At 60.6% G+C, this 55,810-nt stretch carries 57 protein-coding genes, 1 tRNA gene and 1 pseudogene (2 of these 59 only partly in view); 32 read left to right on the plus strand and 27 right to left on the minus strand.

Annotated elements, in window-relative coordinates; genetic code table 11:
- The 6 genes from lptC to ptsN form a co-directional block, all read left to right on the plus strand.
- Positions 1 to 314 carry the final stretch of an LPS export ABC transporter periplasmic protein LptC gene (gene lptC, locus EET67_RS19105; protein WP_165899967.1) on the plus strand. It extends 391 nt beyond the left edge of the window, so 314 of the gene's 705 nt are visible here — the last part of the coding sequence; its start codon lies beyond the left edge, outside the window; its stop codon occupies positions 312 to 314.
- Positions 301 to 876, plus strand: a complete 576-nt coding sequence (locus EET67_RS19110) for an LptA/OstA family protein (protein WP_128627808.1) — start codon at positions 301 to 303, stop codon at positions 874 to 876. The genes lptC and EET67_RS19110 overlap by 14 nt, the downstream gene beginning before the upstream one ends.
- A complete protein-coding gene (gene lptB / locus EET67_RS19115; RefSeq protein WP_128627809.1) occupies positions 876 to 1,691 on the plus strand; it encodes an LPS export ABC transporter ATP-binding protein in 816 nt (271 codons plus the stop codon). The genes EET67_RS19110 and lptB overlap by 1 nt, the downstream gene beginning before the upstream one ends.
- A 136-nt stretch (positions 1,692 to 1,827) precedes the next feature.
- Positions 1,828 to 3,351 (plus strand): RNA polymerase factor sigma-54, encoded by a 1,524-nt coding sequence (gene rpoN, locus EET67_RS19120; protein WP_128627810.1) that lies wholly within the window; start codon positions 1,828 to 1,830, stop codon positions 3,349 to 3,351.
- Between the two features lie 232 nt (positions 3,352 to 3,583).
- On the plus strand, positions 3,584 to 4,168 hold the full coding sequence (gene hpf / locus EET67_RS19125; RefSeq protein ID WP_128627811.1) for a ribosome hibernation-promoting factor, HPF/YfiA family: 585 nt from the start codon (positions 3,584 to 3,586) through the stop codon (positions 4,166 to 4,168).
- Positions 4,169 to 4,232: 64 nt separating this feature from the next.
- A complete protein-coding gene (ptsN, locus tag EET67_RS19130; RefSeq protein ID WP_128627812.1) occupies positions 4,233 to 4,694 on the plus strand; it encodes a PTS IIA-like nitrogen regulatory protein PtsN in 462 nt (153 codons plus the stop codon).
- 69 nt (positions 4,695 to 4,763) lie between these two features.
- On the opposite strand, the gene EET67_RS19135 is transcribed toward ptsN, so the two are convergent.
- Both EET67_RS19135 and EET67_RS19140 read right to left on the minus strand, forming a co-directional pair.
- Positions 4,764 to 5,021 (minus strand): BQ00720 family protein, encoded by a 258-nt coding sequence (locus EET67_RS19135; protein ID WP_128627813.1) that lies wholly within the window; start codon positions 5,019 to 5,021, stop codon positions 4,764 to 4,766.
- A 72-nt stretch (positions 5,022 to 5,093) separates the two neighbouring features.
- Positions 5,094 to 5,516 carry an Hsp20 family protein gene (locus EET67_RS19140; protein WP_128627814.1) on the minus strand — a complete coding sequence of 141 codons (423 nt, stop codon included), beginning with the start codon at positions 5,514 to 5,516 and terminating at the stop codon, positions 5,094 to 5,096.
- A 124-nt stretch (positions 5,517 to 5,640) separates the two neighbouring features.
- On the opposite strand from EET67_RS19140, the gene EET67_RS19145 reads away from it, so the two are divergent.
- A complete protein-coding gene (locus EET67_RS19145) occupies positions 5,641 to 6,582 on the plus strand; it encodes a nucleoside hydrolase (protein ID WP_128627815.1) in 942 nt (313 codons plus the stop codon).
- A 9-nt stretch (positions 6,583 to 6,591) separates the two neighbouring features.
- Here EET67_RS19145 and EET67_RS19150 read toward each other — a convergent pair whose 3' ends face one another.
- The 3 genes from EET67_RS19150 to EET67_RS19160 form a co-directional block, all read right to left on the minus strand.
- Positions 6,592 to 7,494: a ribokinase gene (locus EET67_RS19150; protein WP_128627816.1), complete on the minus strand. Its 903-nt coding sequence runs from the start codon at positions 7,492 to 7,494 to the stop codon at positions 6,592 to 6,594.
- A gap of 58 nt (positions 7,495 to 7,552) precedes the next feature.
- Complete coding sequence (locus EET67_RS19155; RefSeq protein WP_128627817.1) at positions 7,553 to 8,449, minus strand: methylated-DNA--[protein]-cysteine S-methyltransferase; 897 nt, start codon at positions 8,447 to 8,449, stop codon at positions 7,553 to 7,555.
- Between the two features lie 75 nt (positions 8,450 to 8,524).
- Positions 8,525 to 9,019, minus strand: a complete 495-nt coding sequence (locus EET67_RS19160; RefSeq protein WP_128627818.1) for a DUF2244 domain-containing protein — start codon at positions 9,017 to 9,019, stop codon at positions 8,525 to 8,527.
- A 22-nt stretch (positions 9,020 to 9,041) separates the two neighbouring features.
- Here EET67_RS19160 and nth point away from each other — a divergent pair, with 22 nt between their 5' ends.
- Complete coding sequence (gene nth, locus EET67_RS19165) at positions 9,042 to 9,827, plus strand: endonuclease III (protein ID WP_128627819.1); 786 nt, start codon at positions 9,042 to 9,044, stop codon at positions 9,825 to 9,827.
- Here the strand turns inward: nth and EET67_RS19170 are convergent.
- Positions 9,815 to 10,270 (minus strand): DUF2214 family protein, encoded by a 456-nt coding sequence (locus tag EET67_RS19170; RefSeq protein ID WP_128627820.1) that lies wholly within the window; start codon positions 10,268 to 10,270, stop codon positions 9,815 to 9,817. The two genes, nth and EET67_RS19170, sit on opposite strands and share 13 nt — an antisense overlap.
- A 147-nt stretch (positions 10,271 to 10,417) precedes the next feature.
- Between EET67_RS19170 and EET67_RS19175 the strand changes: the two genes are divergently transcribed.
- A complete protein-coding gene (locus tag EET67_RS19175; protein WP_128627821.1) occupies positions 10,418 to 10,951 on the plus strand; it encodes a GNAT family N-acetyltransferase in 534 nt (177 codons plus the stop codon).
- Positions 10,952 to 10,953: 2 nt separating this feature from the next.
- On the opposite strand, the gene EET67_RS19180 is transcribed toward EET67_RS19175, so the two are convergent.
- The 4 genes from EET67_RS19180 to EET67_RS19195 all read right to left on the minus strand — a co-directional run bounded on the left by EET67_RS19180 (position 10,954) and on the right by EET67_RS19195 (position 15,941).
- Positions 10,954 to 11,208, minus strand: a complete 255-nt coding sequence (locus tag EET67_RS19180) for a DUF982 domain-containing protein (protein WP_128627822.1) — start codon at positions 11,206 to 11,208, stop codon at positions 10,954 to 10,956.
- A gap of 67 nt (positions 11,209 to 11,275) precedes the next feature.
- Positions 11,276 to 11,584, minus strand: a complete 309-nt coding sequence (locus EET67_RS19185) for a hypothetical protein (RefSeq protein WP_128627823.1) — start codon at positions 11,582 to 11,584, stop codon at positions 11,276 to 11,278.
- Positions 11,585 to 11,647: 63 nt separating this feature from the next.
- Positions 11,648 to 14,323 (minus strand): DEAD/DEAH box helicase, encoded by a 2,676-nt coding sequence (locus EET67_RS19190; protein ID WP_128627824.1) that lies wholly within the window; start codon positions 14,321 to 14,323, stop codon positions 11,648 to 11,650.
- A gap of 49 nt (positions 14,324 to 14,372) precedes the next feature.
- On the minus strand, positions 14,373 to 15,941 hold the full coding sequence (locus EET67_RS19195) for a site-specific DNA-methyltransferase (protein ID WP_128627825.1): 1,569 nt from the start codon (positions 15,939 to 15,941) through the stop codon (positions 14,373 to 14,375).
- Between the two features lie 250 nt (positions 15,942 to 16,191).
- Here EET67_RS19195 and fba point away from each other — a divergent pair, with 250 nt between their 5' ends.
- On the plus strand, positions 16,192 to 17,256 hold the full coding sequence (gene fba, locus EET67_RS19200) for a class II fructose-bisphosphate aldolase (protein ID WP_128627826.1): 1,065 nt from the start codon (positions 16,192 to 16,194) through the stop codon (positions 17,254 to 17,256).
- A gap of 103 nt (positions 17,257 to 17,359) precedes the next feature.
- Here the strand turns inward: fba and EET67_RS19205 are convergent, their stop codons facing one another.
- From EET67_RS19205 to EET67_RS19225, 5 genes are read right to left on the minus strand one after another with little or no spacing between them, the layout of a single operon-like run.
- Positions 17,360 to 18,130: an ATP-binding cassette domain-containing protein gene (locus tag EET67_RS19205; RefSeq protein WP_128627869.1), complete on the minus strand. Its 771-nt coding sequence runs from the start codon at positions 18,128 to 18,130 to the stop codon at positions 17,360 to 17,362.
- A 5-nt stretch (positions 18,131 to 18,135) separates the two neighbouring features.
- Positions 18,136 to 18,918, minus strand: coding sequence for an ATP-binding cassette domain-containing protein (locus tag EET67_RS19210; protein ID WP_128627827.1), 783 nt, complete (start codon positions 18,916 to 18,918; stop codon positions 18,136 to 18,138).
- Positions 18,915 to 19,745: an ABC transporter permease gene (locus EET67_RS19215; protein WP_128627828.1), complete on the minus strand. Its 831-nt coding sequence runs from the start codon at positions 19,743 to 19,745 to the stop codon at positions 18,915 to 18,917. Before EET67_RS19215 ends, EET67_RS19210 begins: the two co-directional genes overlap by 4 nt.
- A complete protein-coding gene (locus tag EET67_RS19220; RefSeq protein WP_128627829.1) occupies positions 19,742 to 20,731 on the minus strand; it encodes an ABC transporter permease in 990 nt (329 codons plus the stop codon). The genes EET67_RS19215 and EET67_RS19220 overlap by 4 nt, the downstream gene beginning before the upstream one ends.
- A gap of 48 nt (positions 20,732 to 20,779) precedes the next feature.
- The gene (locus tag EET67_RS19225; protein ID WP_128627830.1) at positions 20,780 to 22,393 is read right to left on the minus strand and encodes an ABC transporter substrate-binding protein; all 1,614 of its coding nucleotides are present in this window, start codon (positions 22,391 to 22,393) and stop codon (positions 20,780 to 20,782) included.
- A 379-nt stretch (positions 22,394 to 22,772) separates the two neighbouring features.
- Here EET67_RS19225 and EET67_RS19230 point away from each other — a divergent pair, with 379 nt between their 5' ends.
- The 3 genes from EET67_RS19230 to EET67_RS19240 all read left to right on the plus strand — a co-directional run bounded on the left by EET67_RS19230 (position 22,773) and on the right by EET67_RS19240 (position 26,285).
- Complete coding sequence (locus tag EET67_RS19230; protein WP_128627831.1) at positions 22,773 to 23,420, plus strand: transglutaminase-like cysteine peptidase; 648 nt, start codon at positions 22,773 to 22,775, stop codon at positions 23,418 to 23,420.
- Between the two features lie 183 nt (positions 23,421 to 23,603).
- Complete coding sequence (nirK, locus tag EET67_RS19235; protein ID WP_245451068.1) at positions 23,604 to 25,163, plus strand: copper-containing nitrite reductase; 1,560 nt, start codon at positions 23,604 to 23,606, stop codon at positions 25,161 to 25,163.
- Between the two features lie 372 nt (positions 25,164 to 25,535).
- Positions 25,536 to 26,285 carry an NUDIX hydrolase gene (locus EET67_RS19240; protein WP_128627832.1) on the plus strand — a complete coding sequence of 250 codons (750 nt, stop codon included), beginning with the start codon at positions 25,536 to 25,538 and terminating at the stop codon, positions 26,283 to 26,285.
- A gap of 40 nt (positions 26,286 to 26,325) precedes the next feature.
- Here EET67_RS19240 and EET67_RS19245 read toward each other — a convergent pair whose 3' ends face one another.
- Together EET67_RS19245 and gshB are read right to left on the minus strand one after the other, a co-directional pair.
- Positions 26,326 to 27,855, minus strand: a complete 1,530-nt coding sequence (locus tag EET67_RS19245) for a YifB family Mg chelatase-like AAA ATPase (RefSeq protein ID WP_128627833.1) — start codon at positions 27,853 to 27,855, stop codon at positions 26,326 to 26,328.
- Between the two features lie 177 nt (positions 27,856 to 28,032).
- Positions 28,033 to 28,980: a glutathione synthase gene (gshB, locus tag EET67_RS19250; RefSeq protein ID WP_128627834.1), complete on the minus strand. Its 948-nt coding sequence runs from the start codon at positions 28,978 to 28,980 to the stop codon at positions 28,033 to 28,035.
- 208 nt (positions 28,981 to 29,188) lie between these two features.
- Here gshB and EET67_RS19255 point away from each other — a divergent pair, with 208 nt between their 5' ends.
- The 7 genes from EET67_RS19255 to EET67_RS19285 all read left to right on the plus strand — a co-directional run bounded on the left by EET67_RS19255 (position 29,189) and on the right by EET67_RS19285 (position 34,942).
- A complete protein-coding gene (locus EET67_RS19255) occupies positions 29,189 to 30,538 on the plus strand; it encodes a putative bifunctional diguanylate cyclase/phosphodiesterase (protein WP_128627835.1) in 1,350 nt (449 codons plus the stop codon).
- 116 nt (positions 30,539 to 30,654) lie between these two features.
- Positions 30,655 to 31,125: a CAP domain-containing protein gene (locus EET67_RS19260; protein WP_245451070.1), complete on the plus strand. Its 471-nt coding sequence runs from the start codon at positions 30,655 to 30,657 to the stop codon at positions 31,123 to 31,125.
- Between the two features lie 82 nt (positions 31,126 to 31,207).
- Positions 31,208 to 31,843 (plus strand): HAD family hydrolase, encoded by a 636-nt coding sequence (locus EET67_RS19265; RefSeq protein ID WP_128627836.1) that lies wholly within the window; start codon positions 31,208 to 31,210, stop codon positions 31,841 to 31,843.
- Between the two features lie 130 nt (positions 31,844 to 31,973).
- A complete protein-coding gene (locus EET67_RS19270; RefSeq protein ID WP_128627837.1) occupies positions 31,974 to 32,462 on the plus strand; it encodes a hypothetical protein in 489 nt (162 codons plus the stop codon).
- A 189-nt stretch (positions 32,463 to 32,651) separates the two neighbouring features.
- Complete coding sequence (locus tag EET67_RS19275; RefSeq protein ID WP_128627838.1) at positions 32,652 to 32,906, plus strand: acyl carrier protein; 255 nt, start codon at positions 32,652 to 32,654, stop codon at positions 32,904 to 32,906.
- Positions 32,906 to 34,117: a beta-ketoacyl-[acyl-carrier-protein] synthase family protein gene (locus tag EET67_RS19280; RefSeq protein ID WP_128627839.1), complete on the plus strand. Its 1,212-nt coding sequence runs from the start codon at positions 32,906 to 32,908 to the stop codon at positions 34,115 to 34,117. The genes EET67_RS19275 and EET67_RS19280 overlap by 1 nt, the downstream gene beginning before the upstream one ends.
- Before the next feature lie 120 nt (positions 34,118 to 34,237).
- Entirely contained in the window at positions 34,238 to 34,942 is a 705-nt protein-coding gene (locus tag EET67_RS19285; protein WP_128627840.1) for a glutathione S-transferase family protein, read from the plus strand.
- Between the two features lie 100 nt (positions 34,943 to 35,042).
- On the opposite strand, the gene EET67_RS19290 is transcribed toward EET67_RS19285, so the two are convergent.
- Positions 35,043 to 35,699: a nucleoside triphosphate hydrolase gene (locus tag EET67_RS19290; protein WP_128627841.1), complete on the minus strand. Its 657-nt coding sequence runs from the start codon at positions 35,697 to 35,699 to the stop codon at positions 35,043 to 35,045.
- Between the two features lie 194 nt (positions 35,700 to 35,893).
- Here EET67_RS19290 and EET67_RS19295 point away from each other — a divergent pair.
- Positions 35,894 to 36,754, plus strand: a pseudogene (locus tag EET67_RS19295) (D-alanyl-D-alanine carboxypeptidase family protein); the annotation flags it as partial.
- A 189-nt stretch (positions 36,755 to 36,943) separates the two neighbouring features.
- Here the strand turns inward: EET67_RS19295 and rpsA are convergent.
- From rpsA to aroA, 3 genes are all read right to left on the minus strand, one after another.
- Entirely contained in the window at positions 36,944 to 38,650 is a 1,707-nt protein-coding gene (gene rpsA / locus EET67_RS19300) for a 30S ribosomal protein S1 (protein WP_128627842.1), read from the minus strand.
- 200 nt (positions 38,651 to 38,850) lie between these two features.
- Positions 38,851 to 39,504: a (d)CMP kinase gene (gene cmk, locus EET67_RS19305; RefSeq protein ID WP_128627843.1), complete on the minus strand. Its 654-nt coding sequence runs from the start codon at positions 39,502 to 39,504 to the stop codon at positions 38,851 to 38,853.
- Between the two features lie 4 nt (positions 39,505 to 39,508).
- Positions 39,509 to 40,858, minus strand: a complete 1,350-nt coding sequence (aroA, locus tag EET67_RS19310) for a 3-phosphoshikimate 1-carboxyvinyltransferase (protein ID WP_128627844.1) — start codon at positions 40,856 to 40,858, stop codon at positions 39,509 to 39,511.
- A 203-nt stretch (positions 40,859 to 41,061) separates the two neighbouring features.
- Here aroA and EET67_RS19315 point away from each other — a divergent pair, with 203 nt between their 5' ends.
- Together EET67_RS19315 and EET67_RS19320 are read left to right on the plus strand one after the other, a co-directional pair.
- A complete protein-coding gene (locus tag EET67_RS19315) occupies positions 41,062 to 41,442 on the plus strand; it encodes a TIGR02300 family protein (RefSeq protein ID WP_128627845.1) in 381 nt (126 codons plus the stop codon).
- Positions 41,443 to 41,586: 144 nt separating this feature from the next.
- Positions 41,587 to 41,662, plus strand: a tRNA-Ala gene (locus tag EET67_RS19320).
- A 253-nt stretch (positions 41,663 to 41,915) separates the two neighbouring features.
- On the opposite strand, the gene EET67_RS19325 is transcribed toward EET67_RS19320, so the two are convergent.
- Positions 41,916 to 42,704: an IclR family transcriptional regulator gene (locus EET67_RS19325; RefSeq protein WP_128627846.1), complete on the minus strand. Its 789-nt coding sequence runs from the start codon at positions 42,702 to 42,704 to the stop codon at positions 41,916 to 41,918.
- Positions 42,705 to 42,933: 229 nt separating this feature from the next.
- On the opposite strand from EET67_RS19325, the gene EET67_RS19330 reads away from it, so the two are divergent.
- The 8 genes from EET67_RS19330 to EET67_RS19365 all read left to right on the plus strand — a co-directional run bounded on the left by EET67_RS19330 (position 42,934) and on the right by EET67_RS19365 (position 50,478).
- Positions 42,934 to 43,941, plus strand: coding sequence for a TRAP transporter substrate-binding protein (locus EET67_RS19330; RefSeq protein WP_128627847.1), 1,008 nt, complete (start codon positions 42,934 to 42,936; stop codon positions 43,939 to 43,941).
- Positions 43,942 to 44,006: 65 nt separating this feature from the next.
- Positions 44,007 to 44,525 carry a TRAP transporter small permease gene (locus EET67_RS19335; protein ID WP_128627848.1) on the plus strand — a complete coding sequence of 173 codons (519 nt, stop codon included), beginning with the start codon at positions 44,007 to 44,009 and terminating at the stop codon, positions 44,523 to 44,525.
- The gene (locus EET67_RS19340; protein ID WP_128627849.1) at positions 44,522 to 45,799 is read left to right on the plus strand and encodes a TRAP transporter large permease; all 1,278 of its coding nucleotides are present in this window, start codon (positions 44,522 to 44,524) and stop codon (positions 45,797 to 45,799) included. The genes EET67_RS19335 and EET67_RS19340 overlap by 4 nt, the downstream gene beginning before the upstream one ends.
- 5 nt (positions 45,800 to 45,804) lie before the next feature.
- Entirely contained in the window at positions 45,805 to 46,878 is a 1,074-nt protein-coding gene (locus EET67_RS19345; RefSeq protein ID WP_210211144.1) for a beta/alpha barrel domain-containing protein, read from the plus strand.
- Positions 46,875 to 47,789 (plus strand): DUF6282 family protein, encoded by a 915-nt coding sequence (locus EET67_RS19350; protein ID WP_128627851.1) that lies wholly within the window; start codon positions 46,875 to 46,877, stop codon positions 47,787 to 47,789. The genes EET67_RS19345 and EET67_RS19350 overlap by 4 nt, the downstream gene beginning before the upstream one ends.
- On the plus strand, positions 47,786 to 48,559 hold the full coding sequence (locus EET67_RS19355) for an HpcH/HpaI aldolase family protein (RefSeq protein WP_128627852.1): 774 nt from the start codon (positions 47,786 to 47,788) through the stop codon (positions 48,557 to 48,559). Before EET67_RS19350 ends, EET67_RS19355 begins: the two co-directional genes overlap by 4 nt.
- Before the next feature lie 39 nt (positions 48,560 to 48,598).
- The gene (locus EET67_RS19360) at positions 48,599 to 48,931 is read left to right on the plus strand and encodes a cupin domain-containing protein (protein ID WP_210211145.1); all 333 of its coding nucleotides are present in this window, start codon (positions 48,599 to 48,601) and stop codon (positions 48,929 to 48,931) included.
- A gap of 389 nt (positions 48,932 to 49,320) precedes the next feature.
- The gene (locus EET67_RS19365; RefSeq protein WP_128627854.1) at positions 49,321 to 50,478 is read left to right on the plus strand and encodes an ABC transporter substrate-binding protein; all 1,158 of its coding nucleotides are present in this window, start codon (positions 49,321 to 49,323) and stop codon (positions 50,476 to 50,478) included.
- A 51-nt stretch (positions 50,479 to 50,529) separates the two neighbouring features.
- On the opposite strand, the gene EET67_RS19370 is transcribed toward EET67_RS19365, so the two are convergent.
- A complete protein-coding gene (locus tag EET67_RS19370) occupies positions 50,530 to 51,057 on the minus strand; it encodes an Lrp/AsnC family transcriptional regulator (protein ID WP_128627855.1) in 528 nt (175 codons plus the stop codon).
- A gap of 74 nt (positions 51,058 to 51,131) precedes the next feature.
- On the opposite strand from EET67_RS19370, the gene EET67_RS19375 reads away from it, so the two are divergent.
- A complete protein-coding gene (locus tag EET67_RS19375; RefSeq protein ID WP_128627856.1) occupies positions 51,132 to 52,328 on the plus strand; it encodes a diaminopropionate ammonia-lyase in 1,197 nt (398 codons plus the stop codon).
- 94 nt (positions 52,329 to 52,422) lie between these two features.
- Here EET67_RS19375 and EET67_RS19380 read toward each other — a convergent pair whose 3' ends face one another.
- The 4 genes from EET67_RS19380 to EET67_RS19395 form a co-directional block, all read right to left on the minus strand.
- Positions 52,423 to 53,202 carry a GntR family transcriptional regulator gene (locus EET67_RS19380; RefSeq protein ID WP_128627857.1) on the minus strand — a complete coding sequence of 260 codons (780 nt, stop codon included), beginning with the start codon at positions 53,200 to 53,202 and terminating at the stop codon, positions 52,423 to 52,425.
- A 331-nt stretch (positions 53,203 to 53,533) separates the two neighbouring features.
- Positions 53,534 to 54,760 (minus strand): xanthine dehydrogenase family Fe-S subunit, encoded by a 1,227-nt coding sequence (locus EET67_RS19385; RefSeq protein ID WP_128627858.1) that lies wholly within the window; start codon positions 54,758 to 54,760, stop codon positions 53,534 to 53,536.
- The gene (locus EET67_RS19390) at positions 54,757 to 55,596 is read right to left on the minus strand and encodes an FAD binding domain-containing protein (RefSeq protein ID WP_128627859.1); all 840 of its coding nucleotides are present in this window, start codon (positions 55,594 to 55,596) and stop codon (positions 54,757 to 54,759) included. Before EET67_RS19390 ends, EET67_RS19385 begins: the two co-directional genes overlap by 4 nt.
- Positions 55,593 to 55,810, minus strand: the end of a protein-coding gene (locus tag EET67_RS19395; protein ID WP_128627860.1) for a xanthine dehydrogenase family protein molybdopterin-binding subunit. Its footprint extends 2,146 nt past the window's final position; 218 of the gene's 2,364 nt are visible here — the last part of the coding sequence; its start codon lies beyond the right edge, outside the window; its stop codon occupies positions 55,593 to 55,595. The genes EET67_RS19390 and EET67_RS19395 overlap by 4 nt, the downstream gene beginning before the upstream one ends.

Consider the following 55,810-nt stretch of genomic DNA (forward strand, 5'->3'; position numbering starts at 1 on the left):
CGGTGACCGCACCAAGCGGCACCTATGACCGCGACAAGAACACGCTGGACATAAATGGCGTCATGACCATCACCACCTCCGACGGTATGGTGGCAAAGTTCAAATCGGCGTATCTGGATATCGGCACGGGCGGGATGAAAACCGACGATGCGGTGGATATCCAGCTCAAGGGCACGGAAGTTACTTCTGATTCACTGACGGTACTTGAAAATGGCAAGGTCATGATATTCGAGAACCGGGTGCGTATGAATATTGATCCGCGCCGCCTGAAGACGGCGCAGAACACGAGCGGAGACCAGGATGTTGTGCAATAGGGGACAATGGCCGCTCGCCGCGGCACTGGGTCTTGGCATCATGGCCATGGCGCTGCCGGGAGCCTCCGCACAGGACGGCGGGAAGAGCAGGCTTACCGGCCTCAGCCTTTCGGGCAAGGAGCCGATCCAGATCGAAAGCGATAAGCTCGAAGTCCGCGAGGCCGAGAATGTGGCGATCTTTACCGGCAATGTCAGCGTGGTCCAGGGCCCCACATTGCTGAAATCCGGCAAGATGACGGTCTATTATGTCAAGGATGGCGGCTCGGCCGCCACCGGCTCGGCCAATATCGACAGGCTGGAAGTGGACGGCAAGGTCTATGTCAAATCCAACGCGCAGGTTGCGACCGGCGACCGCGGAACATTCGACATGAAGACCGAGATCCTGGTCCTGTCCGGCAAGGAAGTGGTGCTTTCGGAAGGCTCGAATGTGCTGGTCGGCTGCAAGCTGACCGTGCAGATGAAAACGGGCGAGGCCAAGGTTGACGGCTGCAAGAAGGGCGAAAGCGGCAGCGGGCGGGTCATGATGTCGATCACGCCGGGAACAGCAACGCAGAATCAGTAATGTCACAACGTGTCTCGCTTCTGTCGCGCTTGACGGGGCGTCTTCGGCCTCGGCCGGCGGCGCCCGCATTGCGCAAGGATGCGTCGAATTTCAAGGGAACCCTGATCGCACGCGGACTGACCAAGGCCTATAAGGGGCGCACGGTCGTCAATGGCGTGTCGCTGGGCGTGCGCGCCGGCGAGGCTGTCGGGCTTCTCGGGCCGAACGGGGCCGGCAAGACCACCTGCTTCTACATGGTGACGGGCCTGGTTCCCGTAGACAAGGGCACGATCGAGATCGACGGCTTCAATGTCTCAGCGATGCCGATGTATCGCCGCGCGCGGCTGGGGGTGGGCTATCTGCCGCAGGAAGCTTCGATATTTCGCGGGCTGACTGTCGAAAACAATATTCGCGCCGTGCTGGAGGTCGTGGAGAGCAGCCGCAAGGAGCGTGAACGCAGCCTTGATGCACTGCTGGACGAGTTCCACATCGCCCATCTGCGCAAGGCGCCTTCCATGGCGCTTTCCGGCGGTGAGAGGCGGCGATTGGAGATCGCCCGCGCGCTGGCGAGCCGACCAAGCTATATGCTGCTTGACGAACCCTTCGCCGGCGTCGATCCGATTGCGGTTTCCGATATCCAGCAGCTTGTGCGCCACCTGACCAAGCGCGGCATCGGCGTGCTCATCACCGATCATAATGTCCGCGAAACGCTCGGGCTGATCGATCGCGCCTATATCATCCATGCCGGAGAAATCCTGAAACATGGATCGGCCGCCGAGATCGTCGGCGACCACGATGTCCGCCGCCTTTACCTCGGCGAAGGATTCACCCTTTAGGCCGCGCTTCAAAAAGCACGGACCGGTTGCTGGGCGGCTGAAATCACCGACAAGCCCGCTTGACAAGCAAAAGCCGGGCCAGTTCCTATGCGCCAGTGACGGCGCATCGTCCGTCGCAGCGTGAGAAGGGTTGGTAATGGCGCTTGCGGCCAAGCTGCAGCTTAGACAGTCCCAGTCGCTGGTGATGACACCGCAACTGCTGCAGTCGATCAAGCTGCTGCAGATGACGCATCCCGAGCTTGAGCGCTTCATCGATGACGAGATCGAGCGCAACCCCTTGCTTGCCCGCGCTGAACCTCGTGACGACGCTGTCGACATCCAGCCGCCCAATACGCCCCGAGCAGAAGATACAGGCAACAATTCGGGCGAAGCGGAAGCCGACTGGAGTTCCGCTTCCATCTCGGAAAAGCTCGATGCCTCGCTCGAAAATGTCTTTCCCGACGACCCTGGCGTTGATCAGCGACTGGGTCCGGACCTGGCCGCACAATGGAAATCGGCGGCAGGCAGCAGCGGCGCAGGCACCGGTACGTCAGATTTCGACATGGATGATATGGCCGCGCCCGCTACGACGCTTCGCGACATCGTCACCGAACAGATTGCCTTTGGCTTCCTCAGCCCGCAGGACCATCTGATCGCACATGATCTTGCCGATGCACTCGACGAAGCCGGTTATCTGCGCGCCGAGCTTTCCGAGACCGCGAATCGGCTTGGTGTCGAGGCGGATGCGGTCCTGCGCGTCTTGACGGCTTGCCAGGCATTCGATCCGCCCGGCCTGTTCGCGCGCGATCTGGCCGAGTGCCTTGCATTGCAGCTTTCCAGCCGCGACCGGCTCGATCCGGCCATGCAGGCCCTGGTACAGAACCTCGATTCGCTCGCACGCCGCGATTTCCAGGCATTGAAGCGGCTTTGCCAGGTGGATGATGAAGACCTGGTCGATATGGTGGCGGAAATCCGGAGCCTCGATCCGCGCCCGGGGCTGGCATTTTCCGGCGGCAGCGCCGACACGATCGTCCCGGATATCGAGGTTCGTCCGGCCGCCGACGGAAGCTGGACGGTCGAACTCAACGCCGACGCCTTGCCGCGCGTGCTGGTCGACCAGGTCTATTTCGCTGAAGTTTCAAGCGGCGCGAAAAACCAGGAGGAGAAAAGTTTTCTTGCCGAATGCCTCCAGAACGCCACCTGGCTCACCCGCAGCCTCGATCAGCGCGCCAAGACAATCCTGAAAGTGGCCTCGGAAATCGTGCGTCAGCAGGACGCCTTCCTGCTGCATGGCATAAGGCATTTGCGCCCGCTCAACCTGCGCGCTATCGCCGATGCGATCGGCATGCACGAATCCACCATCAGCCGCGTTACGGCCAACAAATACATGCTGACGCCGCGCGGCGTGTTCGAACTTCGTTATTTCTTCACTGCCGCGATTGCTTCGGCTGATGGTGGAGATGCGCACTCCTCCGAAGCGGTGCGCGATCGCGTAAGGCAACTCATCGAAGCGGAGAGCCCGTCGGAGATTCTATCCGACGACGATATCGTTGATCTGCTGCAACAAGGCGGGATCGAAATTGCCCGGCGAACGGTGGCCAAGTATCGGGAAGCGATGGGTATTCCCTCGTCCGTTCAGCGGCGCCGGGAAAAACGCGCCATTGCGATGGCACGACGCTGACCTGGCGTCGCCTTTACCTTTCATTGACAATCGCAGATGAACTGACTAGAAGGCCGCCCGCATGGGACGGGTGGTTTTGCCCGCAGACGAATGCTCCGTCGGAGACGGCCTGTGATTAACCGAAAAGTTCGGACTTAAATCGGCGTGGAACCCGCCCCGAAGCTTGTGCCCACCTGCCACGGGTATAAACTCCAGTCAGTTTGAAGTCTGGGCAAGGAAGGTCAGTTTTCAGATGAATTTACGCATTTCGGGAAAGCACATGGACATCGGCGATGCGTTTCGCACGCGCATCGAAGGACGTATTGGTGAAGCCATCGAGAAATATTTCGATGGCGGGTTTTCCGGACATGTAACGGTGGTGAAGTCGGGCTCGCGTTTTTCTGCCGACTGCATGATCCGGCTCGATACGGGAACGTCGCTTCAGGCCGCCGGGGAGGCCCAGGAGCCGACCGCTGCTTTCGACGCAGCGGCCGAACGCTTTGAAAAACGGCTCCGCCGCTACAAGCGGCGGTTGAAATCCTACAGCCCCAAGGGTGGGAACGGGGTTGCCACGGACATCGCCTATACCGTCATGGCACCACTTGCCGATGACGAGGAGGAATTGCCGGGAGACTACGCGCCGGCAATTGTCGCCGAATCGAGTGTCACCTTGAAGACCATGTCGGTCGCCTCGGCGGTGATCGAACTCGATACCAGCGACAATCCGGTTTTCGTGTTTCGCAATGCGGGGAGTGAACAGATCAACATCGTCTATCGGAGGCCTGACGGAAATATCGGATGGATCGACCCTTCGACGACAAAAGTCTCGCAGGGATAGGCAAGATCTCCTGACCGAATCGCCACCTTGGGGTTGGCGGCGAGGATGCAGAAAGGACATTGGCATGGATCTGAGCGATCTGATCGAAGTGAAGGCAATCATGCCCGCCTTGAAGGCGAACTCCAAAAAGCAGCTTTTGCAATTGCTGGCCGAGCGCGCCGCCGCGGTGACCGGCATACCGGAGCGTGAAGTCTTCGATATCATTCTTCAGCGCGAACGGCTTGGATCCACCGGCGTGGGCAACGGCATTGCCATTCCGCATGGCAAGCTTTCGGGAATCAATCGAATCACCGGCGTTTTCGCCCGGCTTGAAGTGCCGGTGGAATTCGAAGCGCTGGACGATCAGCCGGTCGACCTTGTCTTCCTGCTGCTTGCACCGGAAGGTGCGGGCGCCGACCACCTGAAGGCACTGTCGCGCATCGCGCGTGTGCTTCGTGACGCCGATACCGTCACCAAGATTCGCGGCACGCGCGATGCCGCGGCGATCCACGCACTTCTTGCAGAAAAGCAGGCCGACGCCGCCTGAGCGCGGCTTATGTCCGAATTGAACAGCAGGGCGGTCTCGAAGACCGCCCTTTCCGTTTCGATGGGAAATTCAGTGGATGGAAACCGGCGTCAGGTCGTTTTCCAGGGCTCCTGCCAAGGCACGATCACGCTCATCCGACAACAGGATCGGCTGGCCGTTGGCGGCAAAAAGGGCCCATAGCCGCGTTCCGGGCGCAATCTCCGGCAATCCGGGAAACTTGCCCTTGAGTTCCTCACTGTCGATTTCGCGAAGATAAGCAACCGTGCCTTCGCCAAGATGGGCGAGTTCGGCATCGGTGAGGGCGTGTCTCGTATCACTATAAGTCATGATAGCCTCCTGATTGCGGGGCGTCCTTAGTGACCAACCCGCTTTAGAGCTTTCAGTTCCGGCGGGCGACAATCAGTCTTTCACCGAAATGTTTATTTTCCGTACCAGCCGCTCGGGCTCGGGCCGTTCGAGATCGACCGACAAGAGACCATTCTTGAGTTCGGCTCCCGTTACCCGCATGCCGTCAGCCAGAACGAAAGTTCGCTGGAATTGCCTTGCGGCGATGCCGCGATGCAGGAATTCCCGCTCGGTATCGTCGTTCTGCCTGCCGCGTACGACCAGTTGGTTTTCCTCGGTCGTGACTTCGAGGTCTTCCTCGCAGAAGCCGGCGACCGCCAGCGTAATGCGCAACTGATCCCCGCCCTCGGCCTTGCGAACGCGCTCTATATTGTAGGGCGGATAGCTGTCGCCCGATTTCGCCAAGCGTTCGAGCGTCTTTTCCATCGTGTCGAACCCGAGCAGGAGCGGGCTCGAAAAGGGCGTCATACGGCTCATTTCATGTCCTCTAGGAGCGACCTTGGCGAGAGAAACCCAGATGGCATTTTTCCCGCTGATCCTGATATGGTCCGCCGCACAAATAAGTTCAAGCCTGCACATGGCCTCGATACGGAGCCTGAAAATGTCCGCCACTCACAAGATCATCATCGATACCGATCCGGGGCAGGATGACGCCGTCGCGATCCTGTTGGCACTGGCGAGCCCGGAACTGGAAATCCTCGGCATTACCGCGGTTGCCGGCAACGTCCCGTTGCGGCTGACGGAAAAGAACGCCCGCAAGATCTGTGAACTGGCCGGCAAACCCGAAACCAGGGTCTTTTCAGGTGCGATACGGCCGCTGATGCGCGCCCTGGTCACCGCCGAGGAGGTCCACGGCCAAACCGGCCTCAACGGACCGCAATTGCCTGAGCCGACCATGGAACTGCAGCCCCAGCATGCAGTCGATTTCATCATCGAAACATTGCTGCAGGAGGACAGCGGCACAGTAACGCTGTGCCCGCTGGGACCGCTCACCAATATCGCGCTTGCCCTCATCCGCGAGCCGAAGATCGCGAACCGCATCAAGCAGATCGTGCTGATGGGCGGTGGATTCTTCGAAGGCGGCAATGTCACCCCGGCGGCCGAGTTCAACATCTATGTCGACCCGCATGCCGCCGACGTGGTGCTGCGCTCTGGCGTCCCGATCATCATGATGCCGCTCGACGTCACCCACAAGGCGCTGACGACCGCCAAGCGGATTGCTGCCTTTCGCGCACTCGGCACCAGGGCCGGCATCGCGACCGCCGAGATGCTGGACTTCTTCGAGCGCTTCGACGAGGAAAAATACGGCACCGATGGCGGGCCGCTGCATGATCCTTGCGTGATTGCCTATTTGCTGAGGCCGGACCTGTTCAGGGGCCGACACTGCAATGTCACCGTCGAAACAGCGTCCGAACTCACAATGGGCATGACGGTGATCGACTGGTGGGGTGTAACGGCGCGTGAAAAAAATGCACTGGTGATGCGCGACATCGACGATGACGGCTTCTTCGATCTGCTGGTGGAACGGATCGGCCGGCTGTAAGGCGTCAGGTCACGTAGGCGACAACACTGCATCCACCTCCGAAGCCAGCGGGATTGCCGGTTGCGCGCCCGGTTTCAGGCAGGCAAGCGAGCCAGCCACGGCGGCTCGGCGCAGAGCATCTTCCAGCGACATTTTCTGTGACAGGCCGGCTGCCAGATAGCCGCAGAACGTGTCGCCTGCCCCCACCGTATCCACCGGCGTGACTTTGAGCGCCGGCACCGTCAGGAATGTGTCCGTAGTCGCCGCCAGCACACCCTCCGCACCGAGAGTAACAATGATGGTTCGCCCGGTCTGTTTGGCAAACGCTCTCATGCGGGCTTCGCGACCGCTACCGCCGAGCTTAAGCGCGTCTGCATAGAGGTCGAATTCGGTCTCATTGGCCACGACATAGTCGGCCTTGGCAAGAAACGGTGCGGCTTCGGCACGAAACGGGGCGGTATTAAGGATGGCGACGCATTGTGCCTTGCGCGCCGCGTGGAGTGCGGCTTCTACCGTGGTCAAGGGAATTTCGAGTTGCAGCAGCACGATACCGCCTTTGGCCTGAAATGCCTTGGCCGTGTCGCCGGGCAGCACCGAGGCATTGGCACCCGGGACCACCGCGATGGTGTTTTCGCCGCTGGCGGCTACAAGGATCAATGCGGTGCCTGTGGCGGCATGTGTTTCCACAATCCCGGTAAGGTCGACCTTGCCGTCCTTCAGGCAGGCAAGCGCCTCCACGGCGAATGCATCCTTGCCGACGGCGCCGACCATGCGAACTTGCGCGCCCGCACGCGCTGCGGCTAGCGCCTGATTGGCGCCCTTGCCGCCTGGGGCCGTCTTGAAATCATCCCCCAGCACCGTCTCGCCGGGTGCGGGCAATCGCTCGACCGAAGCAATGAGATCCAGGTTGATGGAACCGATGATGGTGATCAAGAAGAAGCCTCCGATTTACCGATCGGAGGCTACTCATTTTGCATCGACATTGCCATGGTCAGGCCGTTGTGCGCGCATCAACAGAAACCTGGGCGGCTTCCCAGCCCAGGATCGCCCGTTTGCGGGTCAGCCCCCAATGATAGCCGGTCAGTGCACCGGATTTGCCGATCGCCCGATGGCAGGGCACGACGAAGGACACCGGATTGGCCCCGACGGCTGCGCCAACTGCCCGGCAGGCAGAGGGAGAACCGATCTCGGCCGCGATAGAGGAATAGGTCCGCGCCGTACCCATCGGGATCTTGAGCAACGCATCCCAGACGCGAAGCTGGAAGTCCGTGCCGATCATGACCACGCGCAGGGGGTCCTCCGCCCGCCAACGCGACGGGTCGAAGATGCGTGCGGCATAAGGCGCGGTCGCCGCCATGTCCTCGACATAGTTCGCGTTCGGCCAGCGGGAGGACATGTCGGCAAAAGCGGCGCGCTCACCACCGGCATCATTGAAGGAAAGGCCCGCAAGCCCTCGATCCGTGACCATGATCAAGGCCACGCCGAAGGGCGACAGGTGGAAGCCGTAGCGGATGGTGAGGCCGGCGCCGCGTGTCTTGTAGGCGCCCGGCGACATCGCCTCATGGGTCACGAACAGATCGTGCAGCCGGCCTGGGCCTGACATGCCGACCTCAAGGGCCGTTTCGAGCAGCGGCATGCCTGAATCGAGCAGCCGGCGCGCATGATCCAGCGTAACCGCCTGCAGAAAGCCCTTCGGCGAGAGGCCGGCCCAGCGGGTGAACAGTTTCTGCAGGCCCGTCGGCGTCTCGCCCACTTCTTCGGCAAGCGCCTCCAATGAAGGTTGGTCGCGGTAATCGAGGCTGATCTTTTCGATCACCCGACGCACCGTTTCATAGTCACCGCCTTGCGGCGTAATTTCCTGCTGCAGGATCGCGGTTTGTGCGTTCATTGGACAATCTCCTTGACCCGCAATATTGCGTCTCAAGGGCGTGATCTCCACCCGTTTCCTGCGCCGGCGCTATTTTCAATATGTTTTCGCGGTCGCCAGCGCCCGGGCGAAGGCCTTGGCGAAGCTTTCGCGATCATCAGGATTGAGGAAGCTGCCGATCGACACGCTCCGGCCGGGCGCCTCGACAGCCATATTGGTGATGCCGATCTCGTCATGCCGCTTGACCGAGAACCGCGCCCTGAACGGGTTGAAATGATGCGCTTCGGCACGACCCGATGGCGCAACCTTACGAATATCGAGGCTGGTGCGCGATACCGACACCTCTTCATGGGCACGCGCGGAGCGATAATTCAGCCGGAAAGCGATGTAGACCGCCAGGACGTCGAGCCCGAAAAAGCCGAAAACCGGCCATGCGCCTCTGGACAGGAAGAAGGCTCCGGTGGCAAGCCAGCTTATCGAAAGTGCAGCCATCAGGACAAAGAAGCCGGTACGGCCCAGCGAACGGTGCGGCGTCAGCAAGGCCTGGAAAATCGGCTGGTCGGCGGCGAATACGGAATTTGTCTCGCTCATGCGGGCAGACTACAGGAAGATCATGAAGAACCCCAAGACCAAAGATGCCGTGAAGCCGAAAAAGCCGCAGGCCGCGGCAAAAGCCTCCATCTCCAGCCGTCGGTCGAGACGCGCCATCTCGCTTTACTCGCCGGAGGAGGTCCATGAGATATTCCGCCGTTTCGCCGTGCAGCGTCCAGAGCCTAAGGGCGAGCTGGAGCATGTCAACGCCTTCACGCTCCTGGTAGCCGTGGTGCTGTCGGCCCAGGCGACGGATGCCGGCGTCAACAAGGCAACGCGGTCGCTCTTTGCAATCGCCGACACCCCGCAAAAGATGCTGGCCTTGGGCGAGGCCAAGGTCGGCGACTATATCCGCACCATCGGCCTATGGCGCAACAAGGCCAAGAACGTGATCGCGCTGTCGGAAGCGCTGCTGCGCGACCATGGCGGTGAGGTTCCCGGCGATCGCGACCAGTTGGTGCAGCTTCCCGGCGTGGGGCGCAAGACCGCCAATGTCGTGCTCAACATGGCTTTTGGCCAGCATACGATGGCGGTCGACACCCATATATTCCGCATCGGCAACCGCATCGGCCTGGCGCCCGGCAAGACGCCGGAGCAGGTGGAGGCCGGATTGCTGAAGATCATCCCGGAAGAATATATGCGCCATGCCCATCACTGGCTGATCCTGCATGGCCGTTATGTCTGCAAGGCGCGCAAGCCTGACTGCGAACGGTGCGTCATCGCCGATATCTGCAAGTCGGCGGAAAAGACCACCGACATCCCCGCACCATTGGTGCCGTTGCCCGCGCAGGAAATTCAGGCACCGTAGCCACGCGCCATGGCGGCTGCAAAGACTAGGATAGCCATGAAGAATACGCCCTCGGCCCGCAGGTAGCGGCGCATGGAAGCCGCCTCCGCGTCGGGAACCTGAAAGCCGGCATCGCTGCCGGTTTTAGCGCGCCACTTCAGAAAATGCCGGGTCGGCACGATCGACAGCAGGCCGACAATGGCAAAACAGACCATCTTTCCCCAGAAGGCGTGGTTGGCCACATAGAACTCCCAGCCCTTGAGGCCGAACAGCACCCGGCAGATGCCAACGACCAGCACCAGCCCTGCCGTCGCACCATAAAGGCCGTCAATGCGCGCAAGCCGCCGCACCGTGTCGCCAACCAAGGGCTGATTGATCAAAACGGTTTCGGCAGCAAGAATGGCGGCCAGGGCGAACACCAGAAAATGGTGCAAGATCGCGAGAACAAGGTCGACAAGGTCCATGGTTCATCCTTCCTGCGGGAGGTCTGGAATGGAACGTCAAGTCCGGATCGGCGCAACCGCCATAGTCGATTTGACAGTGTTTAGCATTGGCGATAGCGGAATTTCCACCCTCAATAGCGCCGGAACCAGCCGGCCGGTATCACCCATATGACCCTACCCGTAGCCACTGAAATTCCGATGATCGAGACCGAGCGTACGCTATTGCGCGCGCACAGGCTGGAAGATCTCGACGCCTATGCGCAGATGTGGACGGACCCTGGTGTCATTCGTTTCACCAGCGGCAAGCCCCTCACCCGCGAGGAAGCGTGGATCAGGCTTTTGCGCTATGCCGGTCACTGGCGATTGCTGGGTTTTGGCTTGTGGGCGATCGAGGACAGGCAAACCGGCCGGTTTCTTGGCGAGGCAGGATTTCATGACCTCAAGCGCGATATTACGCCGTCCATAGAAGGCACTCCCGAAGCGGGCTGGGTGCTCGTGCCTGACGCTCACGGCAAAGGCCTGGCAACCGAGATCATGATGGCCGCGCATCAATGGAGCGATGCGCATTTCAGCGCGGCCAAGACCGTCTGCATCATTGATCCGGAAAACACAGGCTCGCTCCGCGTTGCCAAGAAATGCGGCTACGAAGAAACAGTCCGGACCAGCTACAAGGGCTCCGAACTCATCATGTTCGAGCGATAAACCTATCTGTTCGCCAGCAGGCCCGATTCCTCGGCGGCAGCGACAAAGGCTGCACGGGCATCCTCAGCAGAACGTTCGCCCGCCAGCACTGCGTTGCAGGTTTCGAAGGCCTCGCGATAGAGTTGGCCGCGTTTGGCTTGCGGCCAGTCAGTCAGGCACTCGCAGGCACCCTTGACGGTCTTGACGTCGCGAATTGTGTTGTCTGCGCCGATGCGAACACGCACAGGGCTCCCAAAAGGCTGGCGGTCGTCGTCCATGGCGATTCTCCCTTGGCCTTGGTTGAGGCTCGGGACAACGCCGACGGAGGTTACCGGTTCCCCACGGTCACATCTGATCGTTATAAGGTTCCTTGGTCAGCGCCACCATGCGCGCAAGCTCCGAAAAGGAGGGAATGTCGTGCTCGGACCCGCTGTTGTTGGCCAGTTGCAGAAATCGGATCGGGAAACACACAGCATCCCGGTTGGCCGGCGACATGATCTCGACGATATGCTCGTCCCCGGTGGCATTGGCTTCGGCACGGCGCAGGGCTGTGTCTATTTCCTCGACCGAGAGGATACCCTTGCTGACCAGGAGATTGTTGAGAGAAGCGATGGCAAGGTAAAGGCCCTCGAGTTGCAGGTTTGCGGTGTTCATGGCTGCGGCACCCTGTTGCGGATGCCGCTTAACGCCGGCGGCGCAAATATGATCCATCCTCGATCAACGGCAGAGCCAGGCCCGCGCCAGCCCGGCGATCGTCATGTTCTCGGCCAAGGCGTCGTGGGGGATCAGCAGATAGCGCCAGGGCTTGCCGCCATGCGCTGCCGTGTAGTCCGTGGCGCGGCGGCACCATGCAATGGCAGCCTCTTGCTTGGCCAGCACATCCACGGCCGTCATCTGGTCGGCGGCCTTTGTTTCCATGATGAAAATAACCGCATCGGTCTCGGCGACGAAATCCGGCTGATATTCCAGTTGCCGTCCGTCCTGGCGGTAGAAAAGGTGGAACTGGCCTTTTGCCGGCCGGAACCATTTCACCGCCTCTCGCTCGAGTATGACGGCCAGCATGCGCTCGACATCGGAGTGGAACTTCTGCACCGGAAACAAGCAGCGTGAAAACCCGCCGAACACATGGCGTGCCATGTTGCTCTTGTCTTCTGGCGACAGATGAAAATCTAGCGGCGGCTTGCCTGCAGGCGCGCGATAGACGCTCGACCGAAGAGGGGTAAAACTGCTCTTGACCTCCACCCTATCGCCTGCCTCCCCCTCCCTCCAGAAATGCAACTGCATCTGGGTATGCACTATTCGGGCGATCTCGGCGCCATGGAATTCGAGCACTTGCTGGACATCTGCCGCCGAAAGATAGGAACGAAGGTGCGACAGGACCTGTTGGGCCAGATTGTAGAGCAGGTCCGCGTGCTGATCATAAGAAATGTCATCGAAACCGATGAGATGATTGACCACATAGTCCTCAAGCCGCCTTTCATGCCGTTCCAAGGGCGGGGCGGCGATCCGGTCGACCTTTCCTGTTCGCAGATGCGCAGCCCATAGCGTCTCGCTCGGTGCTTCATGGCGTAAGTCGGAAACATCAAGCACAAAGGCATGAATGCCGGATTTCCTCTCCCCGAGCGGATTGCAGACGACACAAGGTATATCGATCGTATGAGCGGCAAACAGCTTGTAAACCCTGGCAATCAACTGGGGAAGGTCGGGCCTGGTACGAACCTCGTCTCCTTGCATTCGCTCCGGTCGATAGCGGGCCTCGACATCACGCAGGAGAACAGCCTGCGCCTCCGGTCGGGCCAGAAGCGCCGAGGCCGGCAGTAGGTCGGGACGTCTCGCCTGCTCGTAAATCACATCATGGATGATTTTCACGAGCTGGCGTTCCTCGGGCTGGAACTCTGAGCACCCATTGCATGCATCGAGCCCGACAATTTCATGGTGGGCGTCAGCCATACCAAGCCGTGCCATCAGCCGGGGCTGCGAAACGATGTTGACCTCTTTTTCTTCCGGGAAATCAGACGGCAGGACAACCTGTTGCACGCGCAGGATCGACGACCCCGGCTTGCGCGCCTCGTCAACGATTTCCTGGAAACGGTCATGGGCAACGATGTTGAGGCGATCGAGCGCCGCTATGCCCGTGAGTTCGCCAAAAGGCAGGCGCAGGCCTCGCCCCACCGATTGGACAACCAATGTCTCTGCGTTTGCGGCACGCAGCGGGACGATCGTGTAGAGATTTTTGACGTCCCAGCCTTCTTTCAGCATGTTGACGTGGATAACGATCTCGGTCGGTTCGTCGGCTTGCTCCACAGTCAAAAGCCGCCCTACTGTTTCCTCCTCCTTCTGGCTCGAATCGACCTGAATAACCTTGCCTGCATAGCGCCCGTCGAAAAAGGCGTGGGAATCGATCCGCCGCATCAGGTCGGACGCATGGCTTGTGTCGCGGGCGATCACCAGCATCAGCGGCTTGACATGGAGCCTGCCCGGCCTGCGCGCGTAAGACGCCAGTTCCGCCTTGACGGTCTCGTGCAGCCGCACACCGTCCTCCAGCTTGATGTGCTCTATCGTATCCGCTGATTTACCGAGTGGCGAAAAATTCTCGCGGGTAACGACAGCAGGTTCCTTGACGAAGCCGTCCGCCATTGCCTTGGCCAAGGGATAGTCGAAAACGATGTTCCTGAACCGTTTCGACCCGCCTCTTGCTTCAACGAAGGGGGTCGCGGTCAATTCAAGTCCCATGACCGGCCGCAACTCGTTGATGGCGCGAACACCGGCCGAGGCGCGATAGCGATGTGATTCATCCATGATCAACACGAGATCGTCCCGACCGGCGAGATGGTCGAAATAGCTTTCGCCGATCTCCTCGCGAAAGGAGCGGATGCGCGGACTGCGCCCACCACGAACCTCGGCGTTGATTTTGGAAATATTGAAGATGTTGATGGTGGTCGAGAACAGGTCGCTGCCGCCGGCGATGTGCCGCTGGTAATTGTCGCCGGTGATTATCACCGGCGGCGAATGCGCGAATTCTGCGATCCCCTTCAGCACATATTTCGGCGTGTTTGACGTAAAGTCGGTAGTCAGCTTGTCGTAGATTGTCAGGTTCGGAGCGAGAACGAGGAAATTCTTCATTCCGTGCACCAGGCGCAGATAGGCAATGAATGCGCCCATCAGCCGTGTCTTGCCCACGCCCGTCGCAAGCGAAAAGCAATAGGACGGAAAAGCTCGCTCGAAATCCGTGACGTCCGGGAATTCGCTGGCAATTGCTTCTATTGCGGCATGCAGGTCGGTGTCTTTGCGCAGCGGCACCAGTTGCGTGATCCGGTCCAGGATCTCCAGTGACCGTCGCTGCGGCGCACGCAAACTGAGCCGACCGGCAATAGCGTCAACATGGCTACTCATTACAAACTCTTGCCACCGCTCAGGGGGAAATTTGACCTCGGCCTAGCCGTCAGGAATTCGCCACGCCGGGTGGGAGGTCGTAGTCGTCACGGCCCCATTCGCAACGCGCGGCGAAATGGCTGGGAATTTTTCGTATCGTCAGGTTGGGAAAGGCCGAACTCTCGCAGCGAAATGCCAGGCACATCACCAGGAGGCTGCGATCGGCACCCACGTCCTCACTGAGATGAACGAGTTCCTCGAACAGGAGCACGCGCGGCATGACGAATATGAAGTCGCGTTCGGTGGAATGGCCGTGCTGCCAATAGACCGTCTCGCTCGGCGCATAGGTAAACCCTTCCAGCTTGCACAGCGCCTCGATCAGCATGCGCTGGTCATAGGAGCGCGAGAGTATCTCTCGTCCATGGGCATCCCGCTCGAGCAGCGACGGCGCGAGGCGAAAATAGCGAAAGCCACCGCCGCCTTGCCAGCCGGTGGCAGCAGTCACGCCGCCGCCGTCGCTGCCGTCAACCACCTTCCTCAGCCGCGGCAGAACATGGCTATGACAATGATCCCCGCGCTCCACCATGATCCAGCGACGGCCCATCTTATGCGCGACCGCACCCGTGGTCCCTGAGCCGGCGAAGGAATCGAGCACCAGATCTCCGGGGCTGGTTGCAATGTCGAGAACACGCTTGGCCAGCCGTTCGGGCTTCGGCGTCGTAAAGACATTTTCCGGGCCAAACAGGGCGATGCTTTCCTTCTTGGCCTCCTGATTATGGCCGACCTCGCTATTGTCCCACCAGCTCCAAGCCGCGACCCCCTCTCGTTCAGACAAGAAATTCTTGATCCGCGGCCGCGCTGTGCCGTCCACCCCGAACCAGATCCGATTGTCGGCGAGCAGCGACCGAAACATCGCTTCGACGTTTGCCCAGCAACGACCTGGAGGAGGATCGAAAGCTGCACCAGCAGGCGAGACGATGCGGTACATCTGGTTTGGCCGCCAGCCTTGGGCAGTAAAGTCGGTCGAAGTCCAAGGTCCGCGACTATCGCCATCGGGATTCCGATAAGACTTTGACTTGTCTGGTGACACCGCCAGCCTGTTGAACGAAAGCTTCGATGCGTCCTTGGCGAATACCAATATGTGATCATGCGCCCCGCCCAGCCCCAAGCGCGCGTCAGGCGAGGTCCGCTTCTGCCACACCACATTGGCGACGAAGTTGCGGCGGCCGAAGACCTCGTCGCACAGAACCTTCAGATAATGCGCTTCATTGTCGTCGATACTGACCCAGAGCGACCCATCGGGCGACAGCAGCCGACGGATGATCTCAAGCCGGTCACGCATCAGGCTGAGCCAGATCGAATGTTCCAACCCGTCATCATAGTGAGCGAAGGCGCTGCCGGTATTGTAGGGCGGATCGATGAAGCAGCATTTCACCTTGCCGGTGAATTCATGTTCCAGTGCCCGCAGCGCCAGGAGATTGTCGCCGAAGATCAGGCGGTCATCACCGTCCTCTCTGCAATATGAACGCTCATGAACTTCGATCAGGATGCGGGGCTCCAGCCGAGGGCGGTTTTCCTTGTTGACCCAGACGAGTTCCAGACGCGGCTTACGCGATAGGGATGGGAGTGGCTGCGACACGACGTCTTCCAGTTGTATTCTTCGTCAACACAACTATAGAGTTTATATTTCTAAAACACCACCACAATCTTCAACCATTAATTGCATCTGGTTGCCGCCTCTTGCGAAGCCCAGATGAGGTGCGCATTGCGCCAGCGGCTTGCCCCGGCCCGTTTTTTTTACTATCCGCAAGCTCGGCAACAAGCACGACAAGGGCGGAGCCCCGCCCCTTCACTCCCTCGCATCCGCAATCGGAGGATTTTTCAGGAAAATGGCTCGCATTACCCTCAGACAGCTTCTCGACCATGCCGCCGAGCACAATTACGGCGTGCCCGCATTCAACATCAACAATATGGAACAGGGGCTGGCCATCATGGAGGCCGCACAGGCGACCCGCTCGCCGGTGATCATCCAGGCAAGCCGGGGCGCCCGCGCCTATGCCAATGACGTGGTGCTGGCCAAGCTGATCGACGCGCTGGTGGAAATCCATCCCGATATCCCCGTCTGCATGCATCTCGACCACGGCAACAATGAAGCCACCTGCATGACCGCGATCCAGCACGGCTTCACCTCGGTGATGATGGACGGCTCGCTGAAGGAAGACGGCAAGTCGCCCGCCGACTATGACTACAATGCCGGCATCACGCGCCGTGTGGTCGATATGGCGCATTGGGGCGGCGTGTCGGTCGAAGGCGAGATTGGTGTTCTGGGGTCGCTGGAAACCGGCGGCGGCGAACAGGAAGACGGCCATGGCGCAGAAGGGGCGCTGAGCCATGACCAGTTGCTGACCGACCCGGAACAGGCCGCACAATTCGTGCGCGACACCCATGTCGATGCGCTCGCGGTCGCCATGGGCACGAGCCACGGTGCCTACAAGTTCAGCCGCAAGCCTGATGGCGAAGTGCTGGCCATGAACGTCATCGAGGAAATCCACCGCAAGCTGCCCAATACGCATCTGGTGATGCACGGCTCATCCTCGGTGCCGGAGGAGCTACAGGAGATCATCAACAAATATGGCGGCCAGATGAAGCCGACCTGGGGTGTGCCGGTCGAGGAAATCCAGCGCGGCATCAAGCATGGCGTGCGCAAGATCAATATCGACACCGACAACCGCATGGCGTTGACCGGTGCAATCCGCAAGGTGTTGAGCGAAAACCCGAGCGAATTCGATCCGCGCAAATATCTGGCCCCGGCCATGGCAGCCATGAAGAAACTTTGCACGGAGCGCTTCGAGCAGTTCAGCACCGCCGGCAACGCCGACAAGATCAAGCCGATCGCGCTGGCCGAAATGGCCAAGCGCTATCGCTCCGGCAGCCTCGACCCCAAGGTTTCCTGACCCTAGAGCCGTTCTGATTCAAACGGAATCGAGGAACGGCTCTAAGCTTTTATTTTACGCATTTCCGGACGCAAAACCGTTTCACACTTTTGCTGGAAATGCTCTAAAGCCGCAGGCGCGGAACGGCGCTTATCAGCGCCTTTCCGGTTGCCGATCGAGGATTTTCGATGACCTCCTGCGCGGGGCCGATCTCGACGATCCGCCCCGCCTCCATGATGGCGATGCGGTGGGCGACGGCGCGCACCACCGCCAGATCATGCGATACGAAGATGTAGGCGATGCCGTCTTCGCGCTGGAGATCGACCAGCAATTGAAGGACCTGGCCTCGCACCGACATGTCGAGCGCCGAAACCGCCTCGTCCAGCACGATCAGATCCGGTTTGGTGGCAAGCGCCCGGGCGACGGCGACACGCTGGCGCTGGCCGCCGGAAATTTCGTGGATTGCACGGCCGGCAAGGCTGGCATCCAGCCCCACACGCTCAAGCAGGCCGGCAATGGCTGTCTTTCGGCCATGACGATCCATCCTGCCATGGATGCGTAGCGGATCGTCCAACGCGCCGGCGACCGTGGCGCGCGGGTTGAAGGCTGCCAGGGGCTCCTGAAACACCATCTGGATGCGCGCACGCATTGCACGCAGCCTCGCGCCCTTCAACGCAAGCAGATCGACGCCGGCAAACCGGACGCTTCCACCATCCGGCTCGATCAGCCGCAACAGGATACGGGCCAATGTGGATTTTCCGCTGCCGGAAGGTCCGACCAGGCCAAGCGTTTCGCCCGCTGCGATATCGAAGGAAGCGTGGTCGAGCGCCACGACGCGCCCTCCCCCCTTGGCAAAGGTCTTCGACAGATCCGCAGCGACCAGAAGCGGCGTCATGCCCATCATGCCGGATACCCTGAAACAAGCGGCGGCGTGTCAAGGTCTATATGACTTGCCAGGAGCCTTGCCGTGTAGCCTGCCTGCGGGCGGGCCAACACGCGGGAGGCATTGCCAGCCTCCACGATACGGCCATCGTGGAACACGGCGATGCGGTCGGCAAAGCCTGATGCCAGCGCGATGTCGTGGGTGATGAACAGCAGAGTCATACCTGCCTCGCGGATCAGCCCATCGAGCAGCCCGATTATCTGGGCCTGAACCACCGTATCGAGCGCGCTGGTCGGCTCATCGGCAATCAGCAGTCGTGGCCGTGCGGCAATTGCGGCCGCTATCGCGAGACGCTGACGCTGACCGCCGGAAAACTGATGCGGATAAGCATGAAGGGCCCGGTGAGGCTCCGGCATGCGCACGCGCTCCAGCAGATGCAGCGTATACTCATAGGCCTCACCCCAACCCAATTCGAGATGATGCCGCGCCACCTCGGCGATCTGCTCGCCAATGGTCAGGACCGGATTGAAACTCGGCCCCGCATCTTGGAACAGAAAGCCGATGTCACGGCCCGGCTGAGGTGCGTGACCTAGCCTCGGCCATTTGATCTTTCCGGTGCAGGCGGCCTCATCCGGCAGAAGTCCCGCCACTGCCAGGGCCAGGGTGCTTTTGCCCGAACCGCTTTCGCCGATGATGGCAAGGCGTTCGCCCAACAGTATGTCCAGGTCAATCCCGGCGAGGGCCATGGCGTCGTCATAGCGAACGCCAAGGTCACGGATGCTGGCAAGAATCTCCGTCATGCCCGTATCCTTCGGCGTGCCAGGGCCTCGCCGAGCCCTTCCGAAAAAAGATAGATGCCGAGCACCGTCAGCACGAGGCCGATGCCCGGAATGATGGAAAGGAAGGGCGCGGTGCGCAGCACGTTGCGCCCCTCCGCAATCATCGAGCCCCAGGTGACGAGATTGGGGTCGCCCAAGCCGAGGAAGGACAGGGCCGCTTCCGTCAGCACCGCGCCCGCGACGATGACGGAACCGAGCGCCAACACGGGCGGCAGCGCATTGGGCAGGACCTCGCGGATGGCGATTTCCAGCGGATGCATGCCGATGACGCGCGCGGCCGCCACATAGTCGCGCTCCCGGATCGAAAGCACCTCGGCGCGGGCAAGGCGCGCAGGGCCGGTCCATGCACCAAGTGCAATCGCGAGAATGACCACAAGAAGCGACGCCCCGACGACGCTGACGAAAGCCAGAGCAAGCAGGAAGCCGGGCACGATCTGGAAAGCGTCGACGATGCGCATCAGTGCCTCGTCGACGATCCCGCCGGCAAAGCCCGCGATGGTTCCGACAAGCGCCCCGACGACCATTGCCACCAGGGTTGCCGCAATACCGACGGCCAGCGACGCACGCGCGCCATGCATCAACCCCGCCAGCACGTCGCGCCCAAGCCGGTCTGTGCCGAGCGGAAAGGCCCTGTCCTGAAACGGCGGCAACAATGCCGGCCCGGCGATGGACAGCGGGTCGCGCGGAAAAAAGACCGACGCCAGCAGCGCCACCGATATGAGCAGGCCAAGCAGGACAAGCCCGGCGACGCCTTCCGGCGAACGGAGAAACCGGATCAGCAGGGTCATGCAGATGTCTCCGCCGCACCCACCCTCGGGTCCAGCAAAGCATAGGCAGCATCGACGACAAGATTGGCGATCATCACCATCACCGCGCTGACGATGATGATTGCCACCAGCAGCGGCGCATCGCGAAGGGCCACGGCCTCCTGCGCCAGCCTGCCGAAACCTGGAATTGCAAATACGCTCTCGATGACGACGCTACCGCCGAGCATGGAGGCTGCCTGCAGCCCAAGCATGGTAACGACCGGCAGCAGTGCGGTGCGCGCGACATGTCGCAGCACGATGCGCCGGCGGACAAGCCCCCTGGCACGGGCGGCAAGCGCATAGTCTTGCCGCCAAGCCTCCGCCATGCCGGCGCGCATCATCCGCAGAAACAGCGCCAGATAGATGAAGCCCAATGCACAGACCGGCAGCACCAGATGCCATGCAATGTCGAGGGCACGGGCAAGTCCTTGCTTGCCAGACGCAATGGTCTCGATGCCGGCGGTAGGGAACCAGCGCAACTGAACAGCGAAGACGATGCTCAATACCAGGCCCAGCCAGAAGCTTGGAATGGCGTAGAGCGAAAGCGAACCGACCGACAGGATGCGGTCGCAGGCGCTGCGAGGCCTTGCCCCGGCAAGGATACCCAGAAGTGTTCCGAGGCTGAATGCCAGGGCGGTTGCGCTGCCCATAAGCCAGAGCGTGTTCGGCAAGCGTTCGAAGATGACTGCGCTTATCGGCCGGTTGAAAGCCACCGACCAGCCCAGGTCGAGTTGCGCCAGCGCCGTCAGATAAAGCCACAACCGCGCAAACAAGGACCTGTCCAGCCCATAGCTTTCGCGCAGCGACTGAACCAAAGCAGGATCGCCGCCGCCGATCGACAGGACATAGGCATCGACAGCATCTCCCGGCGCGGCTTCAAGCAGAAAGAAGGCACCGACGATGACGATCAGCAGCACGACAATGCTGCCGACAGCCCGTCGACGCAGCAGAAGGAAGGCGCGTTTCATCCAGCCCGGAGCCTCGGAATCAGAACCTAAATGGCAATCCCGAGCCTATCATGATTCCAGCGCGGTATCGGCCCAGTTGGAAACCGCCCAGCGCGGATTGTTGGAGACATTGCTGACCTTCGCGCTGGCCACGGTGATGAAGCCCCACTCCGCGACATTGATGAGCGGCAGGTCTTCCGCGACCATTCTCTGGAACTGGCGAAACAGTTCGGTACGGGCAGCAACATTCACCGTTTCGTTGGCCTTGTCGATCAGCGCGTCGAGCTGCGTATTGGCATAGCCGCCCTGGTTGGAAAAGGGCACGCCAGCGGGAGTACCGCTCCTTACCAGAATGGTGGTGGAGATAGCCGGATCCCCACGGAAAACGGTCGGTGCAACGGCGAGATCGAAATCGTGATCGGTATAGACCGCCTTCTGGTGGGCGGCGGAATCATTGTTGACGATCCGGGCGTCGATGCCAATTACGGCAAGTGCCTGACGCAGATAGTCGCCGAACTGCCTTGTTTCGCCGAAATAGGGCGCCGGAAGCAGCTTCAGCGAAAAGCGCTTGCCATCCGCACCCTTGGTGTACCCGGCCTCATCCAGCAGGGCGTTGGCCCTGGCAGGATCGAAGGGATAGGCCGGCACGTCCGATGTATAGAATTCAGGAGCGTTCTGCGGAATGATCCCGGTCGAGGACTGAGCATAGCCAAGGAATATCGTCTTGACGACGAAATCCTTGTCGATGGCATGGGCGATGGCCTGCCGCACCTTGAGGTCGGCCAGTTCCTTGCGGCGGTGATTGATTTCGACGGCAAGCTGATAAGTGAGCGCCTCGTAGCCCTTGGAGTAGACCTTCAACCCCTCCACCTTCGAGATGCGCTCCAGATCCGCCAGCGGCACCTGGCTGAAGGCGGCAAGCTGGATTTCCCCTGCCTCCAGCGCGCCAGCGGCAGCCGCCCGGTCCGGCAGCACGCGGTAGACGATCTCATCGAGATAAGGCTTGTCCTCGCCCCAATAGGCGTCATTGCGTTCTAGCCGGTAATATTCGCCCGGCTTGTGTTCCGCTAATTTGAACGGGCCGGTGCCGATCAACTGGTTATTGGCGGGACTTGCGGCAATGTCATCCATCCCTTCGAAGACATGCCTGGCGACGACGCTCGTTACCACCGGAAGTGAATTGCGGATAAGCTGGAAGGGGGTCGGCCTCGAAAACCTGAACACCGCCGTGTGATCGTCCGGCGTATCGACGGCTTGCAGATTGGCAAATACCAGCCGCCCGAGATTCTGCTGCTTCTTCCAGACCTCCAAGGCCGAGAAAGCGACATCGGCAGAAGTAAAGGGCGTCCCGTCATGCCAGACAACGCCTTCGCGCAACCTGAAGGTTACCGACAATCCATCACTCGAGCCTTCCCAGTTGGTCGCAAGGCGCGGTTCCAACCCGTCCTTGCCCTCGAACGATGCTTCGGCGAGCGGTTCGATCACCTTGCTTGAGATGAAGAAGACGCCGTTGGACGCGACAATCGCCGGATTGAGGTTCCTCGGCTCCGAATCCGCTGCAACGATCAGGCGCCCGCCCTTCGCCACCGCCTGGGCAAAACCGTACCGCGGCAGGGCCGCCGAGGCCATGACGAGCGCCGAACTATGAAGAAGCGCGCGGCGGGACAAGCTGATCTGAACCATCTTCAACTCCGAAACAGCCGGCAACCCGTCGGCGAGCAATTGAGCCCTGCATTTCAGCAGCGCGGCATAATCGGCGCCAGCAAAGAAATCCCGCAGAGGCGGCGCGAAAGGAAATTCCCGCGCTGTTGGCATTGTGTCCCGGCTACTACGAAAAACAATGGCCCATAATATGCAATCGGCTGGCCCTGCTTGCCGAGGGAGTAGTGACGGGGCCAAAAGGCGAGGCTCTGGTCCTTCGCTGCGCCTTCTGTTGCAGAATCGTCGCGCTCGGCGATTCTCCGCCGCCTTACGGCCGATCACCCCTTCGCTGTAATTGACAACGTTCTGTTAACGCCTTTAATCTTTCGTTAACAAATTGCGGCAAACGGGGCCTGGGGCAATGAACTCCTCATCGGTGACGGAGCGCGCGACAGGGCGTGCTATATTTCTTGCCGGGCTGCTGACCGCGGCCTTCACGGCCACGACGCTTGTCGCGGCTCCGATGACGACCGGCGGCCTGACTTCGCAGCCGATCGGCCATTATGAATTCTGCCGGGCCAATCCCGCTGAATGCTCGTTGCGCTTGCGGCCTACAAATCCGGAACGCATGACCGATGCGCTCTGGCAGACGCTTCGCACCGTCAATGCGAAGGTCAATGCCGCCATTCGGCCGATGAATGATTTCGACATCTTCGGCAAGGACGAAGTGTGGGCCTACCCTGTCGACGGCGTCGGCGATTGCGAGGACTACGTGCTGGAAAAGCGCCGGGTGCTGGCAAAAAGCGGGATTTCGCTCGGCAATCTTCTCATCACCGTTGTGCGCAAGCCGGATGGCGAGGGCCATGCCATCCTCACGGTCCGCACTGATAAGGGCGACTTCGTCCTCGACAATTTGACCAATGCCGTGCGCCAGTGGAACGAGACCGGCTATCATTTCCTCAAGCGTCAGGCCTCCACCCACACCGGGCATTGGGTCAGCATCAGGGAAGGCCAGGCGCCGCTGGTCGCATCGGTCCAGTCGGGTTCGACAAAACCTCAAGCAAAGTAGCTGACGCCGAAAACTTTGTGATGCAGTCTATTTTTTGCGAGACGCACCTCATTCCTTCCCGTCCCGCCTGAAGTAAACGGCGAGAACTAATCCATTCTGTGCTTGCGCTTGGACAAAGTTGCGCAGGCCGTCTTCTCCTACACTTCATCTTTACCTTCTCAGGACGCAAGGATGGAGTTTCTTATGACCGACAAAAGCAGGGCTGGTCCGGGCGCTGAACCGAGCGCCAAGGCCTGTGCCGCCCTCTGTAGGCCGGACACTGCCTGGCGCATACGGATCGGATCGCTGGTGACGATTATGGCGATGTTGTCGGTCCTGTTTCTCCTGTCGCCGGCATTTACCCAAAGCCATCAGCACAGTGGGAAAGCGACCGACACCGCGCAGGCTCAATCCACCCCGGCGCCTGAGGCCGATCCGCAGCCGGCACGCGACGCGGATGCGTCTCCGACGGTCAGCTATCACGCTCCGACTGTCTTTACTCTCAGGACCGGAATCGCCACGGGACGCATGGTCTATATCGGCGTCGGTGGCGACATTGACGGCCAGATCAATCCGACCCTCATGGTGCATGAAGGCGAGCTGGTGCAGATCAACCTGATCAATGGCGAAGGCGCTGAGCACGACGTGGTTATCGACCAATATGCCGCCCGCTCCTCGATCGTGGTGGGCAAGAACGCCTCCTCCACTTTTTCCTTCACGGCAACCAAGGTGGGCGAGTTTTCCTATTTCTGCTCCATTGCCGGACATCGCCAGGCCGGCATGGAAGGGCTGATCCAGGTGATGCCCGGGCAGCGCGCTGCAATGGACACGGATGCGGCCGACATCGTGCGCGATCCTGCCGATCTGCCGGGGCCGATAGGCCAGCGGCCGCCGCAGGTCGTACGGGTCGATCTCGAGACCGTGGAACTGACTGGCCGGCTCGACGACGGCACCACCTATGTCTACTGGACCTTCGACCGCAAGGTCCCCGGTCCCTTCGTCAGGGTGCGGGTCGGTGACACGGTTGAGGTGCACCTGAAAAATGCTGCCGACAGCGTCATGATGCATTCGGTCGATTTCCACGCCGCGACAGGCCCCGGCGGCGGGGCGGACTTCACGCAGATCGCGCCCGGTGAAGAGGCTGTGGTGACCTTCCAGGCTTTGAAACCAGGCATCTATGTCTATCACTGCGCGACACCGAGCGTGGCCCACCACATCACCAGCGGCATGTACGGCCTGATCCTGGTCGAGCCGGAAGGCGGACTGCCACAGGTGGACCGGGAGTTCTACGTCATGCAAGGCGAGCTCTACACCGTCGAACCCTTCGGTACGCAAGGCGAGATGGAGATGGACTATGACAAGCTGATCTCCGAGCGGCCGGAATATTTCCTCTTCAACGGTTCGGTCGGCGCGCTCACCAAGTCGCATCCGCTCTATGCCAATGCCGGCGAAACGGTGCGCATATTCTTCGGTGTCGGCGGACCGAACTATACGTCCTCCTTCCATGTCATCGGCGAGATTTTCGACCATGTCTACACGCTGGGCAGCGTGACCTCTCCGCCGGTGGCCGGTGTGCAGACGGTGACGGTGCCACCGGGCGGTGCCACCATCGTCGACTTCAAGATCGATCGCGGCGGACACTATGTCCTGGTCGATCACGCCTTGTCGCGAGCCGAGCGCGGACTTGCAGGTTATTTGATCGTCGACGGCCCGGAAAACGACGACATCATGCATGCAGGTCCGGCCAAGAAAGCTGCTGAATAGGCTTCGCTACGGGTTACAAATCGGTGAAAGGGCGTGAAGATCGCTTCGCGCCCTTTCTGTTCGGGCCACCAGACTTGGCATCAAGGCAGTTCAAAGCTGCGATCCACTCGCGCGACTGCCTCAAAGCTTTGAATGCCCAAATAAAATTACCACGCTGGCGACCCCGCGCCCTTGTTTTGTCAAAATTGCATAATAGATATGCAATATGTGCATGGAAACATTCATCAGGATTACGAGGCTTGCCGAAAAAGCATATGGCTTTTCCCGGAGCATCCTGAATCCGAATCCAGAATACCGCACATAATCTTCTGCTCCGGGACATCTCTTAAATAAAGCGGTTCATTTCGACATGGCGCCTGGTTCGCCATATGAATGGAGCGTCTCAATGAGAGAGCCTTTTCCTCAAAAGCAATGCAATTCCTGCAAGCGCCGCCTGCCCCGCGCCGCACAGCGTTGCCCGTGGTGCCAGATTCCGCATTCGCCGCAGCCTTCCCAGCCCGGGACCGTATGGCTTCGGCATGGGCCGGCATACCCATTCCCGCTCGACGGGGGGCTCGGATGACAGATATTCCCTTTGCAGCAGAGGATGTTCTGCAAGTACGGAACCCCGGCTTTGGGGTTCAGGAGGTCGGTGCCCTGCCGTGGCGGATCGGCCGCGACAAGAGGCTGGAAATCCTCCTCGTCGCATCGCGCCAACGCAGTCGCTGGACCTTGCCGCAGGGCCTGCCGGCAATGGGTCGAACGGCCGTTCGAAGCGCAGCTTTGCGGGCTTTCGAGCAGGTTGGCATCATCGGCCAGACGCACCCCGTGGCGGTCGGCGATTACAGCTATGTCAGGCCAGGTAGCGACGGTCGGATGCGGCAATGCCGTGTCACGGTGTTCAGCCTTCACGTAAAGGGTACACTGATCAGCTGGCAGGAGCGCAAGCGTTTGAAGCGACGATGGTTCGGCCTCCATGCGGCCGCGCAGATGGTGGCCGAGCGGGAATTGGCGAGTATCTTGGAGAAATTCGTCCCGCATGCCTGGAGCAGCAGGCCGGATTTGAACACAGGGTTTGCCACAGTGGCATCTGCCAAGAAGGATGCAAATGCCACTGACCGGAGCGGCGAAGCGGGCTTGTAGACGTAACCGGCTGTGCGTGGCGATACTGCGGCACGCTGGTTCAGGCGGCCTGCGCAAGCCTGTCGCCGGCCATCCGGTAAGAAATGGCCTCGGCAAGGTGGATGCGTCCCACCGTTTCCTGGCCTTCAAGATCGGCCAAGGTCCGCGCCACCTTCAGGACGCGGTGATAGGCACGTGCCGAAAAGCCCAACTTGTCGCTGGCATCCCGCAACAATGCCAAGCCCATATCATCGACAATCGTGATCTCCTCGATCAACGCCGTCGGGCAATGCGCATTGGTGGCAGCACCGGTTCCGAGGCGCTCGAAACGTTCGCGCTGGACAGTTCTTGCCGCCAAGACCCGTGCCGCCACCGTGGCACTGGTCTCCGACGTCCCCGGCCGGATCAGATCGCTTGCCGACACTGCCGGCACCTCGATGCGCAAGTCGATACGGTCCATCAGCGGACCGGATATGCGTGCCTGATAATCCGATTGACAGCGCGGACCGCGGGCGCAGCGGAAGCCCGGTTCGCCGGCCATACCGCAGCGGCACGGGTTCATGGCGGCGATAAGCTGGATGCGGGCAGGATAACTCACCCGGTGATTGGCTCGCGCAATGACACATTCGCAGGTCTCGATCGGCTGGCGCAGCGAATCCAGTACCTGCGGCGAAAATTCAGGAAACTCGTCCAGGAACAACACGCCGTTATGCGCGAGCGAAACTTCGCCCGGCCGCGCCCTTAAGCCGCCACCAACCATAGCCGCCATGGAGGCGGAGTGATGCGGGGCTCGAAAAGGTCGCCGGTCGGTGAGCCGCCCACCTGCAAGCTCGCCCGCAATAGAAGCGATCATAGAGACTTCGAGAAGCTCCTTCGGCGCCAAAGGCGGCAGGATCGACGGCAAGCGCTGCGCCAACATCGACTTTCCCGAGCCCGGCGGCCCGACCATCAGCAGATTGTGCCCGCCGGCCGCCGCCACCTCCAGTGCGCGCCTGGCAGTCTCCTGCCCCTTAATGTCGGCAAGGTCGGGCAAATCCATCGCAGGCGCATGGATGCTCGCCTCTGGCCGCGCCAGGACCTGAGTGCCTCGAAAATGATTGGCGATCGCAATAAGGCTGCGCGGTGCCAGAATGTCGATATCGGCACCGGCCCAGGCTGCTTCGGAACCGGAAGCTGCCGGGCAGATCAGGCCCTTTCCTTCCCCATTCGCACCGATTGCCGCCGGCAATGCGCCCGAGACGGCGGTGATCGTCCCATCGAGGGACAACTCACCCAGCACGACATAGGCGGAGAGCGCGTCCGCCGGTATCGCCCCAAGCGCCGCCATCAGGCCAAGCGCAATCGGCAGATCGTAGTGGCTGCCTTCCTTGGGCAGGTCGGCTGGTGCCAGATTGACCGTCACCTTCTTGGCCGGCATCGACAGGCCCGAGGCATGAAGTGCCGCCTGCACGCGCTCCCGGCTTTCCGCAACCGCCTTGTCGGGCAACCCGACAATGTGCATCCCCACCTTGCCAGGCGCGACCATCACCTGGACGTCGACGGGCACTGCCTCGATGCCCTGAAACGCAACCGTGCGTACCCGCGAAACCATGCAAGCCCCCAATGCGTCGCCGGTCACTGCCCCAATTCACCGGCTCAATTTCGACGCCACAGGAGACAATCACAGATCGCAGAGCAAATCAAGAACAAGAAGGGAACAAAATAAACGCAGAGATTGCAATCCGGTTGCGGACGGTTGTGGCCCGGAACATTTCAAGGCAAGTGTGCGTCAGCGCGCCCGCCGCTTGTCCTCCACCACGTCCCAGAACAGGGAAGCGATATCCGCGCCACCGAAATTCTTGACCTCGCGAACGCCGGTCGGCGAAGTCACGTTGATCTCGGTCATATAGTCGCCAATGACATCAATCCCGACCAGAATGAAGCCGCGCTCCTTCAGCGACGGGCCGATGCGTGCGCAGATTTCACGCTCGCGCTCGGTCAGTTCGGTTTTTTCCGCACGACCGCCGACATGCATGTTGGAGCGCGAGTCGTGCTCGGCCGGCACGCGGTTGATGGCTCCGACAGCTTCACCATCAATGAGGATGATGCGTTTGTCGCCCTTGCGCACATCCTTTAGATAGCGTTGGACGATAAAGGGCTCGCGGAACATCTGCGCGAACATCTCGAGCAGCGAGGCAAGGTTGCGATCCGCCTCATGCAGATGGAAAATGCCGGCTCCGCCATTGCCGTAGAGCGGCTTGACGATGATGTCGCCATACTCCTTGCGGAACGCATCGACCTCGCGCGGGTCCTTGGTGATCAGCGTTTCCGGCATCAGGTCGGGAAACTCGGTGACGAAAATCTTCTCCGGGCTGTTGCGTACCCAGGCCGGGTCATTCACCACCAGCGTCTTCGGATGGATGCGCTCCAGAATATGCGTGGTGGTGATGTAGTTCATGTCGAAGGGCGGGTCCTGGCGCAACAGCACCACATCCATCTCAGACAGGTCCGTGCGGACCGGCGCACCGAGGCTGAAGTGATTGCCCTTCTCGTCGCGCACCTGCAATTCCTCAATGCGTGCGAATACTTTCCCGCCGACCATCGAGAGGCGGTCAGGCGTATAGTGGAACAGTTTGTGCCCGCGCCGCTGCGCCTCCAGTGCCAGGGCGAAGCTGGTATCGCCGGCGATAGACACCGTGGAGATGTGATCCATCTGGATAGCAATCTTGAGCGGCATGGCTGTCTCCGTCAGGGTATGGCAACAGCGCATGTACAGCTTGGAAAGCGTCCTGCCAATCCGCCTCGTATTTTCCGCATTTCCACGGTGGTTTAAGCTGGCTTCAGAATGCATTGGGCCAGCGGGGCCTACCAAGCTTGTGTGATACCTTTCCTAAACAGTTTGATGCCACTGTCGGCCAGCACATAAGAAGACCGCAGGAAAAAACATGCAGCCGCCGCTCGGCATTGTCCACGCCGCCAAGGAAAATACTGATCTTGCCTTTACCGATTCCTTGACCGGGCTTGGCAATCGTCGGCGTTTCTATGACAAGGTCGATCGTCTGATCAACGGACGGGCCGACGATCCCGCACCCTTTGCCATCGGCATTCTTGATCTCGACGGCTTCAAGCCGATCAATGATCTCTTCGGCCACAAGGCTGGCGATGACATCCTCATACAGGTGGGTATGCGGCTGCGTGCGGCGATGGACGGTCATTCGACGGTCACACGCATCGGCGCAGATGAATTCGCCTTTCTCTACCCGATGGTGTTTTCCGAGGAAGCCGCCACCGAAAAGGCAAAGATGCTGATCGAAATCCTGTCGGCGCCCTATGATGTAGGGGAGAGAACCGCCAGGCTGTCGGCCTCAGTCGGCTGTTCGCTGTTTTACTTCGACGAAGAGACCACCGACATATTGGTCAACAAGGCCGAAACGGCACTTTATCACGCCAAGCGTTCCGGCCGTGGACGCGTCGTTGTCTATACGCATGAAATGGAGGAGGCCGCCAAACGCGTCACGCGCATCGAGCAGGCGTTGCGCCGAGCGGTTTCAGCCGGAGAAGTCGAGCCCCATTTCCAGCCGATCGTGGATCTGAAAACGAGGAAAGTCGTCGGCTTCGAAACATTGGCGCGCTGGACCGACCGCGACCTGGGGGCCGTTCCACCGATGGTGTTCATTCCCATCGCCGAAGAGCGTGGCATCATCGGTCCATTGTCGCAACTGGTGCTGCGCAAGGCGACCGAGGCGGCAAAGAGCTGGCCCAGCGACCTGTTCCTGTCCTTCAACCTGTCGCCCTCCCAACTCGTTGACCAGAATACCGGGCTTCATATCCTGGCCATCCTGGATCGTGCAGGCTTCGATCCACGGCGACTTGAAGTCGAGATCACCGAAACAGGCCTGATGAGCGATCCGGCCTCGGCCGAAAAGATCGTCGACGATCTCAGAAGATGCGGTATTCGCGTTTCGCTTGACGATTTCGGCACCGGGCAATCCTCGTTGGGTCGCCTGCGCGAGTTTCGTTTCGACAAACTCAAGATCGACCGCGCCTTCGTTTCCTCGATTCTCGATGATCGGCCGTCCGAACATATCATCCGGGCAATCCTGGCAATGTGCGAGGGACTGGGCATGGACGTGGTTGCCGAAGGCATCGAGCAGGAGGCGCAGGCCGATCGGTTGGTTACCTTCGGCTGCGGCGGTGGCCAGGGTTTCCTGTTCGGCAGGCCAGCCAATGCCGGCGCTACACTCGGCTATCTGCGCGAGGCCTCGCGCGGCGCCTTGCGCGTCGCCACCGCATAATCCAACAAAAATTTCCGCGCGAGCATATTGTCGACGTCATTGCCGGCAAATGGGGTCGGCTGCGAAAGGCGGAAACTGGCTTTCGCGTTCATTGAAGCAGACGCAGGCGAAGGCCATTGATCCAGAAAATCCTGAAAAGTGCCGCAGCCGGCGCTCTATTGCTCCTGGCTGCTTGCCAGACATCAACCTCACCCGGCCAAGGTGCCGGCGCCTCGGCGGCTGCCGTCGGCCATCTTGCCGAAATCCGGACCACCCACGGCCTCCCCCGGCTCGTGTCCGATCCGCAACTGGAACAGGCTGCGTTGCGGCAGGCAGGCTATATGGCGCGTACGGCGCAGATGAAGCACACGACAGGGTGGGGCAGGAATTTTGCCGCGCGCATGCGCGACGACGGTGTTGAAGGTGCTGCTGCCGAGAACATCGCGCATGGGCGCATGGGTATGGACGAGCTATTCTCCATGTGGATGGCCTCGCAAGGCCACCGCCGCAATATGCTCGATCCGCGATTCAGCCGGTTTGGCCTCGCCTATATGCGCGACGGCAACGGTAGCCAGCAGAGGTACTGGGCGCTGGTGCTCGCCCGCTGAACCGGTCAGGGCGCCTGCCCCCGCCTAGCCAAGGTTTATCTTGCAGCCCAAAGGCGCTATGTCCCCTTGGAAGGAGAACCGGATGACGCCCAAAGCAGTCTATTGGGACATGGACGGCACGCTGATCGACAGCGAGCCTTTGCATGAGCAGGCCATGGCTGCCGTTTTGACCAGCCTCGGCATCACGCCGCCCGCAGACCTGCATGACAGCATCATCGGCATTTCAGCCATGCCGATCTACGAAATGCTGCGCGATACGCTGGGGTTGCGCTTGTCATTCGACGACTGGATCGTCCGCAAATATGTCTACTACATGGAGCATGTCAGCCGCCTGACACCGCGTGCCGGGGCCGTCGAGACCTTTCGTGACCTGCGCGCGCAAGGCGTGCCGCAGGCTGTCGTGTCCAATTCCGATCGGCTGATCGTCGAAGCGAATATGCGGGTGATCGGCATCGACAAGCCCGGCATGAAGTCGGTTACCCGCAATGATGTGCGCCTGGGCAAGCCTGATCCGGAACCATATCTTCGCGCGGCCTGGTTGACCGGTATCGACCCCGCCAAAAGCTTCGTGGTCGAAGACACGATAACCGGTTCGCTTGCTGGTCTCGCCGCCGGGATGCGCACGCTTTTCTGGCCGCAACAGCCGATGGAACCACCAGCCGGCGCCATATTGGTCACCAGCGCCGAGGATCTGAAGCGGCATCTCGGCGTAAACTGACCCAACATCGGCTGCGGCTTAAGATCGGGACAAACCGCCGCGCCGAAGGAACCATTTTGACCCGCGAGTTGTTTTGCCACTTACGCTCCATAAAAGCGGGGCGTGAACCGACATGATAAGGAGAAGTTGAATGAGGGTTATGGTGACGCGCGACGCCTTCTGGTTTCACGCGCTCGCGGTGTTGGCTTTCGTGGTCGCTTCGGCGCCTGACATGACGCTGATGGCGCAGGGCCTGGAGAGCCAGAAGGCCATCGACACCATCATCGGATCGGAGGTGCATGAGGAGGAGGCAAGCGCAAAAGCGGACCCGGACAAGATCATCACCGCCATTGAAAACACCGCTGCCAATACCAGCGAGGTGCGCAAGATTTCCAGCCTCGACAAGGTCGATATCGTCTTCCTGCCGGATGCTGCCGAAAATGGTCTGCCACCGGAAGTGGATGCAAAGGTCAAGGAGCATGAGAAGGCGATAATCGATCTGCGCAAGGAACTGGAAGGCAATGCGATGCTTTTCCATGCCATCAATTCACGTGCCGTGCTGATGCGCGATGTGCTGGCGGTCGAATTCGACAGCTCGAAAAGCGTGATCATTTATGCCACGGCCAAGCCAACCCGTTGATCTAACGTCCCCGCCTTCAAAGGCCGAGCGCCCGACCTTACCTGTATATCGCTTGTTGCCTGATTGATTTTCGGTTCCTATACAGGAAAACACCTCAGTCGCCTGCGTGGGCGCTTGCACTTTCCTTGCGGTCGATCTGTTCCGGGCGCTAGGGGTTGAATTGACGTTTGTGGTCAAGGGAGAGGCGCATTGGCAGATCAGCTTGCTCAGGAAATTATCGACCGGATCAAAGGCCACGCAGAGCCTGAAGGCGGCGAAATCACCCTGGCGACTGAACTCACCTCGCTCGGCATCCATTCGCTCGAGCTGACAGAGATCATCTTCGATCTCGAGGAATCCTATGGCATCGAGATCGAGATGAACACCGTCGAGGCCTGGAGCAACCTGAAGAATGTCGGTGACATGGTGGAAGCCGTGCGCGCCCTGATTGCCAAGAAAGCCTAATGCCGGGCCCGCGCATCGTCATTACCGGCATTGGCGGCCTATGTGCACTCGGAACGGATGTGCCCGCAATCTGGGATTCGATGCGACAAGGCCGATCCGGCATCGGTGAAATCACCACAACACCCCTCTATGAACTCAAGGTCCGCTTCGGCGCGGAAATAAAAGCGCTTCCCGACCATGGCTTAGAACACAAACGGCTGGTCGCAATGGATCGCTTCAGCCTGCTCGCGGTGATCGCGGCGGGCGAAGCGCTGCGGCAATCGGGTCTCAAAGTCGATGACCGCAACACCACCCGGATCGGTGCAGTGGTCGGGACCGGGATTTACGGTGCGATCACCAATGACGAGAGCTATCGCGAGGTTCTGCTCGAGGGTCGGCCACGTGTCGGCATCTTCACGGTGCCGAAGATCATGCCGGGCGCGCCTGCCGGCCAGGTCAGCATGATCTATGGGCTGCGTGGGCCGGTGTTCGGCGTAACCTCTGCCTGTGCGTCTTCAAATCATGCTTTCGCATCGGCTGTCGATCAGCTCCGTCTCGGCCGGGCCGATGTGATGGTTGCCGGCGGCACCGACGCACCGCTAGTCTATGGCGTTCTCAAGGGCTGGGAGGCATTGCGGGCACTGGCGCGCGAGACATGCCGCCCCTTCTCGGCGGATCGGGACGGGCTGGTGATCGGCGAGGGCGCCGGCATGGCCGTTCTGGAAACCTACGAGCATGCCAAGGCGCGCGGCGCCTCCATCCTTGCCGAGATTGCTGGAGCCGGCCTGTCTGGCGATGCAACGGATATTGTAGCCCCCACCGTGGAAGGACCCGCATCCGCCATGCAGGCCTGCCTGGCGGATGCGGGGCTGCAGCCGGAGGACATCGACTATATCAACGCCCACGGCACGGGCACTAAAGCCAATGACGAAATCGAAACGGCTGCAATCAGGCGCGTATTCGGGACCCACGCCGACCGGCTGTCCGTATCGTCGACCAAATCCATGCATGCCCATTGCATGGGCGCATCCGGCGGGCTGGAGATGCTCGCCTGCATCCTGGCCATCCGCGAAGGCATCATCCCTCCCACCGCCAATTATCGCGAAAAGGATGGAGCCTGCGATCTCGACGTCACGCCGAATGTCGCAAGGCAGCGGGAAGTGAGGGCCGCAATCAGCAACGGATTCGCCTTTGGCGGAACCAACGCCGTCATTGCATTCAAATCCGCATAGCCCGCTTTTCCGGCACCATTCGCACAGGTTGCGCATGGCTCCAGTGGTGATACGGTCTGCAGATCGAATCTGCGCTGTCTTCTCCTGGCATTGCGCCAACATCCACCATCGAGGCTGTCCATGACCGATCTCTCCGGCTTTCCCATTGCCGCGCGCTGGCCGGCGCAGCATCCCGATCGAATCCAGCTCTACTCCTATCCGACGCCGAACGGCGTCAAGGTGTCGATTGCGCTTGAAGAGCTGGGCCTTGCCTATGAAGCGCATGCGGTCAATATCGGCAAGGATGAAAGCTGGACGCCCGAGTTCCTGTCGCTCAATCCGAACGGGAAGATACCAGCGATCATTGATCCCAAGGGTCCCGGCGGCAAACCGCTCGGGCTTTTCGAATCAGGCGCAATCCTGCTTTATCTGGCTGAAAAGACCGGGCGACTCATCCCTACCGACGAGGCACTGCGCTACGAGACCATCCAATGGGTGTTTTTCCAGATGGCCGGGATCGGGCCGATATTCGGGCAGCTCGGCTTCTTCCATAAATTCGCTGGCCGGGCGATCGAGGACAAGCGCCCGCTGGAACGCTATCGCGACGAATCCCGGCGGCTGATCGGCGTTCTGGACGGCCGGCTTTCCGGGCGCAAATGGGTCATGGGCAATGACTATACCATTGCCGATATTTCGATGCTCGGCTGGGTCCGCAACCTGATCGGTTTCTATGAAGCGCGCGAATTGGTCGGGTTCGACGATTTCGCCAATGTCGCCGCGTGGCTCGAGCGCGGTCTCGCCCGCCCTGCCGTGCAGAAAGGTCTGGAAATCCCGGCGCGAAATTAGAGCATGTCTCCCGAAAGTGGGAACCGGTTTCGGGATAAAGACATGCGCAAAAACAAAGGCCTAAAGCGGGACAAGCGAATCTGAAAGATCGCGACGCGCTTTAGGCAGACGCCGGCTTATAGCCCTCGCCGGTGCCGGCCGATGGCTCGGACAGCACCAGATCGGCCCGCCTCAATCGAGCCAGAATGCGCTCGGCGTTGGGCAGATCGTTGGATGCAACCCAGGCCCGCGCCTCCTCGTCGGGTCTGCCCTGCTCCCGCCAGCGCATCATCAGCCGCCGTTCGAGTTCCGCTCGCGGCACGTCGAGGAAGATGCTGAAATCGAAAAGCGGCGCCAGATCATTCCAGGGCGCCTCATCGAGCAGCAGGTAATTTCCTTCCACCAGCACGAATTTGATGTCCGCGCCGATGATGCGTGCACCGGCACGCGAAAGCTCCATGTCGCGGTCGAATACCGGAATGGCGATATCGGGCTCGGCCGCGCGGATACGGCGAAGCAGGGCTGCGAAACCCGCATAGTCGAATGTTTCCGGCGCGCCTTTGCGCGAACGCAGGCCCCGCTGATGAAGGATGGCATCGTCGAAATGGAAGCCGTCCATCTGCACCACGACGGCAGAACCCTCGGGCAGCAGATCATGCAGCTTCTCTGCAAGGGTGGATTTGCCCGCAGCTGGCGCCCCGGCAATGGCGACGACGAAGCGCGGCATTCGCGCAGCGTGCCTGAAAATCGAGGCGGCAATGGTCGCGATCTCTGACATCACTGTCTCATCCGATATCGACATGTGTATTTTGTGGCCAGCGTGGAAAAAATTCAAATCCTGACGAAGGCCAACCAAGGCGAACTGCTGAACAGAGGCATGGTTTGCTTAACGGGCCGGAAACCGGATTGCGATAAGTTGATCGAAGCTGTAACGCGTGGGCTACGCCTGCATCGCATCGCTCGGATAACCTCTTGCACCTCGCATCATCCCACATCGCAGCGCCCTTTCGCAAAGCCGCGGCCCTCCTCCTGCTTATCGGCATGATTGCCGGCTGCTCCACAACATCCACGCTGGATTCGGTTCAGGCACCGCAAGCGGTGCCAAGCAAATATGCCGCGATCGTCGTCGATGCGAATAGCGGCAAGGTGCTTTTCGAGGAGAATGCCGAAGCAGCGCGCTACCCGGCCTCGCTCACCAAAATGATGACGCTCTACATGCTTTTCGAGGCAATCGAGCAAGGTCGCCTGAGCCCGTCATCGTCGATACCGGTATCGGCCTATGCAGCCTCGCGACCGCCAAGCAGGTTAGGCTTCAAGCCTGGGCAGTCGGTCGATGTCGATACTGCGATCAGCGCGCTGGCGACAAAGTCGGCCAATGACGTCGCTGCAGCGGTCGGCGAGTTTCTCGCCGGCTCCGAGGAACAGTTTGCCCAGATGATGACGGCGAAGGGGCGCCAACTGGGAATGCGGCACACAGTGTTTCGAAACGCTTCCGGCCTGCCGGATGCCGGCCAGCAAACCACCGCGCGCGACATGGCTCTGCTCGGCATAGCGCTGAGAAAGCGCTTTCCGCACTATTACGCCTATTTCTCCAAACAGGCCTTCAGTTTCAACGGCAAGACGATCCGCGGGCACAATCGGCTGCTTGGCCGTGTCGAAGGCGTGGATGGCATCAAGACCGGCTATATCCGTGCGTCCGGCTTCAATATCGTTACCTCGGTCAACAGGGACGGGCGCTGGCTGGTGCTCACCATCATGGGCGGGAACACCGCAGCAACCCGCGATGCACATGTCCGGGAACTCATCGAGCGCTATCTTCCACGCGCGACACGCGCATCGGCAACGGTCGCCGTAGCAGGATAAAGAAAGCGGCACAGCCGCGTCCGGCCGCGATCACAGGCAACACCGCTTTCGGCAAGACAAGACCGTGCCTCCGGCCACGGGCAATTCCGTCTGACAATCACCCAACAAAAAACCCGCCGGATCGCTCCGGCGGGTTTTTTGATCAGCAGCTAAGGATGATCAGTCGTCCTTGTTGCCGCGGTTCTTCAGGGCTGCGCCGAGGATGTCGCCCAGCGAAGCACCGGAGTCGGTCGAGCCGTACTGCGCAACCGCTTCCTTTTCCTCGGCGATTTCCAGCGCCTTGATCGAGACCTGCAGCTTGCGGGTCTTCTTGTCGAAGGCGATGACACGAGCGTCGACCTTCTGACCGACGGTAAAGCGCTCGGGGCGCTGCTCGTCACGATCGCGCGACAGGTCGGAGCGCTTGATGAAGGTCTCGATGTCGTGGTCGACGAGCCGGACTTCCAGGCCGCCATCCTTGACGCCGGTGACCTCGCAGGTCACGACTGCGTTCTTGCGCAGTTCGCCCGAAGCGGCAGCCTCGCCGACAGTGTCGCGTGCAAGCTGCTTGATGCCGAGCGAGATGCGCTCCTTCTCCTGGTCGACGTCGAGCACCTGCGCCTTGACGATGTCGCCGCGATTGTACTCTTCGATGACCTGCTCGCCCGGACGGGTCCAGTCGAGGTCGGAAAGGTGGACCATGCCGTCCACATCCCCTTCCAGGCCGATGAACAGGCCGAACTCGGTCTTGTTCTTGACTTCGCCCTCGACGATAGCGCCGACCGGATGGTTGCGTGCGAACGCTTCCCACGGATTTTCCAGCGTCTGCTTGAGGCCAAGCGAGATGCGGCGCTTGGAGGGATCGACCTCGAGCACGACGACATCGACTTCCTGCGTGGTCGACAGGATTTTGCCGGGATGGACATTCTTCTTCGTCCACGACATTTCGGACACGTGGATCAGGCCCTCGATGCCCGGCTCCAGCTCAACAAACGCACCATAGTCAGTGATGTTGGTGACCGTTCCGGTGATCTTCTTGCCGATCGGGAACTTGGTGCCGATATCGCTCCACGGATCGCTCTCGAGCTGCTTCATGCCGAGCGAGATGCGGTGGGTTTCCTGGTTGATGCGGATGATCTGCACCTTGACCGTCTGGCCGATCGACAGGATCTCGGTCGGATGGTTGACGCGACGCCATGCCATGTCGGTGACATGCAGCAGGCCGTCGATGCCACCGAGGTCGACGAACGCACCGTAATCGGTGATGTTCTTGACGACACCCTCGACCACCTGGCCCTCTTCGAGGTTCTGGACGATCTCCGAACGCTGCTCGGCGCGGCTTTCTTCAAGCACGGTGCGGCGCGAGACAACGATGTTGCCGCGGCGGCGATCCATCTTGAGGATCTCGAAGGGCTGCGGGTTGTGCATCAGGGGCGTGACGTCGCGGATCGGACGGATATCGACCTGCGAACGCGGCAGGAAGGCCACGGCACCGTCGAGATCGACCGTGAAGCCGCCCTTGACCTGGTTGAAAATGACGCCTTCGACGCGCTCACCCTTGTTGAACTTCTCTTCGAGCTTGACCCAGCTCTCCTCGCGGCGGGCCTTGTCGCGCGACAGCATGGCTTCGCCCAGCGCATTCTCGATGCGCTCGACATAAACCTCGACGGTGTCGCCGACCTTGAGCTGGCCGTCCTTGGCCTTGGCGCCGAATTCCTTCAGCGGCACGCGGCCTTCGACCTTGAGGCCGACATCGATGATGGCCATGTCTTTTTCGATGGCCGTAATGGTGCCGCGAACAACCTGGCCTTCACCCGAATTACCGTCGGAAAAAGACTCTTCGAGCAGGCTGGCGAAATCTTCGCGGGTAGGATTGGAAACTGACATTGGTTCTCCTGGGGCCCCGGACATGCTGTCTTGCGGAGCTGGCGCCGTCGGTTAGCGTTGCGTTGACCTGACCGGCATTCCGGGCGGAAGCCCTGGGTGCCGCTTTTCGCGGCTGTTCGGCGCATGAGAATGCTGGCAGGCGGATTACGTATCGGATCAGGGCCTCATGCCTTACAGCAAGGCGGCGAAAAGCACCCGGATCAAATTTTGCCCCTCGTGGCCATGACGTCGTCCACAATTGTCCTAGCCGCGAGAAACGCGGCTTCTATATCCATTTCCGACGTATCGAGCAAGTGCGCGTCGACGGCAGGCTTCAGGGGCGAATCGGCGCGACCCGTGTCACGCTCGTCGCGGCGGCGAATGTCGGCGAGGATCTCGCCCAGATCGGCCTGCCCGCCATTGGCCTCGATCTCGTCATGGCGTCGTTTTGCCCGGACCTCCGCACTGGCGGTGACATAGAGCTTCACATCCGCATTCGGGCAGACGACCGTGCCGATGTCGCGTCCATCCAGCACCGCACCTCCTGGCGTATTGGCGAATGCGCGCTGCTTTTCGACAAGGATTCGGCGCACCTCGGGGATAACCGCGACTTTCGACGCCGCCTCGCCTACTGCATGCGCTGCAAGCGTCGAACGGTCTAGATTGCCGAGATCGACGAGCCGAGCCGCCTCGACCGCATGCGCGGTATCGTCCAAGGGCCAGCCCCTGGCAAGCAGGAGATGCGCTACAGCCCGATAGGTCAGGCCGGTGTCGAGATGCGCCAGATGATAATAGTCGGCCAATCTGCGCGCCAGCGTGCCCTTGCCGGACGCCGCAGGGCCGTCTATTGCGATAACCAGAGGCGTATTGGACATCAGGTCACACAGCCGTCTCGATCTTTGCGCCAAGCCCCGCCATCAGCCCCATGAATTCTGGAAAGCTAGTGGCGATCATGTTGGCGTCATCGACCGTCACAGGCTTTTCAGCGGCAAGCCCCATGACCAGGAAGCTCATGGCGATGCGATGGTCGAGATGCGTCTTGACCGTACCGCCGCCCAGGCCCTTGCCTCCCGGTCGGCCGCGCACGGCCAGCGAGGCTTCGCCCTCGTCGCAATCAACGCCATTGCTCTTCAACCCCTCGGCAACCGCAGCAAGCCGGTCGGATTCCTTCACGCGCAGTTCCTCCAGACCCGGCATGCGCGTCTCGCCTTGGGCAAAGGCGGCGGCGACCGCCAGTACCGGATATTCATCGATCATCGAAGGCGCGCGTTCCGCGGGAACGGTCATGCCCTTCAGTTCGGATGAGCGCACCCTCAGATCAGCCACGTCCTCGCCACCGGCCGAGCGCCGATTGACCAGTTCGATCGAAGCGCCCATTTCCAGCAACGTAGAGATGAGGCCGGTGCGGGTGGGGTTCATCAGCACATTCTCAATGGTGATGTCCGAGCCCGGCACGATCAGTGCGGCGACCAGTGGGAAAGCCGCCGAGGACGGATCGCCCGGCACGGCGATCACCTGGCCGACGAGCTTACCCTGCCCTTCGATGCGGATATGGCGGACACCTTCCTTGTCAGTCTCGACTTCCAGATCGGCGCCAAAACCCTGGAGCATCTTTTCGGTGTGGTCGCGCGTCATCACCGGCTCGATCACCGTGGTGATGCCAGGCGTATTGAGGCCAGCGAGCAGGACGGCGGACTTGACCTGCGCTGAGGCCATCGGCACGCGGTAGCTGATCGGTGCGGCGTGCTTGGGTCCGCGCAGCGTCAGCGGCATGCGGTCGCCGGGCGAAGCCTTCAACACCTGCACGCCCATTTCGCGCAGCGGATCGAGCACACGCGCCATCGGCCGGCTGGAGAGCGAGGGATCGCCGATGAAGGTGGTCTCCATGTCGTAGGTGCCGACAAGACCCATGGTCAGGCGCGAACCGGTGCCGGCATTGCCAAAGTCGAGCGCTGCTACGGGCTCCAGCAGGCACCCATTGCCGGTGCCCTGGATGATCCATTCGTCGCCATGCTTTTCGATATAGGCGCCCATTACCTTCATGGCTTCGCCGGTGCGAAGCACGTCCTCGCCTTCGAGCAGGCCGGTGATGCGCGTTTCGCCTGAGGCAAGTCCGCCGAACATGAAGGCGCGATGCGAGATCGACTTGTCGCCCGGCATCGCCACCGTGCCGGACAAGCCTTGCGATTTGCGCCCGATGGCGGGCTGCGGAACTGCTTCATGCGACATGACTGGCCTCTTGCGGACAACGGCAATATGTGCGTTTTCCTGACGCGGTGGCGGTCTCCTAGCATGAGAGGAAGGTCGGGTCATCCCCTGCACGACGGCCGTGTTACACTGGACTTTGTCGCTGTCGAAATTGCTGGCTTTTAGCTTTGACAGCGCTTCAAACTGTGGTTATGGGGACCAAACTTTTCAGACGAGGCTTGACGGTGGCAAAATCCGAACTTGGCACGAAGCGCATCGATCCCGAGACCGGGCGCAAATTCTACGATCTCAACAAGGATCCGATCGTCTCTCCCTACACGGGAAAGTCGTATCCGCGCTCCTATTTTGAATCGACCAGCATGAAGCCTTCCGACGAGGAAGATGAAGTCGACGAAAAAGAGGTCGATGCCGAGGACGAAGATACCGAAATCGTTTCGCTCGAGGACGCCGACGACGAGGCAAAGGTCGACGACGCTATCGAGATCGAGGACGAAGAAGATGTCGATCTCGGCGACGATGACGACGACACCTTCCTCGAAGACGAGGAAGAGGATGACGACGACGTTTCTGGCATAATCGGCGTCGGCGACGACGACGAAATGTAAAATTCAGGTGCCTGTGTCGCAGCTGATGAAAAAGACGCGACACAGGCTTGATCTTAGTCCAAGGCGGGGTTAGAAGCCGCCTTCGACACCGGTGGTGAAGACACCGGAACCCGCCGGAAACGGCGCCCGGCCTTTGCCGGATGTGGGGCCATAGCTCAGCTGGGAGAGCGCTTGCATGGCATGCAAGAGGTCAGCGGTTCGATCCCGCTTGGCTCCACCAACGCCCTAACACGGCGCTGATTTCGTCATAGCTCATTTGATTTCGAAGTATTGGTTGCGAATGTGGTACATGTCGCAGTCGAGGGCATCCGCAGACGGGATGAGCCTGCAGGCCGGATGCCTGGAGCAGCTTTCCACATCCGGTTATAAATCGCAGCCTCGGCGCTGCTCCCGGCTCGATGAATCGCTGGTGACGGCGATCCATCGGACGTTTCGGAGTTGCGCAAAATTCTCCGGAGCTTGCAGCGCTCGGATCAGAGCAAAACCGAATCAGCGCTTCGGTACGGCAATCCATTGCCCATCGCCTTCGATATGTCCGAGGCAAGATTGAGGATGGTCTCGACCATCGCCGGCTCGACCGTACTTGGCAGATGCTGGATCGAGCCGACCAGCCCGACGCTGGCGACAAGCTTGTCCATATAGTCATAGACCGGCGCTGCGATCGTATTAACGCCAAGCAGTGTCTGTTCCGGTGCGGTGGCGTAGCCGCGCTTTCTGATCTCGCCGATCTCGTCCATCAACACCTCCAGCGAGGTGATCGTATGCGACGTCAAAGGCTGCAATTCCTTTCGGGCGAGGTGATCCGACATGGATTTGGGACCGTAGGCGAGAAAGATCTTCCCCTGCGCCGAGGCATGAAGTTCCAACTCGCTTCCCGGCCGCACGCCGATCTCGATCGATCCGGTTCCTGTAAACGTCGCCAGAACGAACACGCCCTTCGGGGTTGGCGTGGAGAGGACAACTGCCAGGCCGGTGGCGCTACGGGCATCGCGCATCAGGGGCTCGGCGATAGCGGCGATATCATCCACCGCCGGCGCGAGCTTGGAGAGCAGCCAGGCCTTTGGCCCGAGCTTGTAGCGCAGTGAAACCGCATCCTGAACCAGATAGCCGCGCTCGACCAATGTCTGGGTATGCTTGAACACTGCGCTCTTGGCGATGCCCACAATGGCGGCGATCTGCGAACCTCCCAACGGCTCGGGCGAGAACGCAACCGTTTCCAATATGGCAAGCGAAAGATCGGCGGCTTTGACCCCCTCGGACATTTTCACGCGACTCCGTTTATGTTTTTCGGCCAAATCGTTCTCCACCAGAATACGCTTAACTCTTTAAATCAACGATTATTTTGCTGCTGCCCCTCCTTAAACATCGGCACGCAAGCGGTTTTCCGTGCCATTTCGTGGCAGTGCGCAGCCCTAAAATAGCCTTGACAGTCGTTTCGATCAATGTTTTTTTGAGAACGACGTTCATCATACGAGAACAGGAGGAAAAACCGTGAACCTGATAAAGTCCCTCTCCATCGCCGCAATTTTGGCCGCAGGCCTCGTCACCAACGCCTCCGCCAAGGACGTGACGCTGCGGCTTGGCCATGCCGTTTTCGAGCAGCATCCGATCCATGACACCGCCGTCCGCTTCAAGGAGGCGGTCGAGCGCCTCTCCAACGGAAGCGTCAAGATCGAGATCTTCCCCTCTCGCCAGCTGGGCGACGTCAAGGAACTGATGGAGGGCGTTCAGTTCGGCACGGTGGACATGACCGTCAATTCCTCCTCGGCATTGGCCACGATCGAGCCGTCGATCGATGCATTCCAGCTGCCCTATGTGATTGGCAGCTACGAGGAATTCGCCCAGCTTGCGGTTTCGCCGGCGGCCAAGGCCATCATGTCCAGACTGGACAATCACGGCATGGTCGCACTGGGCCTCTATGAAGGCGGCCAGCGCCACTTCCTTACCGTCAAGCAGCCGGTCACGGCGTTCGAAGGTTTCCACGGGCTGAAGACCCGTGTCGCTCCGGTCAAGATGTTCCTCGATGTCTGGCAGGCCGTGGGCGTCAACCCGACCCCTATGGCATATGGCGAAGTCTATACGGCACTGGAGACAGGCACGCTCGACGCAGTCGAGATCAACCTCACCTCGATCGAGAGTGAGAAGTATTACGAGATCGCCAAGCAGGTCACGCTCACCGGCCACTATTTCTGGCCGAGCTTCCTGTTGATCAACAAGATGAAGCTCGATGGCCTGGCGCCTGAGCAGCAGGCGGCAATCCGCCAGGCTGCAGACGAGATCGTCAAGCCACAGGTAATGGCGGTCGCCGAGCTCGACCAGAAGATCATCACTCAATTGAAGGAGCGCGGCGCCACCATCATCGAGCCGGATGAGGCGTTCAGGAAAGCCCTGACCGATGCCGTAAAGCCCGTCGTCGAGAACTATGCCTCGCAAAACCCGCTCATCGCCGATTTCGTCAAGGCCGGTGAAGAGCTGCGCGCGGGCCAGCAGGCGAACTGACTGGGCAGCGTTGCCGGCAGCGACAAGCCGGCAACGCGCTCAATCCGTGTTCTGGAGGAGCGCTCATGGCTGGAGTTGAAGATAGAAAGCGCCTCGAGCGCTTCTGGCTGGCCTATATCTGGTTTATCGAGACCTTTGCCGTCTTCGGCACCATGGTCGTCGTCATAGTGGCTTCGGCTCAGGTCTTCTTTCGCTATGCCCTCGGGGCATCGCTTTTCTGGTCGGAAGAGCTGATGCGCTACCTGATGGTCTGGATCGTGTTTTTGACCGCCGGCATCGCCTATTCACGCGGTGAGCTTCTCGGCATGCGGTTGCTGGTCAATGCGCTGCCCTCTCGCCTGGCCAGGATAGTCGACCTTGTCGGACGCGCGCTGATCCTGGTCTTCCTGCTGGTGGTCGCCTGGTACGGCTTCGATTTCGCCTACCGCACCAGCGCGCAGCAAGCGGCCGCGCTCGAGTTCTCGTTGTTCTGGGTCCACATCGCCATCGCGGTCGGTGCATGCCTGCTCGCCATCCATGTGGTGCTGGCCAGCGTCTTCAACGCTCTTCTCGTAACCGACGAAGCACCGGAGCTTCACCAATGATCTGGCTCGGCTCGATTTTTATCGTCACCCTGCTGACGGGTATCCCGATCGTATTCGTCCTCGGAATAAGCGCGCTCGGCTACTTCGTCCTGACCGGCCAGACGAATTTCCTGCTGGTCCTGCCGCAGCGCATGTTTGCTGGCGTCGACCAGTTCGTGCTCTTGGCCATCCCGTTGTTCATTCTCGCCGGAAACATCATGGATGTCGGCGGGTTGACGCGCCGCCTGCTCGATTTCGCAAATTCCATTGTCGGCCGCTTTCGCGGCGGCCTGTCCCTGACCACGATCTGGGGCAGCTTCCTGTTCGGCGGCGTTTCCGGATCGGCGGCAGCCGATGCGGCCGCCCTTGGCACCGTGCTGGTGCCGGACATGAAGCGCCAGGGCTATGATGTCGACTATGCCGCCGGCCTGGTCGCCGTCTCCTCGCTGATGGCGCCACTGGTGCCGCCCAGCATCGCCATGATCATCTATGGCGCGCTCAGTGGCACATCGATATCGCGCCTGCTGATTGCCGGCCTGGTGCCAGGCGTGATCCTCGCAATAGCACTGACCATCTACGCAATCTGGGCTGCGCATCGCAACGGCTACCCCAAGCTGCCGCCCGCCAGCCTGTCGGCCATCTTCAAGGGCTTCCTCGACACGGGACCGGTGCTGCTTTTGCCCGTCATCATCGTCGGCGGCATTCGCGGCGGCGTCTTCACCGCGACCGAGGCCGCGGCTGTGGCTGCCATCTATGCGCTGCTGGTCGCCGGCCTGTATTACCGGGCGCTGAACTGGACCTATCTGCGCCGCGCCTTCCTGACCACGGCAGTCATCACCGCGTCGATCTATCTTCTGATCGCCATGGCCAATATCGCCGCATTCATCTTCGCGATGGAACGGATCCCCCAGCACGTCGTCGAAGCCCTGATGTCGGTCAGCGACAATAAGTTCGTCGTCCTGCTACTGGTCAACCTCATCTTGCTGGTGCTGGGCATGTTCCTCGACACGGTTGGCATTCTCATCCTGACCGTGCCGGCGCTGATCGGCATCGGCCAGGCGCTCGGCATGGACCCGGTCCATCTTGGCGTTATGGTCGTGTTCAACGTGCTGATCGGCTTCGTCACGCCGCCGGTGGGCCTGTGCCTGTTCATCGTGGCGGGCGTGGCCAAGCGGCCGCTGGAGAAGGTCGCGCTCAAGGCTGTGCCGATGATCGGCGTTGCGCTGGTGGTGCTGGCACTCATCACCTTGTTTCCGCAACTGGTCCTGTTCCTTCCCGACCTCATTGTCGGATGACGATCATGAGTGCCCGCCTCGAAACCAGCATCGGTGAAATCCGTCTCAAGAATCCGGTGATTGCGGCTGCGGCCGAGCACCTGATCGAGGAGGATGGCATATTGAGCGCCATCCGCGCCGGGGCGGGAGCGGTCGTCGTCAAGTCGACCAATGAATCCGAGGCTGCGAAGGATCAGTTACGACGCGCCGAATATGTCGCGCTCGACGAGAACTGGCGACCGGTGACATGGGGTCCGGCCGCCTCGCGCAGCGCCACCGTCTTCAGCCGCTCGGGGCTCACGCCCCTGTCCTTTGATGCCTGGCTCGAGCAGAACCGGCGCGCCGAACAGGTCGCCCGCGACCATGACTGCCTGCTTGTGCCGAGCCTGATCCTGGCTGATCTCGACAGGGCTGTCGGCATGGCCAGGTCTGTTGCCGACGCCGGCTTTCGTGTCCTCGAATTCAATATCGGCACGCCCTATGCGAGCCAGGCCGCGAAGGGTGCAGTCAGCACCGAACTGTCGCCTGAGCGCGTGGCGTCGATCGTCCGGACCATTCGCAAGGCGGTTGCGTTGCCGCTATGGATCAAGGTCACCGGTCAGAGCGAACGTGTCCCGGAACTGGCCGAGGCCGCCTTCCAGTCCGGGGCTGACAGCGTGGTGATGGCGGGGCGACTGCTTGGCTTCCTGCCGGATCTCACTACCCGCAAGCCCGTGCTCGGCACCAGTTGCGGCATTGGAGGCTATTGGAACCTGCCTTTGACCTGCCACTGGCTTGCCTCGACGCGGCAGCGGCTGGGGGCAGCCCGGCCGCTGATCGGCATCAACGGTGCGGCAAGCGGTCACGACGTTGCCCGCATGATGCTGGCGGGTGCGTCGGCGGTCGGCTTGGCCTCGGCCGTGATGATGCGTGGTTTTCAGGTGGTCGAGCAAGCCGTGGGCGATCTCTGCGCCTATTGCGCCGAGGCAGGACTTAGCGCCGAGGACCTGGTCGGCATCGCCGCCGATCAGCGCAAGTCCTTCGCCGACATGCCGGTGCTCGACGACCACTGGAAGAATTTCATCCCAACAATGTCCGCAACCAAGGAGCCGAAATCATGAGCACCGCCGCCACCGCACGCGAGCAAACCGTCAGCCGGCTGATGCAGGGCAGCGTCGACCTGCATGTGCATAGCGGCCCTTCGCTGATGCCGCGCAAGGTCGATCATATCGAAGTGGTAAGGCAGGCCGCGGAAGCCGGCATGAAGGCCGTCCTTCTCAAGGACCACTACTATCCGACCATGCCGATCGCGCATCTGCTCAACAAGCATCTTGAACTGCCGGTCACCACGATCGGCGCGATCGTGCTCAACAATCCTGTCGGTGGCCTCAATCCGAGCGCTGTGGACTATGCGCTGAAGCAGGGCGCGCGTGTCGTCTGGATGGCCACGGCGCACGCCCGCAACCATATCGAGCACGACAAGAAGGATGCCGACTTCAAGAACAAGTTTCCGGTTAACTCGAAAAAGACCGTCCAGGCGGTGGGCGCCTCGCTGGTCGATGACAAGGGCGTCGTTCTCGACGAGGTCAAGCAGATCCTCGATCTCATCGCCGATGCGGACGCTGCCGTTTCCGGCGGGCACCATCATATCGACGAGCTGTGGCCCTTCTACGAGGAGGCCAGGAAGCGCGGCGTCAAGCGCCTGTTCCTGAACCATCCGACCTATGTCAACGAGGCGTCGTTCCAGGACATCCAGCAACTGGTGGGCATGGGTGTGAAGATGGAGCATTCGATCTGCATGTTCATTCCGTCCACCTTCTATCAGTTCGACAAGGAGCATCTGCGGGCCGCAATTGCCGCCGGCGGTGTAGAGAATACATTTTTCGGTTCCGATCTCGGCCAGAACAACAATCCGACCCCGGTCGAGGGCTTCCGGCAGATCATCGAGCTGCTGCTGGAGCTTGGCTACAGCGAGGCGGATATCAGCAAGATGGTCTCGACCAATGCATCCGACCTGATGGGGCTCAAATGACAATCCCGGCAGCGTCGCTACGCGCCCGGATACGCGCGGGCGAAACCGTCATCGGCACCTTCGTGAAAACCCCGGCACCTCACATTGTCGAGGTCCTGGGCCTGTCCGGCCTCGATTTCGTTGTCGCCGACAGGGAACACGCACCGATCAATGCAGCGGCGCTGGACCTTATGGTGATGGCGGGAAGAGCCGTTGCCATGCCCGTCATCGTGCGCGTTCCGGCCAATGAGGCGACGACCATAGCCTCGTCACTCGATCTTGGGGCAGCCGGTATGGTCGTGCCGCATATCGGCAGCGCCGAGGAGGCACAAGCCGCCCTGGACGCGTCGAAATTTTCGCGCGGCCGCCGCGGTTTCTCGCCATCACCGCGCGCGGCCGGATACGGCACCGAGGGGCACGCCGACTTCCGCCGCCGTTCCGACGATGAGAGCATTTTCCTCGCCCAGATCGAGGATCGCGCGGCACTCGACAATATCGAGGCGATCGCTGCAATCGACGCGATCGACGCGCTATGCATCGGCCCGGCCGATCTGGCGCTGTCGCTTGGGTGCGAACCGGCCGACGCGGCCCTCGCACAAGCGATCGACACAGTGCTTGCCGCCGCCGGGCGCCATGGCAAGCCCGTGGGCATTTTCCTTGGGCGCGGCGATCAGATAGCCGCCTATGCGGTGATGGGCATGTCCGTCTTCATCTGCGGCTCGGACCAGAGCCTGATGATGGCCGGCGCCCGACAACTCAGCCAGGCGGCAGCGCAACTGCGCGCCGCATGAATGACTCTTCCGCCAAATCAAGACAGAAAGGACGAGGCCGTGAACATACACAGCATTGATTGGGACGCGATCGAATGGACCCCGGTGCGCCAGGGCGTCGAACGCAAGGCGTTTTCGGGGGCGGGTGCCACGGTTGCGCTGCATCGCCTGCATCCGGGCCACGAGCCCAAGCCGCACAGCCATGTCAACGAACAGATCGTCTACATCCTCGCCGGTACGGTCGATTTCCATATCGGTGACGAGGTGGTGCGCCTCAGCGCCGGCGGCCTGGCCGTTGTTCCGCCAAACGTGATGCATCATGCCGAAGTCGTCGGCGATGAGCCGGTGCTCAATCTGGATGTATTTACGCCCGCACGACCGGAATACGCCTGATCTCGACGTCCGCGTGGCCGGCAAGGTGCCGCCAGCTCCGTGTTGCTTGACGCTCGCTTTTTTTTGAACAGGAGACGGCCTGACGTCCGACAGGCCGTCTCCTGTAACATGAATCTTGAAGCCGGGAACGCCCGCATTCATCATCCGAGCATATCCACCGTGATCGACAGTTCTTTTCGGTCCGTCAGGTGCGAGATTCCACTTGCTCTATCATACTAAAAATAGGATGATAATATCACTGACACCAACGGCCTGTGTAGGTTGACTTCTGCATGCGGTTCGGTTCGACGAATGAGGAACGACGTGCGCGTCCCGGTTTCAGGTCGCTCGCGTCGACGTTGAGGTGTGCAGTGATTTGGCGGCCCAACAACCGATCCGGAGGAGAGTTAATGAACAGGCGCACCAATCTGATTACGACATTGGCATTGTCGATGCTGATGGCGACAGCCGGCATCGCATCTGCCGACACTATCAAAATCGGTATCAACCAGCCTCTGACCGGGCCGTTCGCGGCATCCGGCACCTATATCGTCGACGGCGCCAAGATCGCCGCTGAAGAGATCAATGCCAATGGCGGCATTCTCGGCAATCAGGTCGAACTGGTCATCGAGGACAACAAGAGCAACCCGACCGAAGCCGCGGCCGTGGCCGAAAAGCTGATCGAGCGCGACAAGGTGCCGGTGATCATGGGCGCCTGGGGTTCCAGCCTGACGCTCGCCGCCATGCCGAAGCTGATGCAGTATGAAGTGCCGATGCTGGTCGAGACCTCGTCCTCCAGCAAGATCACCAAGCAGGGCAACCCTTACATCTTCCGGATTTCACCCCCATCCTGGGTTGAAGCGGCGCTATTCAAGACACTGCTGCCCTCGCTCGACATCAAGAAGGTCGATTTCCTGGCCATCAACAATGACTGGGGTCGGGGCACCATTACCGACTTCACCACCATGTTCCAGGAAAACGGCGTAGAGGTCGGCCTGACCGAGATCATGGACCAGGCGGCGCAGGACATGAGCGCGCAGCTTTCCAAGATCAAATCGTCGGACGCAGACACGATCATCGTCACCACGGCCGTCGAACAGCTGACACTTGTGCTGAAGCAGGCAGCCGCTCTAGGCATCACCAAGCGGATCATCACCACCGGCGGCTCGCAAAATCCTGATCAGCTGATCGATCAGGCAGGCGCGGCAGCCAACAACACCATGCATATGGTGTTCTTTGCGCCCTGGATGCCGGAAAAGTCGCCGCATCCGGATCAGGCCAAGGCCTTCATCGACGCCTGGGAAAAAGCCGGCCACGACAAGGCAGGTCTGACGGAAAGCTATCGCGGCTATGACGGCATCCGCGTCATCAAGGCTGCGATTGAAAAGGCCGGTGCAGCCGAGCCCCAAGCGATCCGCGACGCGTTCTGGCAGATCGAAGTGCCGACACTCAATGGCACCGTCACCTTCGTCAAGGACGGCCCGGAAGGCCGGGAGAGCGGCCAATACATGGCGAATGGCACGCTGATCAAGATCGTTGACGGCAAGATCGTCCTGGCCGGCTCCTGATTTTCCAGCATCAAGCTCTGAAACGGCCCCGGTGAAACCACCGGGGCCTTTTTACTTCTGCATACTGGTCAACGGAACTGCTAGGCTGGTCTTGATGCGATCCATCACCACCAAGGTGCGGAACCGCTTCACATTGTGGTTCTGGAAAAACAGCCGGCGGGTGAGCGCCTCGTATTCACCCATCGAGGCCACGGTGATGATGAGAACGAAGTCGGCCTCGCCCGTTACATAGAAGCATTGCTGGACTTCCGGTGCCCTGGAGAAGCTTTGCTTGGTGGCATCGAGCAGGTCCAGCCTTTCGCTTTCGATACCCACCTCCACGACGATGGTGATCGGGCGGCCGACACGGGCCGGATCGACGCAAGCCACATTGCCGGCAATTACACCGTCGGCTTCCAGGCGGCGAATACGCCGGTGAACCGCTGCGGCTGACAGATTCACCTTCTCGCCTATAACCCGCTGCGGCGTCGTGTTGTCCTGTTGCAGGATTTCCAGGATCGCCAGGTCGAAACGATCCAGATCGGACGGGATACCAGCCACCGCATCCTGCACCCCTACCTCCACGCAAAAACGTTGCATTTATATGCCCCAAATAGAGCACAAAATTCGATATATATGCAATATAATTTCACCACTACAACAGGAGTGATTTTATGTTTGTCTTCAATACGCATCCGGATCACCAGCAGCCACTGGCCCCTGTCGATGCCGAGGTGCTGAGCACCGAGGCTGCAAAGGAGGTCGAGCGTTTCCTGACCTATCGCGACAACCACCAGCCGACACCGCTTCATTCGCTGACCGGATTGGCGAAGGAACTCGGCATTGGCGCCATCCACTTGAAGGATGAGGGTTTTCGTCTTGGACTTGGCAGCTTCAAGGCGCTTGGCGGCTCCTATGCAGTGATCCGGCTTGTGCTGGAGGAAGCCGGCCGCAAGCTTGGCCGCACGGTGGATATCAGCGAGTTGCAATCGCCGGCGGTCCGGGAGATCGCCCAGGGGATGACGGTGGGTTGCGCTACCGACGGCAATCATGGCCGCTCGGTCGCTGCAGGTGCACAGATCGTTGGCGCCAAGGCGGCGATCTTCGTTCATTCGGGCGTTTCCGACGAGCGGGTGGCGGCCATCGCGCGCTTTGGTGCGCAGATGATCCGGGTCGAAGGCACTTATGACGACTCGGTTGCGGAAGCCGAACGTGTCTGCAACGAAAATGGCTGGATTGTCGTCTCCGATACCTCCTGGCCGGGCTATGAACGTATACCGGGCCTGGTGATGCAGGGCTACACGGCGATGCTCAACGAAGCCGTGCGGGAACTGCCCCAAAGCCCTACACATGTATTCATCCAGGCAGGCGTTGGTGGGCTTGCTGCAGCAGTCGCCGGCTACTTCGAGGTGATCTATGGCAAAGACCGTCCGCGCCTGATCGTGGTGGAGCCGGATCGCGCCGCCTGCATCTATGAAAGCGCTCATGCCGGCAAGCCGATCAAGGTCGAGCATGGCGAGGCGACGATCATGGCCATGCTGGAATGCTATGAGCCGTCTTTGGTCGCCTGGCGCGTGCTGACGCGCACGGCCGACGCCTTCATGACCGTTGGAGAAGATGATGCTGCCGAAACCATGCGGCTTCTTGCCCAGCCTAAGTCGGGCGATCCGGCGGTCGTGGCTGGCGAGAGCGGCGGTGCAGGGCTGGCCGGTCTGTTGAGCGTCATGAAAGACGAAAAGTTGCCCAATCAGCTTGGCCTCGATGCGCAGGCGCGTGTTTTCGTCATCAATACCGAAGGCGCAACCGACGAAGCCCGGTACGAGAAGATTGTAGGCTCTGCCCCAACCGCGGTTCTCGCCGCCGCTGCATGATATTCGTCTAAACGTAAAAAGCCGGCTCCTTTCGGAGCCGGCTTCAAATCAGACAGATCGTAGACCGCAAAGTACAGCAGCGCGCCGCCGCATATTATTTTTTTCCGGCTATCTTTCGGCCACCACGCGGGCCGGTTTTCTCCAGCAGATCCACGCGCAGGGCAAAACAGCTCTTGTGATAGTGGATATCGGCCACATAGATAGCCACCCCCTCCCCATCCACCAGCACCAGCCGGCAGTCGGCCGTCGGTTCGCCAAGACCAATCTTGAGCAGATCGGCCGTTTCCGGGTCAGCGACGCCAATTGTCACCGTCTGGTGGGCGTGAGTGATCGACACATCGTCCATCTCGGCGATATTGGGCAAGGCGGCGACATGGCTGAACAACTCGCGACCTTTTGCGAAGATATGTTGCGCCAGATATAGATTGACGACCGAGAAGGGCTCCTCATTGTTGTATTGCACGCTCCGGAGGAAAGTATATCCTTCCGGTGCCACCTTGCCTTCGCCCTCGGTCAGTTCAGGCAAAGGAGCGTTCTCTTCGATATGCACACGCTTCAGCACGTTCTCGCGTATGGAAGCGATCATGGAATCGAAATCGGTGGCAAGATTGAGCCAGCGATTGTGCTTTGGCTTGCCCGAAACGAATGTTCCCCTGCCCTGCTGGGCATCAAGGAGACCCTCCTCCCGCAGCAATTCAATGGCCTGGCGGATGGTGACGCGTGCCACCGCGAACTCGCGCTCAAGCTCTTCCAGGGTCGAAATCTTGTCGCCCTGCATCCAGAAGCCTGTGTCGATGCGCTGCCGCATGACGGAAGCGACCTGGATGTAGAGGGGAACGCGGCTGCGGTCGTAGATCGATGCTAGTTTGCTCATGGTACGAATGTACGACAAATAGGTTCACTTTGCCAGAGAGCGTTCCAGGAAAGTTGCCAAACCTTAAACAAAGGCCAAGCTGGAACAAAGTCTGCATCCCGACTATAACGCGACTCGGCTGATCCAAGCCGCAATGCGCTGAAGTTGCTGTGCAACAAGCCACGCAGCAACTCAATCACACGTTCCCAGCAAGCAGGAGCGTTGATTTGACCGAGGTTTCTAGGAAACTTCAACTGCACGCGCGAATATGGGCATTCCTTTAGGCAGGCGGCAGCAAAGTCGCTTGGAGGACTATGGTCGCCAAGATCGTTTCTGACAGTTTCGGACCGCTTCAGCGGCGCCCAAAGAGACTTGCAAAAAACTGCTTCAGGCGGCCGAAGACTACGGACGAAACCAGCGATCCGGCGTCCAGTTCAGTGATTACCGGTGGCGCTTCGCCACCTTGGCCTTGCTCGCGATGCGCAAGCTTGGCTTCAAGGTTCTGCACGAAAGCCGCAATCAGTCGCCCTGCCACATCCTGGACCAGGCCCGAGCGACCGAACTGCGCCAGCATGCCGGTCAGCGTATAGCCGATGCTGACATCCACTTTCGTCTTGCCTGGAGCGTCACCCGGCCTCACGGCATAGCCGATCAGCCCGCGGGTCGCCGAATTACTGCGCTTGTCCTTCCCGCTGCCACTGATGGTACCGGTTCGGGTGGCGTCGTCCCGGGTGACATCAGCGACCCCCTGGAACTCTGCCGCGATCGGCCCGACCTTGACCCTGATCTGGCCTTCGACATGGCCATCAACCGGCTCGCCCGCAAGCGATGCGCCCGGAAGACATGAGGCCACCTCGCCAATATTGCCGAAGAAATCCCAGACCACATCCACTGGATGGGCAACGGTGAAGCCCTGGGTGAAAGTCGTCTGCGGCTTCCAGTCGGCATCCGGGCGCGACACCGGCTTTGCCGCTTGCGCGCGCGCCTGGGTATCGGCCGGGCCACTGGACACGCGAGCACGCGGTTCCGCTCCGTTTGTTGTCGGAACGGCGTGACCTGACCCTGCAGGCCCCAATATCTTGCGATTGCCATCGGGTATCGCTGCAATGCCACGGGCACGGCGGGCTGTAATCACGCCCTGGATGGCCCGCACGATGCCGACATAGCCGGTACAACGGCAGAGATTTCCGCTCATGGCGATGCGAATGTCGTGCTCGGAGGGAGCATCCATGCGAAGCACCACGTCACGGGCCGAAACGATCATGCCGGGCGTGCAATAGCCGCATTGCAGGCCGTGTTCCTTCGAGAAGGCCGTACGGAGTTCTGCGGCAATATCATCGTTGTCGAGCCCTTCGACCGTGGTGACTTCCGCCTGCTGGCAGGCAACCGCATAGGTGATGCACGAACGCGTCGGCACGCCATCGACAAGCAGGGTGCAGGCGCCGCACACACCATGTTCGCAACCGATATGAGTGCCTGTCAGGTTCTGGGTTTCGCGCAGGAAATCCGCCAGATGCGTGCGCGGCTCTATGGTGGCGCTGGCCGGCTTTCCATTGACCGTGAGAGTAACCGTGTTCATGCTGTATGTGCTCGCTCGATGGCGCGCCGCAGCGCGACGACGTGGGTCTGGCGGTCGATCGGATCAGCCATGCCGGCCGCCTCGATCGCCGCACCGGCGGCATGGCTGTCGAAAGCAAGGTCGAGGCGCTCGGCTTTTCCATCGCCGACAAGATGAGTAGCCTCGGCAATGACGATCGGCCGGCTTTCCGTCGCGCCGATCACGGCGCGGCTGACACCGCGATCCGGATCGACCAGGAAGGCGCCGATGGCATGCGCGAACTCGCCGGTCTTGCGGCAGCTCTTGTAATAGCCCCAGCGTGCGGAACGACTGAGTTTCGGCACAGTGATGGAAACCAACATCTCGCCCGGACGCAGATCGGCTTCCAGCGCCCCAAGCATATAGTCCTCGACCGGAATGGTCCGGCCGCCGGAACGCCCGCGCAGCGTCACCTTCGCACCGAGCGTAGAAAGGATCGACAGCCAGTCGGCCGACGGATCGGCGTGGGTGAGACTTCCGCCCATAGTACCGCGATTGCGCACTGCCCGATAGGCGATGCCGCGCGCCACGCTCGGAAGGGCGCCACATGTCACGTCGGGCACGCGCAGATCCTCGATATCGGCATGGGTGATGCAGGCACCAAGAACGATCTCGTTCGCCCTATCCTCCACCCGCTTGAGTTCTTCTATCCCGGTGATATCGACCAGAAGGTCAGGCTGCACCAGCCGCATGTTGAGCATCGGCCCGAGCGATTGCCCGCCGGCCATCAGCTTCACCGACAGGCTGTCATCAGCCAGCAGCGCCAGTGCCGCACCGACATCGGCAGGGCGTGCATAGTCGAAATTGACAGGCTTCATGCCGCCTCCTCCCGCTCCGCCTCGGCGGACTTTTCCTTGCTCGCGGCGCAGATCGCCTCAAGCACCCGGCGCGGGGTCATCGGCGACCGCAGAAGTTCGGCGCCATAAGGCCGCAACGCATCGTTGACCGCATTACCGATGGCGGCGGGTGGTGCGATTGCGCCCCCCTCGCCTATGCCTTTGACGCCGAATTCCGTGTAGGGCGACAGCGTCT

Origin of the sequence: Borborobacter arsenicus (genome assembly GCF_003934165.1) — a bacterium.
Classification (GTDB): domain Bacteria; phylum Pseudomonadota; class Alphaproteobacteria; order Rhizobiales; family Rhizobiaceae; genus Pseudaminobacter; species Pseudaminobacter arsenicus.

Bases quoted from the DNA above. Each gene is read 5' to 3' on its own strand.
- gshB (WP_128627834.1), bottom strand. From the start codon at position 28,980: ATGCCGCTCAAGATTGCTATCCAGATGGATCACATCTCCACGGTGTCT.
- EET67_RS19345 (WP_210211144.1), top strand. From the start codon at position 45,805: ATGAGTGCCCGCCTCGAAACCAGCATCGGTGAAATCCGTCTCAAGAAT.
- EET67_RS19190 (WP_128627824.1), bottom strand. From the start codon at position 14,323: ATGAGTAGCCATGTTGACGCTATTGCCGGTCGGCTCAGTTTGCGTGCG.
- EET67_RS19355 (WP_128627852.1), top strand. From the start codon at position 47,786: ATGACAATCCCGGCAGCGTCGCTACGCGCCCGGATACGCGCGGGCGAA.
- EET67_RS19380 (WP_128627857.1), bottom strand. From the start codon at position 53,202: ATGAGCAAACTAGCATCGATCTACGACCGCAGCCGCGTTCCCCTCTAC.
- EET67_RS19290 (WP_128627841.1), bottom strand. From the start codon at position 35,699: ATGTCAGAGATCGCGACCATTGCCGCCTCGATTTTCAGGCACGCTGCG.
- EET67_RS19230 (WP_128627831.1), top strand. From the start codon at position 22,773: ATGAACTCCTCATCGGTGACGGAGCGCGCGACAGGGCGTGCTATATTT.
- EET67_RS19325 (WP_128627846.1), bottom strand. From the start codon at position 42,704: ATGTCCGAGGGGGTCAAAGCCGCCGATCTTTCGCTTGCCATATTGGAA.
- EET67_RS19175 (WP_128627821.1), top strand. From the start codon at position 10,418: ATGACCCTACCCGTAGCCACTGAAATTCCGATGATCGAGACCGAGCGT.
- EET67_RS19210 (WP_128627827.1), bottom strand. From the start codon at position 18,918: ATGACGGAGATTCTTGCCAGCATCCGTGACCTTGGCGTTCGCTATGAC.
- EET67_RS19270 (WP_128627837.1), top strand. From the start codon at position 31,974: ATGAGGGTTATGGTGACGCGCGACGCCTTCTGGTTTCACGCGCTCGCG.
- rpsA (WP_128627842.1), bottom strand. From the start codon at position 38,650: ATGTCAGTTTCCAATCCTACCCGCGAAGATTTCGCCAGCCTGCTCGAA.
- EET67_RS19220 (WP_128627829.1), bottom strand. From the start codon at position 20,731: ATGAAACGCGCCTTCCTTCTGCTGCGTCGACGGGCTGTCGGCAGCATT.
- lptB (WP_128627809.1), top strand. From the start codon at position 876: ATGTCACAACGTGTCTCGCTTCTGTCGCGCTTGACGGGGCGTCTTCGG.
- cmk (WP_128627843.1), bottom strand. From the start codon at position 39,504: ATGTCCAATACGCCTCTGGTTATCGCAATAGACGGCCCTGCGGCGTCC.
- EET67_RS19170 (WP_128627820.1), bottom strand. From the start codon at position 10,270: ATGGACCTTGTCGACCTTGTTCTCGCGATCTTGCACCATTTTCTGGTG.
- hpf (WP_128627811.1), top strand. From the start codon at position 3,584: ATGAATTTACGCATTTCGGGAAAGCACATGGACATCGGCGATGCGTTT.
- EET67_RS19135 (WP_128627813.1), bottom strand. From the start codon at position 5,021: ATGACTTATAGTGATACGAGACACGCCCTCACCGATGCCGAACTCGCC.
- EET67_RS19385 (WP_128627858.1), bottom strand. From the start codon at position 54,760: ATGAACACGGTTACTCTCACGGTCAATGGAAAGCCGGCCAGCGCCACC.
- EET67_RS19285 (WP_128627840.1), top strand. From the start codon at position 34,238: ATGACCGATCTCTCCGGCTTTCCCATTGCCGCGCGCTGGCCGGCGCAG.
- EET67_RS19375 (WP_128627856.1), top strand. From the start codon at position 51,132: ATGTTTGTCTTCAATACGCATCCGGATCACCAGCAGCCACTGGCCCCT.
- EET67_RS19335 (WP_128627848.1), top strand. From the start codon at position 44,007: ATGGCTGGAGTTGAAGATAGAAAGCGCCTCGAGCGCTTCTGGCTGGCC.
- EET67_RS19255 (WP_128627835.1), top strand. From the start codon at position 29,189: ATGCAGCCGCCGCTCGGCATTGTCCACGCCGCCAAGGAAAATACTGAT.
- EET67_RS19160 (WP_128627818.1), bottom strand. From the start codon at position 9,019: ATGAGCGAGACAAATTCCGTATTCGCCGCCGACCAGCCGATTTTCCAG.
- EET67_RS19205 (WP_128627869.1), bottom strand. From the start codon at position 18,130: ATGACGCCGCTTCTGGTCGCTGCGGATCTGTCGAAGACCTTTGCCAAG.
- EET67_RS19140 (WP_128627814.1), bottom strand. From the start codon at position 5,516: ATGAGCCGTATGACGCCCTTTTCGAGCCCGCTCCTGCTCGGGTTCGAC.
- rpoN (WP_128627810.1), top strand. From the start codon at position 1,828: ATGGCGCTTGCGGCCAAGCTGCAGCTTAGACAGTCCCAGTCGCTGGTG.
- EET67_RS19155 (WP_128627817.1), bottom strand. From the start codon at position 8,449: ATGAACGCACAAACCGCGATCCTGCAGCAGGAAATTACGCCGCAAGGC.
- EET67_RS19180 (WP_128627822.1), bottom strand. From the start codon at position 11,208: ATGGACGACGACCGCCAGCCTTTTGGGAGCCCTGTGCGTGTTCGCATC.
- EET67_RS19225 (WP_128627830.1), bottom strand. From the start codon at position 22,393: ATGGTTCAGATCAGCTTGTCCCGCCGCGCGCTTCTTCATAGTTCGGCG.
- aroA (WP_128627844.1), bottom strand. From the start codon at position 40,858: ATGTCGCATGAAGCAGTTCCGCAGCCCGCCATCGGGCGCAAATCGCAA.
- ptsN (WP_128627812.1), top strand. From the start codon at position 4,233: ATGGATCTGAGCGATCTGATCGAAGTGAAGGCAATCATGCCCGCCTTG.
- EET67_RS19245 (WP_128627833.1), bottom strand. From the start codon at position 27,855: ATGGTTTCGCGGGTACGCACGGTTGCGTTTCAGGGCATCGAGGCAGTG.
- EET67_RS19390 (WP_128627859.1), bottom strand. From the start codon at position 55,596: ATGAAGCCTGTCAATTTCGACTATGCACGCCCTGCCGATGTCGGTGCG.
- EET67_RS19365 (WP_128627854.1), top strand. From the start codon at position 49,321: ATGAACAGGCGCACCAATCTGATTACGACATTGGCATTGTCGATGCTG.
- EET67_RS19215 (WP_128627828.1), bottom strand. From the start codon at position 19,745: ATGACCCTGCTGATCCGGTTTCTCCGTTCGCCGGAAGGCGTCGCCGGG.
- EET67_RS19265 (WP_128627836.1), top strand. From the start codon at position 31,208: ATGACGCCCAAAGCAGTCTATTGGGACATGGACGGCACGCTGATCGAC.
- EET67_RS19145 (WP_128627815.1), top strand. From the start codon at position 5,641: ATGTCCGCCACTCACAAGATCATCATCGATACCGATCCGGGGCAGGAT.
- EET67_RS19185 (WP_128627823.1), bottom strand. From the start codon at position 11,584: ATGAACACCGCAAACCTGCAACTCGAGGGCCTTTACCTTGCCATCGCT.
- EET67_RS19280 (WP_128627839.1), top strand. From the start codon at position 32,906: ATGCCGGGCCCGCGCATCGTCATTACCGGCATTGGCGGCCTATGTGCA.
- fba (WP_128627826.1), top strand. From the start codon at position 16,192: ATGGCTCGCATTACCCTCAGACAGCTTCTCGACCATGCCGCCGAGCAC.
- nirK (WP_245451068.1), top strand. From the start codon at position 23,604: ATGACCGACAAAAGCAGGGCTGGTCCGGGCGCTGAACCGAGCGCCAAG.
- EET67_RS19340 (WP_128627849.1), top strand. From the start codon at position 44,522: ATGATCTGGCTCGGCTCGATTTTTATCGTCACCCTGCTGACGGGTATC.
- nth (WP_128627819.1), top strand. From the start codon at position 9,042: ATGAAGAACCCCAAGACCAAAGATGCCGTGAAGCCGAAAAAGCCGCAG.
- EET67_RS19350 (WP_128627851.1), top strand. From the start codon at position 46,875: ATGAGCACCGCCGCCACCGCACGCGAGCAAACCGTCAGCCGGCTGATG.
- EET67_RS19240 (WP_128627832.1), top strand. From the start codon at position 25,536: ATGGAGCGTCTCAATGAGAGAGCCTTTTCCTCAAAAGCAATGCAATTC.
- EET67_RS19110 (WP_128627808.1), top strand. From the start codon at position 301: ATGTTGTGCAATAGGGGACAATGGCCGCTCGCCGCGGCACTGGGTCTT.
- EET67_RS19370 (WP_128627855.1), bottom strand. From the start codon at position 51,057: ATGCAACGTTTTTGCGTGGAGGTAGGGGTGCAGGATGCGGTGGCTGGT.